The organism is Dactylosporangium sp. NPDC005572, assembly GCF_040605515.1.
Classification (GTDB): Bacteria; Actinomycetota; Actinomycetes; order Mycobacteriales; family Micromonosporaceae; genus Dactylosporangium.
The window spans coordinates 1-48,284 of the sequence record NZ_JBEXCY010000053.1 but is presented as its reverse complement, the minus strand read 5'-3'; the positions used below and the strand labels follow the sequence as shown (position 1 = coordinate 48,284).

Genomic DNA, 48,284 nt, shown 5'->3' with positions numbered 1-48,284 from the left:
ACGTGGGGGTGTGAGGTGGGAACCCCTCCCCAGCAGAGCCGCGGGCGAAGCCCGTGGAGCAAAGGTGCGTCGCGCAGCGGCACGTGGGGGTGTGAGGTGGGAACCCCTCCCCAGCAGAGCCGCGGGCGAAGCCCGTGGGACAAAGGTGCGTCGCGCAGCGGCACGTGGGGGGCGTGAGGTGGGAACCCCTCCCCAACGGAGCCGCGGGCGAAGCCCGTGGAGCAAAGGTGCGTCGCGCAGCGGCGCATGGGGGGTGTGGGGTGGGAACCCCCCACAAAGCCGCGGGCGAAGCCCGGGGAGCTAGAAACAGCATTACTTGGCGGTCAGCTCGCCGCCGCCCGCGTGGTACTCGGTGCCCTCGACGTACTCGGTGGCGAAGCGCTCGCGCAGCGCGTCCAGCTCGCTCCACTCGGCCTGGTGCGAGGACTCCGAGCCCTCGGCCGCGAAGATGTGGTTCGAGTCGTACGTGTCGTTGCTGTAGTTCGTGTAGTCGGTCTCCTCGTAGCGGCTGCCGTCCGGGTTCTCGACCAGGACGTGGTGGCCCTGCTGGAAGTCCGTGGACTCGGCCGACTCGGTGTCCTGCTCGTAGACGTTGAAGTCGCTCTGGTAGTCCGACTCGCTGCCCGAGGCCTGGTGCAGCTGCTCGAGCTCGCCGCTCTCCGCGCCGGCCTCGTAGTGGCCGTAGTCGACGCCCTGCGGGTCGTCGTAGGTCTCGATCTCGCTCATGGTGCGCTCCTTCTGGAAGGTAGTTGGTGTGGCCTTGCGATGCATAGAACGTTACGGTCGGCCACCGACCACCGAATCCCGGAAACGTGCCACCACTCAGAGGCGTCGCAGCGCCGTTGCGGTCGCCTCGTCGGCGGGGAAGAACGACTCGATCGCGAGCTCGGAGACGGTCACGTCGAGCGGCGAGCCGAAGACCGCCGTGATGCTGAAGAAGCGCAGCTCGCCGCCGTCGACGCGGATCCGGAACGGCACCACGACGTCCTGCGGGCCCTTCGGCGGCGCGTCCGCACCGGAGGGGCCGCCCGGGTAGCCGCGCAGCTCGTCGAGCAGCTCGCGCAGGTCCTCGGCGCCGCTCGCGGCCACCTGCCGCTCCAGCCGGCTCAGCAGGTGCGCCCGCCACTCGGCCAGGTTGACGATCCGCGGTGCCAGCCCGTCGGGGTGCAGCGACAGCCGCAGCACGTTCACCGGCGGCTCCAGCAGGTGCGCGGCGGCGCCCTCGATCATCCGGGCGATCGGCGCGTTCGCGTCGAGCATGTTCCACCGCCGGTCGACGACCACCGCCGGATACGGCTCGTGCCCGGCCAGCACCTGGCGCAGCGCCGCGCGGACCTCGCCCAGCTGCGGCCCGTCGAGCCGGCCCTCCGGGTACGCCGGGGCGTAGCCGCCGGCCAGCAGCAGCGCGTTGCGCTCCCGCAGCGGCACGTCGAGCTGCTCGGTGAGGCGCAGGATCATCGCGCTCGTCGGGCGCGAGCGGCCGGTCTCCACGAAGCTCAGGTGCCGCGTCGAGATGTCGGCCTGGATGGACAGCTCCAGCTGGCTCAGCCGGCGCCGCTCGCGCCACTCCCGCAGCAGTACCCCCACCGGCCGGACGTCCATGACCTCGATCGTAGGAGGGCCCGCGGCGGACCGGCCATTACCTCCCGGGTAATCGACGGGGTGCCCCGCCGCCCGGCAGCCTCTTGGGCATGACGGACTACGAGAAGCTCGCCGAGCGGTACATCCAGATCTGGAACGACACGAACCCCACCACGCGCCGGGCGGCGATCGACGAGCTGTTCACGGAGGACGCGACCTTCGTCGACCCGATGGCGGCGGTCGCCGGCCCGGCGGCGATCGACGGCCTGATCGGCGCGGTCCAGGCGCAGATGCCCGGCTACGTGCTCACGCTGGCCGGCGCCGTCGACGGGCACCACGACCAGGCCCGCTTCGGCTGGGAGGGCGCCCAGCCCGGCGGGGCGGTCGAGGTGGCCGGCTTCGACGTGGTGACCCTGGCCCCGGACGGCCGGATCAACCAGGTCCTGGGCTTCCTGGACCTGGTGCCCGCCTGAGCCCTGTCCCGAGGGGTTGGGCATTTGGTGCGCGGGGATGACAGACTTCGTTGCCGTGGACAGCGAAACTTTCTGGTCGATCATCGACGGGGCCCGGTCCGCCGCCGGCGACCGGGTCACGCCGGGCTTCGCGGAGCGCTTCACCGCCGCGCTGCGGATGCGCCTGGCCACCCTCGACAAGAGCGAACTGCTCGACTTCGACGCCCGCCGCACCGAGCTCCAGGCCCGGGCCAACTCGCCGGCGATGTGGGCCACGGGACGGATCGTGGCCCGCTTCGCCGACGCGTTCGTCGACGGCCTGATCGCCCGCGGCCGCGACGTCTACGAGCGCGCCGTGGCCGACCCCGACGCCCTGGCGGACGACCCGGTCGTGCGCGCGGTGGCGGCGGGCGGGCTGCCGGCCCACGAGCTGGCCCCGCGCGAGGTCGAGGATCTGGCCGAGGAGCTGTACGGCGAGGAGGACGACTACCCGATGCTCCTGCGCGCCCGCACCGGGCAGGTGGCCCCGCTGGCGGCGGACGACTGGGACGACGAGGACGACGAGGCCGTCCGCAAGCACCTGCCGAAGATATCGGCCCTGTTTCTGTCCTGACGGGGCGTCAGGCGCGGGCCGTGGCGGCCGCGCGGATGCTGCGCAGGCCGGAGAAGATCATGCAGCCCGGCAGGGCCAGGGCCAGGCCGTTCGACACCAGTTGCAGCGGTGAGCCGGGCGTCACCACAGAGGTGTCCCAGGTCGGGCTGAGGGCCGACAGCAGCGCGCCGCCCGTCACGAAGAACGCCACCGTGGCCAGGGCCGCGATGCCCGTCGCGCGGGCGAACCGGCGGCCCACCGTGACGAACCGCGTGCCGATGCCGCAGACCAGCGCCGTCACCAGGGCGCCGGCGAAGACCACGTAGCTCGCGTAGTCGACCGTGTTGGCCAGCACCGCGTAGAAGCGGTCCGGCTCCCACGACCAGCCGGTCGAGGCGCTGCGCCAGGCCATCTCCGAGATGACGGTCTGGGCGGCGACCGCGCCGGCCACGATCAGGGCCGTGCGGCGGGCCTGGGCCAGCGCCAGCTCGCGCTGGTAGTCGGGGGCCAGCTCGTGCACCGCGCCGAAGTCGTCCACCGCCCGGCGCTCGGCCGCGAGGCGGTCGAGGCCGTCCTCCTCGTAGCGCTCGGCCGCGTCCACGAGGCCGTCGCGTGCCTCGGTCACCAGGTCGGCCTTTGCCGCGCGCGGGCCGCGCAGCGTGCGGCGGAGCGCGGCGACATACGCGTCGATCGGGCCAGCAACCATCACCACCGCCTCAGTATGCCGACGCCCGTGATCCGGCGACTGAGGGTTGACCCTGACCTTTCCCCGGGTTGTCCGCGCGCGTCTGGCGCGCCGAGTGCTAGGGCGGCTACATGTAGACGAGCTACCTATCAACGCGAGGAAGGACGACGACCGTGCGCAAGTGGCTTCTCGGCGGGCTGGGCCTGCTGCTGGTCCTGTGCGGGGGCGGGGTCGCCGTGATCGCCTGGGCGCTCAGCCGGACATCGATCAACACCATCGGGAAGGTGAGCTTCGACCGTGCGCTGCGGATCCCGCCGCTGGCCGAGTCCACCGTGGACGGCCAGGGGCGGCGGGTCTTCGAGCTCCGGGCCCAGGCCGGCGAGAGCGACCTCGGCCACGGCGCCACCCGCACCTGGGGCTACAACGGGGCATACCTCGGGCCGACGCTGCGCGCCGAGCGCGGCGAGCAGGTCGTGGTGAACATCCACAACGGCCTCGCCGAGCCGACCACCGTGCACTGGCACGGCATGCACCTGCCGGCCCAGGCCGACGGCGGCCCGCACCGCCCGATCGCGGCCGGTGGCGGCACGTTCCAGGCGGCGTGGAAGCTCGACCAGCCGGCGGCGACGCTCTGGTACCACCCCCACCCCAGCGAGCGGACCGAGGCGCAGGTCTACCGCGGCCTGGCGGGCATGTTCATCGTCGACGACCCGGCGACGGACAGCGCGCAGCTGCCGCACGAGTACGGCGTCGACGACGTGCCCGTCGTCGTGCAGGACAAGGTGTTCGACGGCAGCCAGCTGTCCATGGGCGGCCGGTTCGGCAGCGACATCGGCGTGCTGGGCGACGAGCTGCTCGTCAACGGCACCCCGGGCCCGTACCTCGACGTGCAGACCGAGCGCGTCCGCCTGCGCCTGCTCAACGGGTCGACGGCGCGCGTCTACAACTTCACGCTCGAAGGCGGCCGCCAGTTCGCCATGGTGGGATCCGACGGTGGCCTGCTCGCCCGGCCGTACCTGACCGATCACCTGCGGCTCTCGGTGGGGGAGCGGGCCGAGATCGTGGTCGCCCTCAAGCCGGGGGAGCGCGTGGCGCTGCGCAGCGAGCGGCCGCTGCCCGACTTCGACTTCGGCAACCGCAAGTTCCAGGGCGGCGAGGACTCGTTCGACGTGCTGCAGCTGCGCGCTGCCCAGACCCTGCGCAAGAGCCCCGAGCTGCCGGCGGCGCTGGTCGACACGCCGCGGCTCGACCCGAAGCAGGCGGCGGCGGAGCGCGACTTCACGTTCTCCGGCCGGGAGATCAACGGCGACCGGATGGACATGGACGAGGTCCAGGCGGTGGTCGTGAAGAACACGACCGAGGTGTGGAACGTGCGCAACGGCCACGACACGCCGCACAGCTTCCACATCCACGACGTGCAGTTCCAGGTGCTCACGGTCGACGGCGCGGCGCCACCGGAGCCGCTCGGCGGCTGGAAGGACACGCTGTTCCTGGAGCCGCACCGCCGCTACTCGGTCATCGCGCGGTTCGCCGACTACGCCGACCCGACGACGGCCTACATGTTCCACTGCCACGTCCTGCGCCACGAGGACGAGGGGATGATGGGCCAGTTCGTGGTCGTCGAGAAGAAGGGCGACAAGGCGAGGCTCAAGCACGGCTGAGGGTGCCGGGCCCCCCGTGGCGGCGCGGGGCCCGGCACGTCTCGCAAGCGTTCCGTCGTCCCCGTGCGTCGGCCAATTGGCGGCGGCAACCCAACGAGAACCGCTCCGTGACCGGCATGACACATCGATCAACGCTCCCATGTCAAGGGCGAGGTGGCCGATGTCACCGTGGCTCGCCGAGGTGTCGGCGGAGCGCGACGGGAGCGTCTCGCTCGGTGCCCGTCCAGGCCGTGTGGCCATCCGGCCGCACCAGCACCCAGTGATCGTGCGCGGCGGCGACGAGCCGGTCGGCGTAGCCGGGCGGCACCTCCGCCGGGCCGAGCAGCACGTGCCGGCCGGACCGCAGCAGCTCGTACAGCCGCTGCCCGGACGCCACGGTGACGTCCTCCTGCCGCGGGGCGTGCGGGTAGTCGATGCCGATGCCCGACACCGTGCCGGCCGCCTTGCGCATGACGGTCGGCACGTGCAGCAGCGCACCGCCGAGCAGGTCGCGGCCGGCCCGGGCGGCCCGGGACTGGAGCATGGCCAGCCGGATCAGGCCGCCGCTGCTGCGCAGGACGAGGGAGCCGACCGGGTGCCGCTCGTCCTGGTAGGAGTCGAGCAGGCCGTCCGGCGCCCACCCGGCCGCGGTCGCGGCGAGCTTCCAGCCGAGGTTCGCCGCGTCCTGGAGGCCGGTGTTCATGCCCTGGCCGCCGGCGGGGGAGTGCACGTGCGCGGCGTCACCGGCGAGGAACGCGCGGCCCACCCGGTACTGCGGAGCCTGGCGCTCATCGCTGTGGAACCGGGACATCCAGCGCGCCTCGTGCATCCCGAAGTCGGTGCCGAGCGCCTTGCGGGTCACCTCCCGGACCTCGTCGAGGGTGAGCGGGGCGTCGTCGGGCAGGTCGGTACGCCGGTCCCAGGCGAAGATCCGGTACCACCCGTCGCCGAACGGCGCCACGAACGCGAACCCCTCGGCGCTCGCGTTGACGGCGAGCGTGTCCGCCGGCGCGTCGGTCAGCCGCACGTCGGCCAGCATGATCGAGCGCAGCACCGCCCGGCCCGGGAACGGCACGCCCAGCGCCGAGCGGACCACGCTGCGCACGCCGTCGGCCCCGACGACGTAGTCGGCCGCGAACGTCCCGTCGCCGGTGGTCACCTCGACCCCACCGGCGTCCTGGCGCACGCCGGTCACCTCGACGCCGCGCAGCAGCCGGGCCCCCGCCTTCACGGCGCGCTCCTCCAGGAGCCTCTCCACGTTGTACTGCGGGGTGATCAGCAGGAACGGGAAACGCGACGGCAGGACGCCGAGGTTGACCCGCACTCGCTCGAACAGCCGCAGCCTCTGCACCTGCGCGCCGGTCTCGACCAGGTCCTCCGCGAGCCCGCGCGCGTCGAGGTGCTCCAGCGTGCGGGCGTGCACGCCGAACGCCCGGGTCAGGTTCGACTCGGCGCCCCGCCGCTCCAGCACGGTGACGTCGACCCCGGCCGCGGCGAGGTCCCCGGCGAGCAGCAGCCCGGTCGGCCCGGCGCCCACGATGACGGTCTTCATGGCTCCTCCTCTATGCCAACGCTCGTTCGCCAACAACTGTAGGCCAACAACTGTTGGCATGGCAAGTTGACCTGAACAGGGGTTGAGGTTGCACCCTGTCGACGTGCAGAACCGACGCGCCCTCACCATCGGCATGGTCTCGCTGGTCACGTTCGCCGCCTTCGAGGCGGTCGCCGTGACGGCGGCGATGCCGACCGTCGCCCGCGCCCTCGACGGCCTCGCGCTGTACGGCTTCACCTTCGGGGGACCGCTCGCGACGAGCGTCGTCGCGATGGTGCTCGCCGGCGGCTGGGCCGACCGCCAGGGCCCGGCCCGCCCGACGCTGGTCGGCGTGGCACTGTTCTGCCTCGGCCTGCTGGTCGCCGGGCTGGCCCCGGAGATGTGGACGCTGGTCGCCGGCCGGCTCGTCCAGGGCTTCGGCGGCGGCCTGTTCACCGTGGCGGCCTACGTGGTGGTCGGTCGTGCGTACCCGAACGAGCAGCACCCGCGGATCTTCTCCGCCTTCGCCGCGGCCTGGGTCCTGCCCGCCGTCGTGGGCCCGACGGTCGCCGGCCTCATCGTGGAGCACCTCGGCTGGCGCTGGGTCTTTCTGCTGGTGGCCGCCGCGTCGGTACCGGCGACGCTGATGATCTGGCCGCAGGTGCGCACGATCGGCGGCGAACCGGCGGCCGGGGCCGTCAACCGCCGCGTCCCGTGGGCGGTGGGGGCCGCGGTGAGCCTGTGCCTGCTGTACCTGGGCGGTCAGCGGATCGACCTGCCGGCCCTGCTGTACCTCGGCGCCGGCCTGGCCGGCGTGGTCCTCTGCGCGCCGCGGCTCGTCCCGCGGGGCACGTTCACCGCCGCCCGTGGCCTGCCGAGCGTGGTCCTGCTGCGCGGCCTGGCCGGCGCCGCCTTCGTGCAGACCGACGTGTTCATCCCGCTGCTGCTGACCCGCGAGCGCGGCCTGAGCCCGACGCTGGCCGGCCTCACGCTGACCACCGGCGCGCTCTTCTGGTCGGCCGGCTCCTGGGTGCAGGCCCGCCAGGCCCAGCGCCTCACCGCGGCGGCCCGCCTGCGCCTGGGCCTGATCGCGATCGCCGTCGGCGTGGTGTCGGCGCTGCTGCTGATCCTGCCGTCGGTCCCCGTGCCGGTCGTGCTGGTCGGCTGGTCGATCGGCGGCTTCGGCATGGGCCTGGCCTACCCGACGATGTCGTCGCTGGTCCTTGCGCTGTCCGCGCCGGGCACGCAGGGCGCGAACAGCTCGGCCCTCCAGGTCGGCGACGCGCTGCTCACGACGACGGTCCTGGCGGTGGGCGGCTCCCTGTTCGCGCTGCTGGTGGACACCCCGGCCGGTTACCTGGCGGCGTTCACCGTGGCCCTGGTCCCGGCGCTGCTCGGCATCTGGGTGGCCGGCTCAACGACGCCGCAGCCACTGGTGCGCGAGGGCGAGCGGCACGACCCCGACGGGGTACCAGAGCAGATCGACGTAGTCGAACGTCACCCCGAGCGCCAGCCTCGCGGCGAGGCTGTGCGCGGATAGGTTCCTGGGCAGGTCGGTGAGCTGGAGCAGCTCGACGCCCCAGCACCACGCGAGCGCCCCGGCCGCGGCGGCAAGCGGCGCGAGCCGCGGCCAGACGACGAGCAGCCCGCCGTAGATCATGGACGCGTAGAGCGCGGTCCCGGAGTACTGCGCGAGCGGCCCGCTGGACTCGATGTACTGCCCGCTGACGGCCCGGATCCCGAACGCGAGCCCGAGCGCCGCCGCGGCGACACAGAGCCCGCCGACGCGCACGGCCCGCTTCGAGATCATCACCGCCGCGATGCTAGCGCCCTCTCGCTACGGCTGCTCCAGCTCGACCGTTGCCTCGGGGCCCAGCTGCAGGAACTCCAGCAGGTCGGCGGCCGCCGTCAGGACCGCCGCCGCGTCCTCGTCGCTCAGGCGGCGGAACGGGCGGACGCGGACCGTGCCCTGTTCGATCGCCCACAGGCCGGCCACGAAGCCGTCGACGAGGAACGTCGGGCGGACGATCGAGTAGCCCGGGCAGACCAGCGCGCGGTCCGTGTCGCTCACGATCCGGGTGCGGTCGGCGTGGCTCAGCACCAGGTTGTCGAACTCCGGCAGGAAGCGGACCGGCGCCGGCTCGTCGTCGTCGGCCAGCTCCGCGTCCGGCAGGTCGAGCAGCTCGCGGCCGTCCTCCCCGTGGTACACCCGAAGCTGCGGTCGCAATGCCTCGACCTCGGCCCGCAGCCTGCGGAGCCCGGACCAGTTCTGCAGGTCGGCGTGGGTCGCCGGGCCGCACGACCGCAGGTACCGCCGGAGCAGCATCTCGACCGTCGGCGCCGCGGCGAGCGGTGCGCCCAGCCAGTCCTCGGCCAGCGCCACCGACACGTGCCCCCGCCGGCGCCACACGCCCGTCGGCGGCGGGTGCAGCAGCGCCAGCTGGTGCTGGACGACCCAGGCCAGGGTGATCCCCTGCCGCCCGGGGAACCGCTCGGCGAGCTGCTTGGCCAGCTTCGGCCTCGTCATCGACCCGCCGCCGAGGATCTCGCGGCCGGCCCGCGCGACCTCGGCGAGGTCCAGCCCCTCGAGCTCGCTGCGGAAGATCGACAGGCCGGTGGCGCCGATCCGGTCCTTGAGCAGCGCGCGGAGCCACAGGTAGTCGGCGCCGGTGGTGATGTGTTGGGTGCTGCGCAGCAGGCCGCCGCGCACCAGCCGGCGGTCCGCCAGCGCCGCGCTGAGCTGCTCGTGGCGCAGGCCGGTGCGGGTCCACAGCCCGACGTACGGCGCGTCGACCTCCTGGGCCTGCACGGCCACGAGGTGCGCGACGACGTCCTCGATCGGGCGGCGGTCGGACTCCAGCAGGAGCTGCCGCCGCAGGTAGGTCCGGTTGAGCCGGCGCATGGTGAGCTTCACGGAATGGACGCTACGGAGGGATCCGGACAGGTGCTGTCCTCATTCCGGAGCGGCCCGGAAGCGCGTCACCAGTTCCACCGCGATCGATCCATCCGGGTGTTCCCGAGCGGGGGCATAGCCGGCCGCGCGTAGGGCCACGAGCGTCTCGTCGGGTGGCAGCGCGCTGGTCAGTACCGTGGGCGCGAGCGCCCGCAGCTCGAGCCGCGCGAGGCTCCTGACCCGCAGGATCTCGTCCAGCAGGGTCGCGTCCTCGCTGTGGATGACGCAGCCGACGGCGCGCACGCGCACGCCGCCGTGCCGGCGGGCCACGTCGCTTACGAGGTACCGCAGCGGCTGCGGCACCCGCCCGCCCGTCGCCGCCTCCTCCAGCGCCGCCAGCAGCTCGTCGGCTGATCGACCGGCGTCGAACGCCCGGCGGACCGAGGCGGCCGAGAAGCGCCACGTCGACGCCCCGCCGCGGGACTCGCGGTCGGCGGCCAGGTCGAGGAACTCGGTCAGCCCGGCCGACGGCGTGCCGGTCGCGACCGCGGTGAGGTCGCCCTGCAGGACCACGGTCCGCTCGGCGGCGGGGAGGTACCGGGCCAGCACCTCGGTGAGGCCGTCGGCGCCCCGGTCGGCGAGCAGCGCCCGGCAGATCGCCGTCGGGGCCAGGTGGGCGCCGACCCCGAGCAGCTCGGCCTCGCGCCAGAGCGTGACCGCCGTCGCGAGCGCCTGGTCGGGCTCGGTCACGATCAGCGGGCGGGCGAACATGAGGAACGCGCCGATGACGTCGGCGCTCGCCACCCCCAGCCCGTCGGGCAGGCTGCCGAGCAGCCCCACGACGGCGTGCCGGGCGAGCGCCGCTCCCTCCTCGCGCTGACTGCGCACGAGCGCCGGCGTGTCCGTGGCCAGCAGGGGAGCGGCATGCATGCCGAACCAGCAGTCGAGGATGCTGCGGTACTGCAGCGCCGGCTCGAGCTTCAGCCAGACGTCGAACTCCGGGCTCGGGGCGACCCGGTCCCCGGCCAGTCCCAGGAGCCCGCTCAGCCCGGCGAGCGTCAGCCACAGCCGCAGCTCGAGGTCGGTGCCGCCGATCGTCTTGGCCAGCCGGCGCAGCTCGCGGACGCCCACGCCGCCGTTCTTGAGCATCGGCACCGGCGTGCGGCCGCACTCCTCGAGCACCGCCGTGATCGCGGCGAGCGCCGCCCGCGCGGCAGCCGCCCCGTCGCGCTCGACCATCCCGGTGCTCACCTCGACCGGCGCCAGCAGCGGCGGCGCGGGGTCGAACGGCGCGGTGAAGTCCTCGCGCAGCACCACGCCGACCTCGCTGGGCAGCATCGCCGCGCCGCCCGCGATCGGGTTCCAGGCGACCAGGCCGTGGTCGACCGCCCAGCGCAGCGGGGTGCGCCGCCCGTTGCGCAGCGCGGCCATGTGCCGCGGGTCGTACCAGTACGGGTCCGTGCCGGACAGGTCGCGCAGCAGCTCGCGGGCCTCCTCCGGCGCCTCCGCGAACTGGGCCCGGACCACGTCGGCGTCGGCGAGCGCGGCGGCGATGCCGGTCACCAGCTCCCGCTGCGTCCGCCCTCCAGGTGCGCCCAGCTCGTACGCGATCCGCTGCAGGTGCCCGGTCGGCACCGCACCCAGGCCGGTCACCACCGACGGCGCGAAGCCGAAGCCGCCGGCGATCACCTCGTACAGCGGGACGCAGCGCAGCCAGTCGCCGTCGTCGGGCCAGATCAGCCCCCACTCCTCCAGCGCCGCGAGGGCGGCGTCGAGCCCGGCGTCGGCCGAAACGACCCCGAGCGCGGCCGCCAGGTCGCGCCGCCGGGTGCCGGCCGCGCGCAGCGCGAGCACCTCGGCGACCTGGAGGCTCGGCAGCGGCTGCACGGTGAGCGCCCGCACGATCGAGTCGAACTCCACGAGCCGCCCGGCGAGCCAGCCCGGCTCGGCCCGCTCCAGTTCGTACAGCCCGGCGAGCCGGGCCAGCCGGCTCGCGGGCAGTCCTTCGAGGTGCTCCAGCAGGGACTTCACGCCGTACCCTACTGCGGCGTGCGTTCCTTGAAGAACGTCCACAGGACGTCGGAGGCGTTCGTGGTCGTCTTGGTATCGGCGAGCTCGCCGGTCGTCGCGCCGAACCAGGCGTGGCCGCCGTTCTTGACGACGTACGAGTCGGCGCGCGAGCCGTCGGGGCAGCGGGTCAGCGTCTTGCCGGACTGCTCGTCGGGCTTCGGGTCCGCCGCCGGCGTGCAGCCGAGCCGCTCGCGCCAGGCGGTGATGCCCTGGCGGAAGGTCTCGGCCTGCGGGTCGGCCGCGCCGATGAGGGTGATCACGTCGACCCGGCTCGCCGGCTTGTAGTCGGCGGCCTCGGTCCGCGTGCCGTAGAAGCCGCCGCTCACCACGCCGATCGCGGCGAACGTGCCGGACGCCTCGACGGCGGCGCGGAAGGCCAGGTCGCCGCCGTTGGACACGCCGGCCAGGAACAGCCGCCGGGAGTCGGCCTTCCAGTCGGCGACGAGCTGGGCCGCGACCGCCTTCACGAACGCGACGTCGTCCTGCATGCCGCAGCAGCCGAACGCGTTGAACTGCCCGCCGACGCCCTCGGGGTAGGCGACCAGGATCGTGTCGCGGTCGGCCCGCGCGTCGAACCCGGTGAGCTTCTGCATCGCCTGGGCGCTGCCCGGGCGGTAGTGCAGCGCGATGACGGCCGGGGCGGCGCTGGTGGGCTTCCACCGCTCCGGGACGTGGAGGAGATACTCGCGCTCGGTGTCACCGACGGTGACCTTGATGCGGTGGTTGCCGGGCTGCGGACCCGGGTCGGGCGGGTCGACGGGTGTGTTCGTGGAGCACGCGGCAAGGAGCAACACCACGAATCCGACCAGTCCCCGTTTCATGCTGTTCAAGACTAGTCAAGACGTCGATGATCCCGCATCTTCGCCACGGTATCCGCCCCTTGCTCACGCCCGCCGGGACTGCTCAAGAAGATCCGCCGCCACCAGGTCGAACGGCTCGATGCTCTGCTCGGCCCGGCTCATCACCACCGCCCCCTCCGAGGAGGCGATGACCGTCGCCGCGAACCGTTCCGCGCGCTCCCGTGGCCAGCCGGCGGCGCCGTACAGGGCCGCGAGCCGCTCCCGCCACGTCCGGAAGACCGCCGCCGCCTGATCGAGCAGCTCCTTCGAGTCCGCCGCCACCGTGACGGCGAGGACCGCGCACCCCGCGCCGAAGTTCGAGCGTTCCAGCACGTAACGCCACATGTCGAGCACGTGCGCCGTGACCTCCTCGGCGCTCTTCCCGGCCTGCTGCTCCAGCAGCCGCAGCATCCGCCCGGACACCAGGTCGAGTGCCGACCCGACGAGCTGGTCCTTCCCGTCGGGGAAGTGGTGGTAGATCGATCCCCGCGGCGCGCCGGTCGCCTTCAGCACCTCCGAGAACGAGGTCGCCTGCAGGCCGTGCTTGGCCAGCAGCACGGCCGCGCCCTCCACCATCTTCCCGCGCACATCCCGTGCCACCTGCGACTCCTTGACTATGACGACCGGCATAATCTACGTTCTATGACGACCAGCATAGTCCCACGAAGGGTGGTCTCGTCATGCCCATGATCGACGTCTACGCGCCTGCCGACCTGTTCCCGGCCGATGCCGACCGGCCGCTCGCGGCCCGCCTGACCGCCGCGCTGCTGCGCGCCGAGGGCGTCGCCGAGCCGGGCCCGGCCCACCTGCACAACACCGGCGCGTACCTCCACCGCCTCCCGCCCGCGGCCGTCCACACCGCGGCGACGGACGGCGCGCGGACGGTGCGGGTGCAGGTCCTGACCCCGCCCGGCGTCCTCGACCGCGCGGGTCAGCGTTCGCTGGTCAAGGAGGTGACGGCCATCGTCGCCGACCTGGCCGGCGACCCGTCCCAGGCGGCCCGCACGTGGGTCCTGCTCACCGAGGCGGCCGAGGGCGGCTGGGGCATCGCCGGCACCGCCTACGGCCAGGAGGAGTTCGCGGCCCTGGCCGCGGCCGCGCGGGCCTGACCCCACGAGTTGACCGTGGAAATCGCCACGGTCAACTCGCCGGTCAGGCGCGCGCCCGGTAGGAAGCCAGGCGGAGCGCGCCCAGGACCGGGTCGATCGCCGTCCCGGGCTCGATGCCGCGGTCCGCCAGCCGCGACAGCACCCCGCGCCGCACCGGGGTGTCGTTGGCGAGCAGGCTGCCCGCCAGCACGACGGGCGCCGAGGGCGCCGAAAGCTCGTCCAGTGTCGCCATCAGCCGATCCGCGGCGGAGGCCACCAGGCGAAGCGCGGTCGGCTCACCCGAGTCGGCGAGCGCGCACACCACCGGCGCCAGCGACGCGAACGAGCCGAACGGCAGCCGCCCGGCCCAGTGGACCAGGTCGTCCGCGGAAGCAACGCCGGCGTGCGCGGCCACCTCGGCCACCAGCGCCCCGCCGGCCGTCCAGAACCGGGCCGCGAACCGCACCGCCTGCAGGCCCAGCCACATCCCCGAGCCCTCGTCGCCCAGCAGCCAGCCCAGGCCGTCGGCGGCGCGGACCACCGAAAGCTCGTCGACCAGCGCCGCGACCGCCCCGGTACCGCTGACGAGCACGGCCCCGGAGGACCACCGGCCGCCCGCCGCGAACGCCGTCACCGCGTCGCCGACGAGCGTGATCTCGCAGGTCAGGCCCAGCGCCGTCCACGAGCGGTCGAACGCGGCGGCGACGCCGGGATCAGCGGTCGCGCTGACCCCGGCGAGCCCCACCACGCCCGCCACCACCGACCCTGGGTCGAAGGCGCCGAGCGCCGACCGCACCGCCGACCCGACAGCGGTGGCGGCCGCAGTACCCGTGGCCGAGGGATTGCCCGGGCCGGCGGCGCCGCGACCGCGGACGACCCCCGACAGGTCGCTGACCACGGCCTTCGACGCGGTTCCGCCGGCATCGACCCCCAGCACGAGATCCATGGCGAGGATCGAACCATAGAAAATGCTTGTTGACTAGAAGTTGAAGTGGTCGTAATTTTCATCGCCATAGCTAGTCGATGAAAAGGATGACCGTTGTGACGGGTGAGAGTGGCGGGCTGCTCGGGCGGCTGCGCATCGAGGGGCCGACCATGCCGGAGGCGCTGGCCCGCATCGCCGAGACGATCCTCAGCGATCCGGAGACCGCGGCGCACGCCAGCATCGTCGACCTGGCCGAGCGGTCGGGGACGTCGACGGCCACCGTCACGCGGTTCAGCCGGACGCTGGGCTTCAAGGGGTACGCCAACCTGCGGGTCGCCATCGCGACCGAGACCGGCCGCGCCGAGCAGGCCCGCTGGGAGACCGACATCAGCGGCGACATCGCGCCCGACGACCCGCTCGACGGGGTGCTCGGCGTGATCACCGCCGCCGACACCCGGGCCATCCAGGCGACCGCCGCCGGGCTCGACGTCGCGGCCGTCGAGCGGGTCGCCGCGGCCATCGCCGAGGCCGGCCGGGTCGAGATCTTCGGGCTCGGTTCGAGCGGCACCGCCGGGCGGGAGATGGCGTTCCGGCTCGAGCGGATTCGCGTGCCGGTGTGGTACCGCTCGGACACCCACACGGCACTGACCAACGCGGCCCTGCTGGGCCCGGGCGACGTGGCCATCGGCCTCTCGCACTCGGGCCGCACGCGCGAGGCGATCGAAACCCTCGCCGAGGCCGCGGACCACGGGGCGCTGACGGTTGCGGTGACGTCGTTCGGGCGATCGCCGCTGGCCGAGGTGGCCGACGTCGTCTTCACCACGTCGGTCCACGAGACCACCTTCCGGGTCGCGGCACTGTCCGCGCTGCACTCGCAACTGCTGGTCCTGGACCTCATCTACGTCGCGGTGGCGCAGCGCACCTATGAGCGCACCGCCGAGGCCCTGGAGCTGACGGTGCGCGCCGTCGACGCGCACCGGCTGCCCGACACGACCAACACCCGCAAGCGACCACGGAGGGAAAAGCCGCTGTGACCATCAGAAGTGCCGACTATGTCGAGGTGATCCGCGCCGCGATCGAGCGCGTGGGCACCACCCAGGGCGATCGGGTGGCCCACGCCGCCGACCTGCTCACCGCGACGATCCAGGCGGGCGGGGTGATCCAGGCGTTCGGCTGCGGGCACTCCGAGGCGCTCGCCATGGAGATCGCCGGGCGGGCCGGTGGCCTGGTCCCGACGAACCGCATCGCACTGAGGGACATCGTGTTGTACGGCGGGGAGCCGCTCAGCGCCCTGGCCGACCCGCAGCTGGAGCGCACCCCGGCCGTCGCCCACAAGCTCTACGACCTCGCCCCGATCAAGCCCGACGACACGTTCGTCATCGCGTCCAACTCCGGCGTCAACGGCGCCGTGGTCGAGATGGCCCAGCTGGTGAAGCAGCGCGGGCACGCGCTGGTGGCGATCACCTCGCTGGAGCACTCCTCGCGCGTGGAGTCGCGGCACGCGAGCGGGCTCAAGCTCGGCGACCTCGCCGACGTGGTGCTGGACAACGGCGCCCCGTACGGCGACGCGTCGCTGCCCCTGCCCGGCGGCGGCGCCGTCGGGGCCGTCTCCTCGATCACCGCGGCCCTGCTGGCCCAGCAGATCGTCACCGAGGTGGTGGCGCGCCTGCTGGCCGCCGGGGACCCGCCGCCGGTCTACCTGTCCGACAACGTCCCTGGCGGGCGGGAGCACAACGCAGCACTCGAAGCGCGGTACGCCGGGCGCATCCGGCGTACCGCATAAGGAGAGAAGGCCACTCATGAACCCCTCACCCTCAGCGAAAACCTATCCCAGACGGCGCACCATCCTCAAAGCGCTGGCCACGACGCCCCTGCTGAGCGCCTGCGTCACCAGCGGCAATGACGACCAACCCTCTTCGCCTACTGGCGCGAAAAGCTCGCAGAACCCGCTCGGCGTCAAGGAGGACGCGCCGCTGGAGGTGGTCATCTTCAAGGGCGGCTACGGTGACGACTACGCCAGGAAGGCCGAGGACCTCTACAAGCAGCGGTACCCGAAGGCGACGATCGACCACAAGGGCATCCAGAAGGTCGGCGAGGCGCTGCAGCCGCGGTTCGTCGCCAACACCCCGCCGGACGTGGTCGACAACACCGGCGCAGGCCGGCTCGACCTGGCCACGCTGGTGGGCGCGAAGCAGCTTGCCGACCTCGCCGAGCTCCTCGACGCCCCGTCGTTCGACGACCCGAACACCAAGGTGCGCGACACGCTGCTGCCGGGCGTCGTCGAGGACGGCACGTTCGACAAGCAGGTCCTGACGCTCAACTTCACCTACACGGTGTGGGGGGTGTGGTACTCCAAGTCGCTCTTCGCGGGCAAGGGCTGGACCTACCCGAAGACCTGGGACGAGATGCTCGCCCTCTGCGCGACCATCAAGGGCGCCGGCATCGCGCCGTGGACCTACCAGGGCAAGTACCCGGAGTACATGAACGACCCGCTGCTCACCATGGCGGCCAAGACCGGCGGCATGGACCTGGTGAAGGCGGTCGACAACCTGGAGCCCAACGCCTGGAAGGCCGACGGGCTCAAGGCCGCCGCCGAGGCGTTCGCCGAGCTGGCCGCCAAGGGGTACATCATGGCCGGCTCCGAGGCGCTCTCCCACACCGAGTCGCAGGCCGCCTGGTGCCAGGGCAAGGCCGCGTTCATCCCGTGCGGCTCGTGGCTGGAGAGCGAGCAGAAGGACGTCACCCCCAAGGGCTTCGACATGGTGATGGGCGCCGTGCCGAGCCGGACGAGCGGTGACAAGCTCTCGGGCGCGGGGGTGCAGGCGACGAGCAGCGAGTCGTTCATCGTCCCCGCGAAGGCCAAGAACGTCGCCGGTGGCCAGGAGTACCTCCGGATCCTCTTCTCGAAGCAGTCCGCACGCTCGTTCGCCGAGACCGCCGGCACGCTGCCCGCGGTCGCCGGCGCCACCGACGGCCTGACCCTGTCCAGCGGGCTCGGCTCGGTCCGCGACGCGGTGACGGCGGCCGGCAGGGACGCCTTCACCTACCGCTTCCGCACCTGGTACGCGCCGCTGGCCAAGGCGGTCGACGACGCGACCGGTGAGCTCATCAACAAGCGCGCGACGGCCGCGGAGTGGGCCGACCGCGTCCAGAAGGCGGCCGACGCGGTCGCGAAGGACTCCAGCGTCAAGAAGTACACCCGCTGATGAAGCACGGTCGGTTCCGGTTCCTGGTCGGTGCGCTGCTGCCCGCACTGGTGCTGCACGGCGTCTTCGTGCTGTCCCCGTACGCGCAGGCGTTCTACCTGTCGCTCACCGACTGGACCGGGGTGGCCGGCGAGGCGAACTTCGTCGGGGCGGGCAACTTCGCCCGCCTCGGCGGCGACTCGCTGTTCCTCGACGCGGTGCGCAACAACGCCGTGATGCTCGCGGTGGTACCGCTGGTGACCATCGCCCTGGGCCTGTTCCTGGCGAGCATGCTGCACCTCGGCGGCAAGGACGGCCGGCGCCCGATCGCCGGCGCGAAGGGGTACCAGATCGTGTACTTCTTCCCGCAGCTGCTGTCGCTCGTCATGATCGCGGTGCTGTGGATGTTCGTGTACAACCCGAACACCGGCCTGCTCAACGGGGCGCTGCGGGCCGTCGGCCTCGACGGGCTGGCCCGCAGCTGGCTGGCCGAGCCCTCGCTGGCCCTGCCGGCGGTGATGGCGGTGCTGGTCTGGTCGTCGGTCGGCTTCTACATGGTGCTGTTCAGCGCCGCGATCGACGCCATCCCCCGGGAGCTGTACGAGGCCGCGCTGCTGGACGGGGCGAACAACTGGGCCATGTTCCGGCGGGTCACCCTGCCGCTGGTGCGCGACACCGTGCAGGTGGCGTTCGTGTACCTCGGCATCGGTGCGCTCGACGGCTTCGCGGTCGCGCAGATCATGACCGTCGGCCCGGGCGGGCCGGACGGCGCGACCGAGGTGATGGGCCTGACCCTGTGGCGCACCGCCTTCACGTTCGGCAAGTTCGGCTACGCCTCGGCGATGGGTGTCGCACTGTTCTTCGCGGCGCTGACCCTCGCGGTCCTGGCGCTGCGGGCCGGTCGCAAGGAGAGGATCGAGCTGGCATGAGGCGTGCACTGCCACACGTCGCGATGCTCTGCTGGGGCGTCGTGACCGCGTTCCCACTGCTCTGGGCGGTCCTCAGCTCGTTCAAGACCGACCAGCAGATCCTCACCGACCCGTGGTCGCTGCCCACGGATCCGCAGTTCGGCAACTGGGCGCGGGCCTGGGGCGAGGCGAACATCGGGCGGTACCTGCTCAACAGCCTCATCGTCGTCGGCGGGGCGCTGGTACTCACCATGCTGCTCGGCTCGCTGGTGGCGTATGCGCTGGCGCGGTACGAGTTCCTGGGCAACCGCCTGATCTACTACGTGTTCGTCTCCGCGATGTTCTTCCCGGTGTTCCTCGCGCTGGTGCCCCTGTTCTTCGTGGTGCGGCAGCTCGGCCTGCTCGACACCTACCAGGGGCTGATCCTGGTGTACGCGGCCTACGCCGTGCCGTTCACGGTGTTCTTCCTGCACTCGTTCTTCCGCACGCTGCCCAGCGAGGTGGCCGAGGCGGCGTTCCTCGACGGCTGCTCGCACGGCGCGGTCTTCTTCCGCGTCATGCTGCCGATGGCCCGCCCCGGGCTGGTCGCCGTCGGCATCTTCAATTTCCTCGGGTTGTGGAACCAGTACCTGCTCCCCATGGTCCTCAACACCGACCCAGATCGGTACGTCCTGGTCCAGGGTTTGGCCAACCTGTCGGTCAGCCAGGGCTATCGCAGCGACTGGAGCGGACTGTTCGCCGGCCTGACCATCGCCATGCTGCCGGTGCTCATCGCCTACGTCGCGTTCCAACGGCACATCCGCGCCGGTATGACCGCCGGCGCGGTCAAGTAAGTCCCCCTCCATCCCCTCTGCAACAGGAGGACTCTACTCATGAAAATCGGCAAACGTCGATCTTTGGCGGTGCTCTCGGGCGTCGCCGTGCTCGGCGCGATCGGTGCCGTCGCCGTCACCGCCGCCACTGTCGGCACGGCCAGTGCCGCCACCAACTGCGGCTACCTGTTCGACGACTTCAACTACAGCTCGTCGAGCGACAGCCTGCTCACCAGCCACGGCTGGGTCCCGCGCACCTACTCCGGCGGCCCGGGCGTGTCCGGCGCCACCTGGTCGGCGAACAGCGTCTCGTTCCCGACCTCGGGCGGGCAGAAGGTCATGCAGCTGACCGCGTCGACCGACGGAACGGGCGGCGGCACCAACCAGGCCGAGCTGTACTCGGCGCAGAAGCGGTACTTCGAGGGCACGTACGCCAGTCGCGTGCGCTTCACCGACACCCCGGTCTCCGGCAACGACGGCGACCACATCAACGAGACGTTCTTCACCATCAGCCCGCTGAACGGCGACCTCGACCCGACGTACAGCGAGCTGGACATCTCGGAGTACCTGCCGAACGGCGGGTGGGGCGAGACGGGCCCGATCAACTACCAGACGACGTGGTACACCTACCGCAACGAGCCCTGGTTCGCGGACAACGTCCACTCGGAGCAGCGCCGGAGCTTCGACGGCTGGCACGACCTGGTGGTGACGGTCGCGAACGGCCACGTCATCTACTACATCGACGGCGTCCAGATGGGCGATCACTCGGGCAAGTACTACCCGCGCCAGACGATGACGATCAACTGGAACCTGTGGTTCATCGACACGGCGGCCCACACGGGCGGCCTGTCGACGTACATCGAGCAGGTGGACTGGGTCCTGCACGCCAAGAACCAGGTCCTGACCCCGTCCCAGGTGACGGCCCAGACGGCGGCGTACCGTTCGTCGGGCTCGACCTTCGTGGACACGGTCGACGCGTCGGGCCCGTGCGTGACCCCGTCGGGCTCGCCGACCCCGTCGACGTCCCCGTCCAGCTCGCAGTCGCCCTCGCCGTCTCCGTCGACCTCGACCCCGCCGGCCACGAACTGCAACGCGGCTCCGGAGTGGTCGATCAGCGCCGTGTACACGACGGGCCAGACGGTGAAGCACGAGAAGAGCAAGTACGGCGACCCGAACGGCCCGGCGTCGGGCCAGGGCAAGCACCTGTGGCGAGCCAAGTGGTGGACCCAGGGCTCCGAACCCGGCTGGACGGCGAACTGGGAGGACCTCGGCAAGTGCTGAGGCCGATCTGACGCGTACCTGACAGGGCCGGCACCGAACCACGGTGCCGGCCCACCCGTGCTTGTGGGTAGCGTGCGGCGGGCCGTCTTCCAGGGGTGGAACGGCCCGCCGCACCCCTCCACCAGTCAGGCGGGCCGGCGGGCGGGGTAGCGTTCGATCATGGTCAGCCTCACCCGGGTCGAGGCGGAGCTGCGTGCTTCGCTGCTGCGCGTCGATGCGTACCTTGTCGAGCTCGATCTCACCGGGGACGCCGAGTACCGCTCGCGGACCGTTGTCGAGTTTGCCTGTCTCGAGCCCGGGAGTGGCACCTTCATCGAGTTCAGAGGCGGGAGCCTCCAGCTTGTCCTGCTCAACGGTGCCGAGGTCGACCCGCGCAGCCGCGTCGACAACCGGGTGCCGCTCGACAACCTCGCCGCGGTCAACCGGCTCGAGGTCGTCGCGGTGGCGCCCTACTCGCACAGCGGGGACGGGCTGCATCGGTTCGTCGATCCGGAGGACGGCAGCGTCTACCTCTACGGGCAGGCGCCGCTCGACCACGCTCAGCAGATTTTCGCCTGCTTCGACCAGCCCGACCTCAAGGCGCCCATCACCCTCCGCGTGACGGCGCCCGACGGGTGGACGGTGCGCGGGAACGCGCCCGGGCGGGCCGTCGGGGACGGGCAGTGGGAGTTCGACGCCACGCCGCCGCTGTCGACCTACCTGTTCAGCATCCTCGCCGGGCCATGGCACGTCAGGACCGGCGAGCACGACGGGATTCCGCTCGGGCTGGTCTGCCGGCGGTCGCTCGCGGAGCACCTCGACGCCGACGCCGGTGAGCTGTTCGCGGCCACCGCGGCGGCCTTCGACCGGTACCACGAGCTCTTCCAGGTCCGGTACCCGTTCGAGAAGTACGACCAGGCGTTCGTGCCCGAGCTCGCCGGTGGCGCGGTCGAGAATCCGGGGCTCGTCAACTTCCGCGAGGAGTTTCTCTTCCGGACGGTGGCCACCGGGAGCGAGCGGCGCCGGCGGTACGTCGTCATGATGCACGAGATGGCCCACATGTGGTTCGGGGACCTGGTCACGCTGCGGTGGTGGGACGACATCTGGCTCAACGAGGCGTTCGCCGAGTACCTCGGCTGGCGGGTCGCCGCCGAGACGCAGCGGCACTCGGCCGCGCTCGCCGACTTCGCGATCTGGCGGGAGCGCTGGGGGCACCTCGCCGACCAGCGGCCGTCGACGCACCCGGTCGCGCCGGACGACGTCACCGACACCGCGCTGGCGATGCTGAACTTCGACGGGATCTCGTACGCGAAGGGCGCCGCCGCCCTGCGACAGCTGGCCGAGTTCCTCGGTGAGGACGCGTTCTTCGCCGGGCTTCAGCAGTACTTCCACATCTTCCGCTTCGGCAATGCGGCACTCGCCGACTTCCTCGCCGTCCTCGGCAAGACGGCCGGCCGTGACCTCACCGGCTGGGCCGAGCTGTGGCTGCGCAGCACCGGCGCCAACACCCTGCGACCCGTGGTGACCCGCGCCGCCGACGGCACGATCGAGTCGCTCACGGTCGAGCAGTCGGGCCGGCCGCTCCGGCCGCACCGGATGACGATCGCTGCCTACGCTTCAGACGGTTCGGTACGGCGGGTGCCGTGCACCCTCGACGGCGGCGCGACGGTCGTGGACGGGTTCGCGGGGCTGCCCAACGGCACCGTGCTCCTGCTCAACGACGGCGACGCGACGTATGCGAAGGTGCGCCTCGACGACGCCGGGCTGGCCGCGCTGCCGGCCGTCCTGCCCGACCTCGACGAGCCGCTGGCCCGGGCCGTGATCTGGGCCGCGGTGGTCGACGCCGTGCGCGACGGGCTGCTGCCGCCGGCCGACTTCCTCACCCTGGTCGGCGCGGCCCTGCCCGGCGAGCGCGAGGAGGGCGTGTTCGACGAGGTGCTGTCGTTCGCCCGCGACGCGCTGGCCCGCCGCGGGCTGGTCCCGTTCGGGCCGCTGGCCGAGGTGTGCGCGACGGCGCTCGCCGCGGCCGCGCCGGGCAGCGGGCGGCAGCTCGCCATGGCCCGCGCGCTGGTGACCGTGGCCGGGCCGGACGAGGCCGGCCTGCTGCAGGCCTGGCTGGGCGGCGGACGCCCCGGCTTCAACCGCAACGGGGACGGCGCCGTCCCCGACGGGCTGACCGTCGACGCCGGGCTGCGCTGGTCGCTGCTGCTGCGGCTGGCCGCGCTCGGCGCCGTCGGCGAGGACGAGATCGCGGCCGAGGAGGCGCGCGACCCGAGCGCGGCCGGCGCCGAGCGGGCCGCGGCCTGCCGGGCCGCCCTGCCGACGGCCGAGGCCAAGGCGCGCGCGTGGAAGATCGTCGTCGCCGACGAGCGGCCCCGCATCGCGCTGGCGACGGCGGCGAACTTCTGGCAGCCGGGCCAGGAGGCGGTGACCGACGCCTACGTCGAGCGCTACTTCGCCGACGCGGCGGCGATGTTCGGTCGTCGCTACGCGTTCGCCGGGCAGCAGGTCGTCCGCGCCGCCTTCCCGCAGTACGACTCCCGCTCCCTGGACCTCGCGAACGCCATGCTCGCCGATCCCGGGCTCCAGCCGGCCCTCCGCCGGGAGGTCGGCGACGCCGCCGACGAGCTAGAGGCCTTCCAGAAGTGGCACCACGGCCGCCGGTGACGGCATCGACCCGATCTCCTGCTGGAGGCGGGTCGCGGCGGCGCGGTACGACGGGTCGGTGAGGACCGTCGCGAGCGCGTCGCGGGCCTGCTCGGGCGTGGTGTCGACGGCGTCGAGGGCCACACCTAGGCCGAGCTCGGCGCAGCGGGCGGCGTTCGCCGGCTGGTCGGCCCCCATCGGCAGCAGGACCATCGGCAGGCCGTGGGCGAGCGCGCCGAGCACGCTGCCCGAGCCGGCGTGCGAGACGACCGCGGCGCAGGACGGCAGCAGCTCGGCCTGGGGCACGTATCGCTCGACGCGCACGTGCGGCGGCTGCGGGCCGAGCTCGGCCGGGTCGATGCTGTCGCCGACGGTGACGACCAGGTCTTCCGCCACTTCGCGCAGGCCGGCGACGACCCGGGCGAAGAGGTCGCCCGACTCCGTGTTGAAGATCGTGCCGAGCGTGAAGTAGACGGTGCTGCTCCGGCCGGACGGGACGGGTGCCGCCGGCTGCATCAGGCGGCCGGTGGGCGGCAGCGGCACCGCGCGGAACGACGGCGGTACCGGCGAGATCACCAGGTGGCGGTCCAGCATCGCCAGGCCCGGGTCGGGGGCGAGGCCGTGCCGGGCCCGGACCTCGTCGAGCCGGTCGGCCAGGCCGTCCGGGCGGCCGAACGTGCCGGCGGCGAGCACCAGCACCGAGGCGTGCGGGATGCCCAGGGTCTCGGCGGCGATCATCGAGCCGAAGTCCGTCTCGTCGCACACGATGACGTCCGGCCGCCAGTCGCGGGCCACCTCGCGGACGGCCGGGGCGCGGTCGGCCGCGAGCGAGCCGGCGAAGCCGTCCCGGAAGTCGCGGTCCTCGCGGTCCAGGTCGACCCGGGTGAGCGGCGTCCGCGCGTCGCTCATGGTGGACAGCCGCCCGGACGGCAGGGCCGCGAAGCCGGCCCGCTCCAACTGCGGGGTGAGCGCCGGCTGGCCGGTGACGGCCACGGTGTGCCCCGCGGCCACGGCGGCGCGGGCGAGCGGGACCAGCGGCTGGAAGTGCCCGTTTCCCCCGGCGAACGCAAACAGCAATCTCATCGGAAAAAAGTTCCCCGTCGGTGTCGAAGGCGGCGGGCGTCGTTCGACGCGTCGGTGAAAAGGTAGTCACGAGACAGAGGAGACGAAAATGCGTTACATGCTCATGCACCGCCTCGACCAGACCAACGCCGCCGCCTGGCAGCCGGACCCGGAGTTCATGGCGAAGATGGGCGCGTTCATGGAGGAGGTCGGCAAGGCGGGCGTGCTGCTGGCCGCCGAGGGCCTCACGCACCCGTCGGCCGGCGCGCAGACGATCACCGTGAAGAACGGCCAGACCACGGTGGTCGACGGGCCGTTCGCCGAGGCGAAGGAGGTCATCGGCGGCTTCGGCATCCTCCAGGTGCGCGACGAGGCCGAGGCGGTCGAGTGGGGCCGCCGGTTCGCCGCGCTCTTCGACGAGGTGGCGGTCGAGGTTCGGCGGGTCTCCGAGTTCGAGTGACCTAATGTTTGGGATCGTGGATCCCAAGCAAGCGGTCGAGGCCGTCTGGCGGATCGAGGCGGGCCGGGTCATCGCCGGCCTGGCCCGCCTCGTCGGCGACGTCGGGCTGGCCGAGGAACTGGCGCAGGACGCGCTCGTCGCGGCGCTGGAGCAGTGGCCGGCCGAGGGCGTGCCGCGCAACCCCGGCGCCTGGCTCATGACCACGGCCAAGCGGCGGGCCATCGACCAGATCCGCCGGCGTGAGCGCTTCGAGCGCAACCTGCCCGAGCTGGTGCACCCCGCGGAGGCCGACACGTCCGACTTCGACGCGGTCCTCGAGGAGGAGCCGATCGAGGACGACCTGCTGCGGCTCATCTTCACGGCCTGCCACCCGGTGCTGTCGCCGGAGGCCCGGGTGGCGCTGACCCTGCGTATGCTCGGCGGCCTGTCGACGGTCGAGATCGCCCGGGCCTTCCTGGTACCGGACGCGACCGTCGGCCAGCGGATCAGCCGCGCGAAGAAGACCCTCGCCGACGCGCACGTGCCGTTCGAGCTGCCGGTCGGCGCCGACCGGGCCGCCCGCCTCGCCTCCGTGCTGGAGGTCATCTACCTGATCTTCAACGAGGGGTACTCCGCGACGGCCGGCGACGACTGGATGCGCCCCGCCCTCTGCGAGGAGGCGATGCGGGTCGGCCGCGTGCTGGCCGGCCTCATGCCGGCCGAGGCCGAGGTCCACGGCCTGGTCGCGCTGCTGGAGATCCAGGCGTCCCGCAGCGCCGCCCGCACCGACCCGTCCGGCGAGCCGATCGTGCTGCTGGAGCAGGACCGCAGCCGCTGGGACCGGCTGCTCATCCGGCGGGGACTCGACGCGCTGGCCAGGGCCGAGGCCCTGGGCGGCGGGACCTATACGCTCCAGGCCGCGATCGCCGCGTGCCACGCGCGCGCCCGGACCGCCGCCGAGACGGACTGGTCGCGGATCGCCCTGCTGTACCGCGACCTGGCCGCGATCGCGCCGTCCCCCATCGTGGAGCTGAACCGGGCGGTCGCCGTGTCGATGGCGGACGGCCCGGCCGCCGGCCTGGCCGTGCTCGACCCGCTGGCCGACGAGCCGACGCTGCGCAACTACCACCTGCTGCCGAGCGTGCGCGCCGACTTCCTGCTCCGGCTCGGCCGCCCGGCCGAGGCCCGTGCGGAGTTCGAACGCGCGGCGTCGATGACCCGCAACGAACGCGAGCGGTCTCTGCTCCTCTCCCGCGCCGCGGCCTGCTAGGTCCTGTTCAGGGGGTCAGCCCGCGCATCGCGGTGGTGAGCAGGCGGTCGAGCATCTCGGCCGGGTGCCTCGCCTGTTCGCTCGCCCAGGCCAGGCCCGAGACCAGCGCGAGCAGCTCGTCGGCGGTGACCTCGGCGCGGATCCGGCCGGCCGCCTGGGCGCGGTGCAGCAGGCGGGCGCCCGCCTCGCGCATGGCCACGCACGACTCGTGGAGCTGGGACTGCTCGTCGCGGAGGGCGGCCAGGACGGACTCGGGGAGTCCGCGGTACGCCATGGAGCCGGCCGCGAGCCGCCCGAGCCACTCCTGCAGCGCCGCGGCGGTGTCGTCGGCCGTCAGCAGGGACTCGGCGTGCTCGCGGAGGCCGTCGAAGTTGCTGCGCATGAGGGCTTCGAGGAGCGCCTCGCGGGTGGGGAAGTGGCGGTACAGCGTGCCGATGCCCACCCCGGCGCGGCGCGCGACGTCGCGGAGGGAGGCGTCGGTCCCGTGCTCGGCGAACGCGGCGCGGGCCTCGGCGAGCAGCAGGTCGTAGTTCCGCCGGGCGTCGGCGCGGGTGGACATGCCTCTCCTTCGGTTGACAAGTGGAGCACCGCTCCGCAACTATCGGAGCACCGCTCCTCTTAGCCTATCCGTTCTCCGGGAGGAACTCCATGACCGTGCTCGTCACCGGCGCCACCGGCCAGCAGGGCGGCGCGACCGCCCGTGCGCTGCTGCGGGCCGGCCGCCCCGTGCGCGCCCTCGTCCGCTCGGTCTCGTCCCCCGCGGCGCAGGCGCTCGCGGCGGAGGGCGCCGAGCTCGTGCCCGGCGACCTGACCGACCGGGCGTCGCTGGACCGCGCGATGTCCGGCGTCGACGGCGTCTTCAGCGTCCAGCCGGCCGGCGTGGCGCCGCACTTCAACCCGGACGAGGTGCGGATGGGTGTCACGGTCGCCGATGCCGCGGCGGCGGCCGGGGTCGGGCACCTGGTGTACACCTCGGTCGGCGGTGCGGACCGGGACACCGGCGTCTCGCACTGGAACACCAAGGGGGAGATCGAGCGGCACATCGCCGCGCTCGGGCTGCCGGCGACGATCCTGCGCCCGGTGATGTTCATGGAGAACCATGCCGATCCGCAGTACGGCGTGCTCGGCCGCCACTCGGTCCTGCGCATGGTGGCGCCGGGGCAGCACGTGCAGATGATCGCGGTCCGCGACATCGGCGAGTTCGCGGCGCTGGCGTTCGCCGACCCGGGGTACTACGTCGGCCGCGCCCTCGAACTGGCCGGCGACGACCTGCCGCGGGAGGCGCTGGTCGCCGCGGTCGAGCGCACCGTCGGCCACCCGCTGGACCTGCCACCCCTCCCGGCGGAGGCGGTGGCCGAGATGCGGGCGAACGTCGACCGCCTGCACGGCGTCGAGTCCTTCGGCGGCTGGCAGGCCGACGTCCCGGCCCTGCGGGCGCTGCACCCGGGCCTGCTCACGTTCGACGACTGGCTGGCGTCCTGGTCGCCGTGGGCGCTTCAGAGGTGACGGTCGAGGAACTCCACGACGACCTTCGTGAGGGCCTGGCGGTGCCCGGACAGGACGTGGTCGTCGGGGAGGACGACGTGTTCGGCACCGTCGTAGGCGGCCACGAGCGGCTCGTGGTGCAGCTCCGGCGGGGCGACGGTGTCGTTGCCGCCCGCGACGAGCAGGACGGGCCTGTGCTTGAGCTGCGTGTCGAGGCCGGCGAGCGCGAAGTCGCCGGCGTTCGTCTCGGCCTCCTCGAGGAGCTGCTCCGCGCTCGTCCCGCGCAGCGGCAGCAGGTCCTCGCCGAACATCGCCCGGAGCGCCTCCCGGGCGCCGGGGTCGGCCAGCCCGCGCTGCGCGGCCCCGCCGAAGTCGAACCCGGCGATGGAAACGACCGCTTTCACGTCGGGATCGCCGGCCGCGGTGTGCAGCGCCGCGAACCCGCCGAGGCTGTGCCCGACCACGGCGACGCGGTTCGGGTCGAGGGCTTCCGTGGGCGGCTGCTCGCGCACGATCCGGGTGACGTGGGCGGCATCGGCGAGGACGTTGCGCCAGCTGTACGAGCCGCCGACGCCCCACGAGCCGCGGTAGTGGAAGACGAGCGTCGCGTACCCGGCCCGCCGCAGCGCCTGCGCGAGGTCGAAGTTGCGCTCGTTGCCGGGGAACCCGTGCAGGAGGACGACGACGGGATGGGGCCCGGGCCCGGCGGGGACGTGCATGACCCCGAGCAGGGTCTCCCCGTGACTCTCCAGCCGTACTTCGGGCGTCCGAGCGGGCGGCACGAGGCCGGGATCAGGGTCGGCCATCCAGCGTTCGATCACGACCTCAGGCTAACCGGGCGGCGAAGTCGTCGAGGATGGTCTCGGTGGCGGTGGCCCCGAAGCGTACGGCGCCGGCTTCGTGCAGGGTCAGGAGCGTGTCGAGGGTGCGGACGCCGCCCGCGGCCTTGACCCGCACGGCCGGCGACACCGTGGCCCGCATGAGCTGGATGTCGGCGAGCGTGGCGCCACCGGGGGCGAAGCCGGTGCTGGTCTTCACGAAGTGCGCGCCGGCCTGCTCGGCGATCCGGCAGCCGGTGACCTTCTGCGCGTCGGTGAGGTACGCGTTCTCGAGGATGACCTTCACGACGCGGCCCTGGGCGGCGGCGACGACAGCGGCGATGTCGTCGTGGACGTAGCCGGTGTCGCCGTCACGGAGCCGGCCGATGTGCAGGACCATGTCGATCTCGTCGGCGCCGGCTCCGACGAGTGCCCGGGTCTCGGCCGCCTTGACCGCCGTCGTGGTGTCGCCGTGCGGGAACCCGGCGACGGTGCCGACCAGCACGCCGGTGCCGGCGAGGGCGGCCACGGCGAGCGGGACGTCGGACGGGCGCACGCAGACCGAGGCGACCTCACGCCGGGCGGCGATGTCGCAGCCGCCGCGGATGTCGTCGACGGTCAGCTCGGGGCGCAGCAGTGAGTGGTCGATCATCTTCGCGACGTTCATGACGGTGCTCCGGTCTGGGGTTGCTGCACGTCGAAGGTGACCTGCAGGGCGTAGCGGGAACCGACGTAGCGGCTGACGGTGTACTCCAACGGCGCCGAGTGCTGGTCGACGATGAGCCGGGTCTCGACGAGGAGCGGTTCGGCGGCGGGCACGTGCAGCCGGTCGCCGTCCGGGCCGGCCGGCTGGGCGGTGAGCGTCGACGAGCCCAGGGTCGGCCGCAGCCCGAGGTCATGCAGGGCGCGGTGCAGAGAACCGCCCTCCAGGTCGGCGTCGAGCAGCGCGGTCAGGTGGGCCGGGAAGCAGGCGTACTCCACCGCGAGCGGCGTCCCGTCGGCCATTCGCACGCGGGCGATCGAGACCACGCGGGGCGCCGCCGCGGTCAGCCGCAATGCCGCCGCCTCCGCGGCGGAAGCGGCCCGGACCTCGGCTTCGACCAGCCGCGACGACGGCGTCCGTCCCCAGCTACGGACCTGGTCCTGGAAGCTCATCAGGGTCCCGGCGGCGCGGGGCGCGGGAGGCTGCCGCACGAACGTGCCCCGGCCCTGGATCCGCTCGATCAGCCCGTCGGACTCGAGCGCGTTGAGCGCGGCCCGCATGGTCATCCGCGCCACGCTGAACTCCTCGGCGAGCACCGACTCGGCCGGCAGCGCGTCGCCCGGCCGGGCCTGGGCCAGGCGCGTCCGCAGCTCCCGCTCGATCCGCACGTACAACGGAGCCTTCGCCACGTGTCCTCCAGGTCATCTAGACAACCTAGATATTCGCACGGCCCACCCGGAACGTGTCAACTTCGTACAAGCCAAACCTGTCCGCCGTGCGCAGGATGAGGGCATGACCGCGCAGCCCGTCAACCTCGCCCAGGCCCTCGCCTCGTTCGACGACGTCTACAGCCCCCGCATCGTGGCCCGCATGAACGACTACGACGTGCGGATCGCGCATGCGAAGGGGGAGCACGTCTGGCACGCGCACGAGGACACCGACGAGTTCTTCCTCGTGCTCGACGGCCGCTTCGACATCGCCCTGCGGGCGGCGGACGGCAGCGAGCGCACCGTGATCCTCAACCAGGGGGACACCTTCGTCGTCCCGCGCGGCGTCGAGCACAAGCCGTCGTCGCCCGGCGGCTCCATCCTCATGTTCGAGCCGACCGGCACCCTGACCACCGGCGACCACCACGGCGACGTCCCGGCGCACGTCGACAGCACCACCGGGCACGCCCTGAGCTACGACGCGTAACGGCGCAGGGTCGTCGCGGCCAGGCCGGACTCGGCGGCCAGCGCCGCCCAGGTGGCGCCGGCGGCGCGGCGGGCCGCGACCCAGCCGGCCACCGAGTCGTAGCCGAGCGTCGCCGCGGCCGCCCGGCGGCGCAGGTCGGCGCCGGCCCGCTTGGTGGCGTGGGTCCGCACCGGGATGCCGTGGTGCTCCAGGGCCGCGACCACCGTCGCCCGGGGCACGCCCGCCTCCGCGGCGATGGCCGCGACCGTGCGGTGCCGGGCCACGTGGGCGTCGCGCAGGTAGGCGGCGACGGTGTCGTGCCCGGCCGCCCGCGCGGCCGGCCGCAGGCGGACGTCGGTGTGGTGCGGCTTCGCCGCCGGGGCGTGCCGGGCGACCCAGTCCTTGTGCAGCCCGGCCTCGCGGCTCACGGCGGCCATGCTCATCCCGCTCGCCAGGCGGTCGGCGACGTACTCGGCGAAGGCCGGGAAGCCGAACCGGGCGGCCGTCTCGGCGAGAGTCCGGGCCCGCTGCCGCTCAGCCCGGCGGCGGTTGCCGGCGGCCCGGGCCGCCGGGTCGACCGTGGCCAGCGCGGCGAGGGTCTTCGCGAGCCGCTCCGCGGGGTGCGACCGGCCCTGGGCCGCCCGCGCGGCCGCCGCGGTCAGCGTGCCGTCGTCCGCCCGCTCGCGGGCCGCGCGCTGCGCCTCGCGGATGACCGGCTCCACGGCCCGGCGGGCGGTCAGCGCGGCGGCCCGGCGCTTGCGGGTCGCCGCGCCGGTGAGGGGGTTGCCGAGTTCCAGGCCGAACGCCTCGATGTACTGGGCCTTGGTCCATCCGTGGTACCGCAGGTGGCTGGCGACCGACAGGAACCACCGCCCGCACAGGTGGCAGCAGACCCGGTCGCCGTCGGCGAGCAGCTGTCCCACAGGCGCGAAGTCCACGACCACACCTCCAGTAGTCACAGTGAGACTACCGAAGCAGGCAGTACGCTGCCAACCGTGCCGTCGCTGTCGCTGGCCGAGTGGATCGTGCTCACCCTGGTCGATGAGGCGCCGACGCACGGGTTCGCCGTCGCGGCCCTCACCGGTGACGGCGGGACCGTCGGGCGGGTCTGGCACGTCCCGCGGCCGGTGGTGTACCGCAGCCTCGACCGCCTCGGCACCTTCGAGCTCGCCCGCGTCGAGGCCACCGAGGCCGGCAGCCGCGGCCCGCAGCGCTCGATCCTCACCACCACGCCGGCGGGAGCCGAGGCGGTGGCCGAGTGGCTGGACCGGCCCGTCGAGCACGTGCGCGACCTGCGCTCCGAGTTCCTGGTGAAGCTCGCGCTGCTGGATCGCCGAGGCCGTGGTACCGCGGAGCTCGTCGCCCGGCAGCGCGAGGTGGTCGCCCCGCTCAGCCGGGCGCTGGAGCGCCGGCAGGCGACGGCGAGCGGGTTCGACCGCGTCCTGGCCGCGTGGCGCAGCGAGAACGTACAGGCCGCGCTACGTTTTCTCGACGCCATCAATACGCATTCATAGCAATTCGGCGAAACACATTCTTGGATCGTCCGGATAGGTCCGGTCCAGACCTGCTGTTTACCTGCTGCATGTCCGGCGTAAGCGTTCGAAAACCCGTTCGTCCATGCGCTCAACGGAGGCTCAGTTTCCTCGTATGCGCTGGTCAGGGGCCGGAAGACGATTCATTCGTCGTTCATTGACCTACTACTCGGCGGTGGTTCTGCACTGCCAGGGTCGCCAACGCATCCAACTGTGGGTGCAAGGCGGAAAGGTCAGTTATGCGAACGATCAGCAAGGTCGGGCTGGGGGTGGCGGGGGTAGCGGTGCTCCTGTTCGCCCAGGCCGCGCCCGCGAGTGCGGACGCCGCCGCGCAGGGCGCTGACATCGTCGGCATCGGCTCCGACACCATCCAGTACGCGTCCGACTTCCTGGCGGATGGCGACTACCTGGGCAACCCCGGCTTCAACGCCGCGGGTGCCCGCGTGTTCAGCTTCGACGCGACCGGCGACGCCCGGGGCACGCTGACCGCGGGTGCGACCGTGGTGCTGCGGGCCGGCACCTTCCCGGTCGTGCGGCCGAACGGTTCCGGCGGTGGCCTGACGTACTTCACGCAGACCGACACCGGCGCTGTCAAGAAGGTTCAGTTCGTCCGCAGCTCCCGCAAGCCCACCAAGGCCGAGGACGACCGCGCGATCGCCAACGGCTGGGGTGGCCTGCGCTGCTACCAGCTGGGCCTCGACGGTCTGAAGATCGCCACCTCGAAGCTGGTGACGTCGAACGCCGGCACCGGTGGCATCAGCACCGCGGACCTCAAGAAGATCTACAGCAGCCCGCCGCAGATCACCACCTGGGGCCAGGTCACCGGCTACAACGGCCCCAACGCCGGCGCCACGATCGTCCCGATCCTGCCGCCGGCCACCTCGGGCACCGAGCAGTTCTTCATCGCGCAGCTCGGCCTGACCGAGGCCCAGGTCCGCACCACCGCTGAGGGCCTGGTCCGGGCCGAGGAGCACGACCCGGCGCCGGTTCAGAGCAACGCGAACGCCATCGCGCCGTTCTCGACCGCTCGCCTGGTCATGATCCACAACGGCTACTTCAACAACGGCACCGCGCAGGACCCGATCAACCTGCTCAGTGGTGGCTCCACGTTCGACGTGACGCGGCCGGTGTACTTCATCGTCCGCAACAGCGAGATCAACACCTCGTGGAACCGGGCGCTCTTCGCGCCGGGTGGCTTCCTGTCGCAGGCCTTCCTCGCTCAGCCCCTGATCGAGGACGCGGCCGGCTTCACCTACCAGTACGCCGACGCGGGTCTCTGCCACACCGCCTAGGCGTTCCGAATCAGGAATACGAAAGGGAGTTCCCGTTGAAGATTCGCTCCAGGTCCCTGATGGTCTCGGCGGCCGCGCTGGCCGTCGCGGCCGGCGTGCTGGCGGGGGGAGGTGTCGCGAACGCTGCGGTCACCCCGGGCTTCGAGCCGGACCCCAACGCGATCGGCGCCATCACCCTGTACAACGCCAGCGGCGCCGTCGTCACCGGCGGTAGCCTGACGGCCGTCCCGTTCGTTGCCTTCGCTTCGGCGGACGGCCCGGGTCGGGCCGGGGACACCAGGGCCTTCATCCGGGTTGCGACCCCGAAGGCGGCCACCCCGACCGACCAGTTCGTGTCGGCCGTCGTCACCAACACCACCAACTACCCGAACCCGAACGCCCCGGCGCCGCTCAACACGTCGACGAACCCGCTCGTCTCCGCGACGACCGGCCAGTCGCTGGGCGCCTACATCGCGGCGAACCCGAACACCGAGACGGCTCCGGCTCTCGCGAACATCTACCAGGTTCGCCTGATCACGACCGCCCCGGGCCAGTCGGCCGCGGTGACGTACTTCCGTGTCGACATCCAGGTGGACACCGCTGCCGGCACGTGGACCGTGGTCCACCCGGCGTCGGCCACGCCCACCACGACCACGCTGTCGGCGAACCCCGCCAGCCCGGTCAACAGCGGCACGGCGGTCACCCTCACGGCGAACGTGTCCCCGGCCGGCACCGCCGGCTCGGTGCGCTTCTTCGACGGGGCGACCGACCTCGGCGCGGGCACCTACAACGCGGCCACCGGCGTGGCGACGTTCACCGGCACCCCGTCGGTGGGCAGCCACTCGTACACCGCGCAGTTCACGCCCACTGACACCTCCGCCTTCAACGGTTCCACCTCCACGGCGCTGCCCTTCACCGTGAACGCTCCGGGCACGCCGACCACGACCACGCTGACGGCGACCCCGCCGAGCGGCACCGCGGCCGGCTCCGGGGGCACGCTCGACGTGACCCTGTCGGCGCACGTCGCTCCGGTCGGCACCGCCGGCTCGGTCGAGTTCTTCGACGGTGCCACCAGCCTGGGCCAGGGCACCTACAGCGCCGCCACCGGCGACGCGACGCTCGTCAAGACCCTCGCCACGGGCAACCACCTGCTCGTCGCCACGTTCACCCCGAGCGTCAGCGGCTTCCAGTCGTCGACGTCCTCGATCGTGAACTACGCGGTGGTGGGTGCGAACTCGGCGGCCGTGCCGCTCGAGGCGCAGAACAACACCGACCCGTTCGCGGGCGCCCTGGTCCTCCAGGTCGCCGCGGGCACCAAGGTGCAGCTCACGCAGATCCCGGTGAACGACCCGAACGGCCACCCGGTGCTGGCGACCGACCCCACGGGTCACCGTCACGCCTGGGTGTTCACGGGCACGCTGACCGGCGTCTCGGTGAACGACACCCGCCCGACCCAGGACGGCTGGACCCTCAACGGGCAGGCCGCGGACTTCCACAACGGCTCGACCGTGGTGCCCGCGTCCTACCTCGGCTGGGTTCCGGCGTCCGCCGGCGGCGACGCCGAGGGCACCGTGGCGGCCGGCCCGACGGTCGACTCCAAGCTCAAGACGGAGTCGAGTGTCGGCCTCAGCACGAGCAGCCAGTTCGCCAAGGCTGCTCCCGGCAACGGTCTGGGCACCAAGGACCTCACCTCCTCGCTGGAGCTGCGGATCCCGGACACCAGCCCGACCGGTCTGTACACCAGCACCCTCACGCTGACCCTGGTCAGCCCCTGACGGTGAACAACTGAAGACAGCTCAGGTCGGTCCGGGCCTCCCGGGCCGGCCTGAGCCGTCGCACTTTTCCCGAAGCTGACGACGGACGGATACTGAACATGAGACGCCTCGCAACGCTGCTCCTGGCGGTCGCCGCCGGGGTGCTGCTGGCCCCCGCGGCCGCGCACGCCGAGCCCGCCGACGACGGTAACCGCGCCTGGTCGGTTCGGCCGGGAAGCCCCGAGGGCAAGCCGGACAAGCGCACCCACTACACGCTGCAGGGCACCCCCGGCGCCGGCGTGGAGGAGAAGGTCCTCGTCACCAACAGCAGCAAGGTCGCGGCGTCGTTCGTCATCTACGGCACCGACGCGTTCAACACCAGCACCGGCGCCTTCGACCTGCTGCCGGCGGCGCAGAAGCCGACCGACATCGGGTCCTGGATCAAGTTCAGCGCGCCCACGGTCACCATCGAGGCCGGCGCGACGGCGGTCGTGCCGTTCAGCATCGCGGTACCGCAGAACGCCACGCCCGGCGACCACGCCGGCGGTGTCGTGGTCTCGCTCGCCACGGGCACCGACGTGAAGGTCGACACCCGGGTGGCGGTGCGGTTGTACTTGAGGATTGCCGGGCTGCTGCAGCCGGCCCTCACCCCGAAGGACATCGACGCCGAGTACACCGGCGTCAGCAACCCGCTCGGCTCCGGCCGCGTCGCCGTCTCCTACACGGTCGAGAACACCGGCAACATCCGCCTGCAGAGTCGCGCGAAGCTCGTCGTGAAGTCCGCGTTGACCGGCATCACCCTCGCCGAGAAGAAGCTGACCGACCTCCCGGAACTGCTGCCCGGTCAGCACGTGCCGCACAAGGCCGAGGTCGACGGCGTCTTCCCCGCCGGTCCGCTGACGGTCCGCATCGAGCTGGAGCCGTTCCCCGACCCCGAGCAGCCGGTCGGTCAGGCCGTCCCCAAGGCGGAGAGCCACACGACCATCTGGGCGTGGCCCTGGCTGCTGCTGCTCGCGTTCCTCATCCTGCTCGGCGGCGCCGGCTTCCTGGTGCGCCGGCAGCTGATCCGCCGACGGCTGGCCAAGGCCCAGGCCGAGGCGCTGGCCCGCAAGCGCGCCCGCAAGGAGGCCAAGAAGGCCGAGGCCGCCGCCGGCGCGAAGACCGAAGCCACGGCCGGTGCCGAAGCCAAGACCGAAGCCAAGACCGAAGCCGGGGCGAGCGCATGAGGCTCACGAGAGCGGCGGCCGCGATGAGCATGGTGGCGGTGCTCGCCACCGTCGGCGCCTGCGGCGAGGACGAGGAGCCGGTGCCGTACACCGACACCCGCTCGACCGGCGTGATCGCCCTCTACGGCCGGGACGGCAACATCGTCACGCAGGGCAAGGTGTCGGACAAGCCGTTCGTCGCCAAGGCGGTCAGCCACGTCAGGGCGGCCGCGCCCTACGACGGTGAGGGCCGCAAGGCGACCCTGCTGGCGTTCCTGCCCCGCCACGGCATCGACCCGACGCAGTGGAACGGACGCTTCCTGACCGGCGCGAGCACCTACGGGGACCCGGCCCGGCCGACGGCGATCGCGCCGGCCGAGGCCGATTCGCTCGCCGCCTTCCTGGAGGCCTACCCGACCCAGTGGAACGGCCTGGTCCAGCTGCGGATCTTCCTCGGCGTGCCCGGGGAGCCGACGCTGACCTCCAGCTACGCCTCGGCCGACATCAAGGTCACCGGTGACACCTGGAAGGTCGTGCGCGGCGCCACCACGGAGGCGATCGGGGAGCAGCCGCGCGAGATCGTCCAGCCGGTCGGCGTGCGCGAGACCGGCGTGCCGATCAGCGTCGAGGTGAGCGGCAGCCCGCACCCGTCGCCGAGCCCGTCCAACGGCGGCCCGCTGCCGCGGACCGGTACCGACGTGATGACGATCGCCGGCGCGGGCCTCGCGCTCGTCGCGGTCGGCGCCCTCGCGGTCGCCCTGGGGCGCCGCCGCCGGAAGGTGAGCTCATGAGCACTGCGCCCACGCAGGAGATGTACATCCAGCCGCCGCCGCCCCTGCCGCGGCACGCCTCGCTGGCGACGCTGGAGGCCCGGGCCATCTCGGCCTGGTTCGGCGAGCGCAAGGTGCTCGACCGGGTGTCGCTGACCATGAAGCCGGGCCAGGTCACCGCGCTGATCGGCCCCTCGGGCTGCGGCAAGTCGACGTTCCTGCGGATCCTCAACCGGATGCACGAGCTGGTGCCCTCGGCCCAGCTCGCCGGCGAGGTGCGGCTCGACGGCGTCGACATCTACGACACCGGCCGCCGGCTCACCGAGGCCCGCCGCCAGATCGGCATGGTGTTCCAGAAGCCGAACCCGTTCCCGACCATGAGCATCTACGACAACGTGGTCGCCGGGCTGAAGCTCACCGGCACCAAGGTGCGCAGGTCGGAGAAGGACGCGCTGGTCGAGGAGTGCCTGATCAAGGCCGGCCTGTGGCGCGAGGTCAGCGACCGGCTCCGCTCGCCGGGCGGCGCGCTGTCCGGCGGCCAGCAGCAGCGGCTGTGCATCGCCCGGTCGCTCGCCGTGCGGCCGCGGGTGCTGCTCATGGACGAGCCCTGCTCGGCGCTCGACCCGACCTCGACCCGGGTCATCGAGCAGACGATCGCCGAGCTCGCCCACGAGGTCACGATCGTGATCGTCACGCACAACATGCAGCAGGCCAACCGGGTCTCCCAGCAGTGCGCGTTCTTCCTGGCCGAGCACGGCACGCCCGGCGCGATCGTGGAGAGCGGCGACACCCAGCAGATGTTCGAGGCGCCGCGCGACCCGCGCACGTCCGACTACGTCAACGGCCGGTTCGGATGAGCGCGCCCGACCTCCACGTCGAGGACGTGCCCCGCCCGCTCGCCGGGGTCGGCTCGCTGGCCGACCGCGTCTTCCGCGGCGTCTCGCGGGGCGTCGGCGTGTTCGTGCTCGTGGTCTTCGGCGCGATCGGCCTCTTCCTGGCCTACCAGGCGCTGCCGACGCTGAGCCGCTACGGCACCTCGTTCTTCACCGAGTCCGACTGGTCGCCCGAGCTCGACAAGGTCGGCATGTCGGCCGTGCTCGTCGGCACGTTCGTCGTCGGCCTGATCGCGATGTTCGTCGCCTTCCCGCTGTCGCTGGCCGCGGCGCTGTACATCACCGAGTTCGCGCCGAACGGGATCCGCAAGACGCTCGTCGCGATGGTCGACCTCATGGCCGCCGTGCCGAGCATCATCTACGGGCTCTGGGGCTTCTGGCTGCTGCAGCCGCAGCTCGTCCCGATCGCGCACTGGCTGCACCAGCACTTCGGCTTCATCCCGATCTTCGAGGCGGCCACCGACCCGGACGCGCCGGCCTACGCCCAGTCCGTCTACACGGGCTCGGCGTTCGTCGCCGGCCTGGTCGTCGCCATGATGGTCATCCCGATCACCTGCGCGGTCATGCGCGACGTGTTCGCCCAGGCGCCGGTCGGCGAGCGGGAGGCCGCGCTCGCGCTCGGCGCGACCCGGTGGGGCATGATCCGCACGGTCGTGCTGCCGTTCGGGCGGGGCGGCATCGTCGGCGGGACCATGCTCGGCCTGGGCCGGGCGCTCGGCGAGACGGTCGCCGTGCTGCTCATCATCTCCGTCGCCTTCGACGTCAAGATCCGCATCCTGGAGAACGGCACGATCACCGTCTCCTCGCTCATCGCCAACCGCTTCGGCGAGGCGACCGCGGCGCAGCTGTCGGCCCTGCTCACCGCGGGCTTCGTCCTGTTCGTCATCACGGTGATCGTCAACACGATCGCCGCGATCATCGTCAGCCGTAGCCGCAGCGGCGCGGCGACCGAGATCTGAGGGGCCTGCTGTGACCATGACTGCTGCCCCGCCGAAGTCACCGTCGTCATCGGCGCCGCCGGAGAAGGAGCGGCCGCGCCGGCTGCGCGGCCGGACCCTCGACGACAAGCTCAGCTTCGCCGGCGCCGGCGTGGCCTCGCTCGCCCTGACCTGGGTCGTCTACGGCAAGATCCTGCCGTTCTACGGCTTCGTCGGCTTCGTCATCGTGTGGTACGTCGTCTTCCTGCTCATGTACGCGACGGTCACCGCGCTGTCCAGCCCGCGGCCGGTGGTCGTCGACCGGGTGGCGTCGGCGATCGTGCACGCCGGTGCGATCGTGGTCGGCATCGCGCTGATCTCGACCGTGCTGTACACGTTCTTCCGCGGCTTCCTGGTCACCCTGCACCCGAACTTCTTCGCCGATGACATGGCCGGCGTCCGGCCGCAGGCGCCGCTGGACGAGGGCGGCATCCTGCACGCGATCGTCGGCACGGCCGTCGAGATCGGGATCGCCACCGTCATCTCGCTGCCGTTCGGCGTCGCCACCGCCGTCTACATGGTGGAGGTCGGCGGCAGGCTGGCCCGGGTCGTGCGCACCGTCGTCGAGGCGATGACCGCGATCCCGGACATCCTCGCCGGCCTGTTCGTCTACACCGTCTGCATCATCACGCTCGGCTGGGAGAAGTCCGGCCTCGCGGCCGCGCTCGCGATCGCCGTGACCATGCTGCCGATCATCGCCCGGGCCTCCGACGTCGTCCTGCGGGTGGTGCCCGGCGGCCTGCGCGAGGCCGGCCTTGCCCTCGGCGCGTCGCAGTGGCAGGTGATCCGGCACGTCGTGCTGCCGACCGCGCGGCCCGGCCTGGCGACCGCGCTCATCCTCGGCGTCGCCCGCGGCGTCGGCGAGACCGCGCCCGTGCTCATCGTGTCGGGCGCGTCGACCTTCCTGAACTTCGACCCGACCGAGCACACGATGAACTCGCTGCCGCTGTACATCTTCATCGCTGTCCGAAGTGGACAGCCGGTGTTCATCGAACGCGGGTTCGGCGCCGCCGCCGTCCTCCTGACCCTGGTGCTGCTCCTGTTCGCCGTGACCCGCTGGCTCTCCCGGCCCCGGGTCTGACGCCGCCTGACCATCGACAACGAGGACCTATCGTGAAGCGAACTCCCCCTTCGTCGGCGCCGCCGGCCCGGGCCGCGATCGTGGCCGTGCTGGCGCTCGTCATGTCCCTGGTCGCGCCGGCCACCCCGGCCGCGGCCGCCGTCGGCTACGCCCGCATCACCGGCACCGGCTCGTCCTGGAGCGCCAACGCGCTCAGTCAGTGGGTCGCCGACGTCCAGAAGCGAGGTATGCAGGTCGACTTCACCCCGACCGGCTCGGCGACGGGCCGCAAGGACTTCGCCGCGCTGGCGAACGACTTCGCGATCTCCGACATCGGCTTCCGCGGCGTCGACCCGAGCGGTCAGCGCGACGACTCGCAGGGACGCCCCTACGCGTACCTCCCGATCGTCGCCGGCGGTACGTCGTTCGTGTACCAGGTCCGCGTCGGCGGCCAGCTGGTGCGCAACCTGCGGCTGTCCGGCGAGACCCTGGCGAAGATCTTCTTCGGCAAGATCACGAACTGGAACGACCCGCAGATCACCGCCGACAACAACGGGCGCAAACTGCCGTCGCTGCAGATCCTCGTCGTCGTGCACTCCGAGGGCTCCGGATCCACCGCCCAGTTCACCTCGTACCTCGCCAAGCAGTACCCGGCGCTGTGGCGGGAGTACAGCGGCATGTCCGACTTCACCGAGTACTTCCCGCGGCACCCGGCCAACCGGGATACGCACCCCGGCAAGCTCTTCGCGCAGAACGGCTCGGACGGCGTGATCAACATGGTCACCGCCGGCTCCAGCAACGGCGCCATCGGCTACGACGAGTACTCCTACGCGCAGGGCGCCGACTACCCGGTCGTCAAGCTGGAGAACGCGGCCGGCTACTTCACCGGCCCCAGCGACTTCAACGTCGCCGTCGCGCTGACCAAGGCCGAGATCAACAAGGTCAAGGACCCGGCCGACTGCGGCCTGCGGGACAAGCCGGTCTGCAAGTACCTGCTGCAGAAGCTGGACAACGTCTATATCAACCCGGACAAACGCACGTATCCGCTCTCGTCCTACTCGTACCTGATCCTGCCCGTCGGTACCAACGCCCAGGACGCCCGCCTGACGAGCGAGAAACGCCAGACCCTCGCCGACTTCATGGCGTACTCCATCTGCGCCGGGCAGAGCTCGATGGGCATCGCCGGCTACTCGCCGCTGCCCATCAACCTGGTGCAGGCCGGCTTCGAGCAGCTGCAGCGGCTGCACGACGCCGACCCCAAGGTGACCCTGTCCGCGCAGCCGGTCAACAGCTGCAACAACCCGACGTTCATCCCGGGCCAGCCGGAGCGCAACCACCTGGCCGAGATCGCGCCCAACCCGCCGGAGTGCGACAAGCGCGGCAGCGGCCCGTGCACCGGCACCGGGAACAACGGCGGAAACAACGGCGGGAACAACGGCGGCAACAACGGCGGTGGTGGCGGTGGCGGCGGCGGGAACAACGGTGGCGGTGGTGGCGGCGGCAACGGCGCCAACCCCAGCAACTCGGCGGCGCCCGGCGCCGTGATCGACCCCGACACCGGCGAGGTGATCAGCGGTGGCAACGGCGGCGGCAACGGCGGCTCGGGTGGCGACGCCAACGCGATCGGCGTGCCGAACGACCTCGCGGCGTTCAAGACCGGCAAGCACATGAAGGTCCTCGGCCCGACGGCGGCGGCCCTGTTGCTGCTCGTCGTGTTCGCGCCCGCCCTGCTGGGACGGTGGCTGCGCCGCCGCCGGGAGGAGTCATGAGGCGCAGAAGGGCCGCCGGGCTGGCCGTCCTGCTGGTCAGCCTCGGCGTGATCCTGCCCGGCTCCGGCGTCTACCCGGCGCCGTCCGACGAGCCGGCGCCGGAGTTCACCGGCACGAAGTCGATGACCCGGGCGCACCTGCGGGCCGACGGCACCGAGGAGGCCGTGGACAGCAGGACCGTGACGGTCACGGTCAGCCAGACCACCAACCTGCGCAACAACCAGCAGGTCCGGGTGAAGTGGACCGGGGCCCACCCGACCCACGCCATGGGCGACAACCCGAACACGGTCTCGGCCTACCTGCAGGAGTACCCGGTCGTCGTCATGCAGTGCCGGGGCGCCGACACCCAGGCGAACCCGCTGGAGCCCACCACCTGCTGGACGCAGAGCGCCGACCAGCGGATCTTCACCACCAATGTGCTGACTGCCTTCCCGCCGTGGCGGATGGACCGGTACGAGACCCCGGCCAACCGCAAGGCCCTCGTCGGCGTGCCGAACGACCTGCCGCCGACCTGCGACCAGAGCACGATCGTGGCGCCGTCGCGCTTCGTCGCCTACCGCGGCCCCGCGCCGGACAACACCGTCTACAACCCGCTGCCCGGCCGCGACAATGTCACGTGCGGTCCCGTGCTCGCCCCCGACATGGTCAACGTCGAGGACAAGGACGCGCCGCCGGCCAACACCACCTTCGCGGTCACCAACAAGCAGGGCGAGGGCTCCGCCAAGTTCGTCGTGCAGTCCGAGGAGCACAACCGCTCGCTGGGCTGCTCGATGACCGTGGCCTGCTCGATCGTGGTCATCCCGATCATGGGAATCAGCTGCGACCCGACGGCGGCGGCCCTGCCGCCCGAGGACCGGCCCGGCCCGCTCGACCTGCGCTTCGGCGAGCCGGTCTGCAAGGGGACCGGCAAGTACGGCGAGAACGAGCGCGCGCCGCTCAGCGACATCTTCCAGATCGACCCGGCCGTCTCCGGCACCATGTGGTGGAGCGCGTCGAACTGGCGCAACCGGATCACCGTGCCGATCGCGTTCGGCCCGCCGGGCAACCTGTGCGACCAGGCCGACACATCGCTGCCGCTGGACATCTTCGGCTCGGAGATGCTGACCCAGGCCACCGACCAGTGGTCCACCGCGTTCTGCACCGACTCGACCCGGTTCAAGTTCCGGCACGTCCGGCTGGGCGAGCCGCAGGCCAAGGCCGCGCTGGTGTCCAGCGGCGCCCAGGCCGCGCTGGCGAGCGTGCCTCCCGCGGAGCCCTATCCGATATCCGTGGTGAGCGCGCCGGTCGCGGTCACCGGCTTCGCGATCAGCTATCTCATCGACGACGTCGACGGCAACGACTACCAGGACCTCAAGCTGACCCCGAGGCTCCTGGCCAAGCTGCTGACCGAGTCGTACCCCACCCGGTCCGGCCTGCGCATGGCCTACGGGAAGGTCAAGGACGACAGCCCGTACGCGGCGTACAAGGCGATGGCGAACAACCCGCTCGCCGTCACCCAGGACCCCGAGTTCCGGGCGCTCAACCCCAAGGTGCCGGACGCCATCGACAACATCCTCACCTCCTCGACGGTGCTCGCGCTGTCGGGCAACTCCGACGTCATGTGGTCGCTCTCGGCGTACATCAACGCCGACCCGGAGGCGCGCGCCTGGCTCAACGGGGAGAAGGACCCGTGGGGCATGGTGGTGAACCCGGGGTACAAGGGGATTCAGCTGCCGCTGTTCAGCTGGCCGCTGCTCGACACGTTCGTCTCGGCGGACTACTCGTCGTACGGCGGATGCCCCGAGATGACCCCGGAGCTCGAGGCGACGCTCACCCCGATCCCGTACCTGCCGCTGGTGGCCTCGCCGGTGGCGAACCTGTCCAACATCGCGCTGCGCGTGCAGTACGCGCTGTCGAACGCGCACGTCAACTGCAGCGTGCTGCACGACGAGTCGAACATGCCGATCGGCATCAACATGGGCGCCTGGGGCCGGCAGTCACACCCGCGCTTCATGCTCGGGGTGACCACCCTCGGCGACGCCGCGTTCCTCCAGCTCAACACGGCCGCGTTGCAGTCGTACTCGTCCGTGCCGCGCACGACGCAGATCACCGACGCGTCGGGCCGCACCTTCATCGACCCAAACGACGCGTCGATGAAGGCGGCCATGAAGTTCGCCAAGCCGGACGCGACCACGAACACGTGGAAAATGCAGTACGACAAGCTGGTCAGTGCCGACGGCGCGACGTCGTATCCGGGGACGCTCCCGGTGTACGCCGTGATCCCCACCCAGAACCTGACCGGCAACCACGGCACGCAGCTGGCCCAGCTGCTGCGCTACGCGGCGGCCGACGGCCAGCAGCCCGGCCTCGCCAGCGGCCAGCTGCCGCCCGGGTACCTGCCGATGACCGCCGACAACGGCTTCGGCGACTTCGTCGCGTACACCCTGCGGGCGGCCGACGCGGTCGCCGCGCAGACCGGCCAGGTGCCGCTGCTGGTGCCGGCCGCGCCGGCCACCTCGTCCCCGCCGCCGGCGGGCAACGGTGGTGGCGGAGGCGGCGGCGGTGGCGGCGGGTCCACGCCGACCTCGTCAGCGCTGCCCGACGCCGGGTCGCGCCCGTCGGCCTCGGCCTCCGCGTCGCCGTCCGCGGCGCCGGTGCCGCAGTCGGCCGGCTTCACCGCGCTGCTGTCCTCCGGGCTGGCCGCGTGGGCGCTGCCGATCGCGGCGCTGATCGCGCTGGCGACGTTCCTGATCGGCTCGATCACCCGGGCCGTGACCTTCGTCGTGACCTGGTGGAAGGCGACATGACGGCCACTCTTGTCGATCTCGATGACGACGACCTGGACGATGACGACGACGATGAGCTGGATGAGCCGGTCAAGCTGGCCAAGCTGCCGGTTCCGCCCGCCATCACGATCATCGTCCGGTCACTGATGACCCTGGCCGTCGTGTCCGGCTGGCTGGTCATCTACACCCTCGGCGTGAGCTCGGTGCAGCAGTCCCGCACGCAGCAGCAGCTCTACAACGGCTTCCGGGAGAAGGTCGCCCTGGCCACCGCGCCGCTGGGCGGCGACATCCCGGCGGGCACGCCCGTGGCCGTGCTGGAGGCGCCCGCGATCGGCCTGCGCCAGGTCGTCGTCGAGGGCACCACCTCGGGGGTGATGCGCGACGGCCCGGGCCACCGGCGCGACACGGCGCTGCCCGGGCAGCCGGGCACGTCGGTGATCTACGGCCACGCGGCCGCGTTCGGCGGGCCGTTCCGGCGGATCACGTCGCTCGCGGAGGGTGACAAGATCACGGTCACCACCGGGCTGGGCATCTTCCAGTACGAGGTGCAGGGCGTGCGCCGGGCCAACGCCCCGCTGCCGGCCCGGCTGGCCTCGGGCGGCTCCCGCCTGACCATGGCCACGGCCGAGGCGGACGGGTGGCGCAGCGGCTGGGCTCCGACGAACGTCGTCTACGTCGACGCCGTCCTCAAGGGGGAGACCACGCTCGGCCCGCCGGGCCGGCCGACGTCGGTAACGGTCGCCGAGCGGGCCATGCAGGCCGATCCCGACGCTCTGGTACCACTGGTCTTCTGGCTCCAGGCGTCGCTCGCCGCGACGCTCGGCCTGACCTGGGCGCGGGTCCGCTGGGGCGGCCTGCAGACCTGGTTCGTCGGCGTGCCGGTCCTGCTGGCCTGTCTGTGGGGCACGGTGGAGACCCTGGCGGAGTTCCTGCCGAACCTGGTCTAGCCGTTCTGGAGGTGGCGCTCGACGCTGGCGACCTTGGCGTCGAGCGCCCCGGTGACCCCCTCGCGCCAGTCGACCTTGATGACGGTGCTGGTCCGCGGTGCCTTGGCCTGCACGGCCGCGACCGCTGCCCGTACCACTCCCATCACCTCGTCCCAGGTCTCACCCTCGACCGAGGTGAACATGGCGTCGGTCCGGTTCGGCAGCCCCGAGGCCCGGACCACCCGCACGGCCTCGGCGACGAGCGCGCCGACGTCCTCACCGACACCGAGCGGCGTCACGCTGAATGCGACCAGCACGGACATGGCTTTCTCCCAACCGATCAGGATTCGAGAAGCGGCGGCCGTCGCCGGTCACCTAGGGTAACCGACATGGAGATCAAAACCGTGCTGCACCCCGTCTCCGACCTGGAGGCGGCCAAGAAGGTCTACACCGCGCTGCTCGGGGCCGAGCCCACGGCCGACAGCCCCTACTACGTCGGCTACGACGTCGGCGGCCAGCACATCGGGCTGGTGCCGAGCGGCGGCCCGCAGGCCATGACCTCGCCCGTGGCCTACTGGCACGTGTCGGACATCGAGGCCAAACTGGCCGAGGTGACTGCCGCGGGCGGCGCCGTGAAGGAGGCGGCGCGCGACGTCGGCGGCGGGCGCCTGGTGGCGACCGTCACCGACACCGACGGCAACGTGCTGGGTCTGCTGCAGGACAAGTGAGTTTGGTGGGGGACACGATGAGCCAGGCGTTCGATCGCGGCGACGTCATCCGCGTGCAGGGTGCGCGCGAGAACAACCTCAAGGATGTCAGCGTCGAGATCCCGAAGCGCCGGCTCACCGTGTTCACCGGCGTGTCCGGCTCGGGCAAGAGCTCACTGGTGTTCGACACGATCGCCGCCGAGTCACAGCGGATGATCAACGAGACGTACAGCGCCTTCGTGCAGGGCTTCATGCCGACCCTGGCCCGGCCCGAGGTCGACTTCCTCGACGGGCTGACCACGGCGATCATCATCGACCAGGAGCGCATCGGCGCCGACCCGCGCTCCACGGTCGGCACCGCCACCGACGCCAACGCGATGCTGCGGATCATCTTCAGCCGGCTCGGCGAGCCGCACGTCGGCCCGCCGAACGCGTTCTCGTTCAACGTGGCCTCGGTCCGGGCGAGCGGCGCGATCACCGTGGATCGCGCCGGCGCGCAGACGGTGCGCAAGACGTTCACCCGGGCCGGCGGCATGTGCCCGCGCTGCGAGGGCCGGGGCCAGGTCACCGACCTCGACCTCACCCAGCTCTTCGACGACTCCAAGTCGATCCTCGAGGGCGCGATCACCATTCCCGGCTGGAAGGCCGACAGCTTCTGGACGACCCAGGTCTACGTCGAATCGGGCTTCGTCGACCCGAACAAGCCGATCCGCAGGTACACCAAGAAGGAGATGCGGGATTTCCTGTACCACGAGCCCGTCAAGGTGAAGGTCCAGGGCGTCAACCTCACCTACGAGGGCCTGATCCCGAAGATCCAGAAGTCGATGCTCTCCAAGGACGTCGAGGCCATGCAGCCGCACATCCGCGCCTTCGTGGAGCGCGCGGTGACGTTCCAGACCTGCCCGGAGTGTGACGGCGCCCGGCTGAGTGAGGCGGCCCGCTCGTCGCGCATCAAGGGCATCAACATCGCCGACGCGTGCGCGATGCAGATCAGCGACCTGGCCGACTGGATCCGCGGCCTGGACGAGCCGACGGTGGCGCCGCTGCTGGGCACGCTCCAGCACACGCTCGACTCGTTCGTGGCGATCGGCCTGGGGTACCTCTCCCTGGACCGCCCGGCCGGGACGCTGTCCGGCGGCGAGGCCCAGCGGACCAAGCTGATCCGCCACCTGGGCTCGTCCCTGACCGAAGTGACGTACGTGTTCGACGAGCCGACGATCGGCCTGCACCCGCACGACATCCAGCGCATGAACGATCTGCTGCTGCGTCTGCGCGACCGCTGCAACACGGTCCTGGTCGTGGAGCACAAGCCGGAGACGATCGCGATCGCCGACCACGTGGTCGACCTCGGCCCGGGCGCCGGCACCGGCGGCGGCACGGTCTGTTTCGAGGGCACGGTCGAGGGCCTGCGCTCGAGTGACACGATCACCGGCCGTCACCTGGACGACCGGGCCCGCCTGAAGCCCTCCGTGCGGTCGTCCGCGGGGGCCCTGGAGATCCGCGGCGCGACGAAGCACAACCTGCGCGGCGTGGACGTCGACATCCCGCTGGGCGTCCTGGTCGTGGTGACGGGCGTGGCCGGCTCGGGCAAGAGCTCCCTGATCCACGGCTCGGTGGCCGGCCGCGAGGGCGTCGTCCTGGTCGACCAGACCCCGATCAAGGGCTCGCGCCGCAGCAACCCCGCGACGTACACGGGCCTGCTGGAGCCGATCCGCAAGGCCTTCGCCAAGGCGAACGGCGTGAAGCCGGCCCTGTTCAGCGCAAACTCGGAGGGCGCCTGCCCCAACTGCAACGGCGCCGGCGTCATCTACACGGACCTGGCGATGATGGCGAGCGTGGCGACGGTCTGCGAGGAGTGCGAGGGCAAACGCTTCGAGCCGTCGGTGCTGAACTACCACCTGGGCGGCAAGGACATCAGCGAGGTCCTGGCGATGCCGGTGACGGAGGCGGAGGACTTCTTCTCGACGGGCGACGCGCGCACCCCGCCGGCCCACACGATCCTGTCCCGCATGGAGGACGTGGGCCTGGGCTACCTGACACTGGGCCAGCCGTTGACGACGCTGTCGGGCGGCGAGCGCCAACGCCTGAAGATGGCGACCCACATGGGGGAGAAGGGCGGCGTCTACGTGTTGGACGAGCCCACGACCGGCCTGCACCTGGCGGACGTACAACACCTGCTGGGTTTGCTGGACCGCCTGGTGGACTCGGGCAAGTCGGTGATCGTGATCGAACACCACCAGGCCGTCATGGCCCACGCGGACTGGATCATCGACCTGGGCCCGGGCGCCGGCCATGATGGCGGCCAGGTGGTCTTCGAGGGCACCCCTCAGGGCTTGGTGAAGTCCCGCAAAACCCTGACCGGCAAACACCTGGCGGAGTACGTAGCACCGTAACGCCGGGGACGCGTCCGAGCAGGTTCATGATCGATGGCGCGATCTGGCTGCCATGACAGCCAAAGCGCGCCATCGATCATGGTTCGCAGCGACCAGGGCGCGGGCGTAGCCCGCGGGTTCTTGCCACGACGGCGGTGGCAGCGTCCGTGCCGCCGGGGCGGATGCACCGGCGGCACCAGCGGTGTCTGGCGGGAGCGACGGTCGT

Annotated in this window: 45 protein-coding genes and 1 pseudogene; 29 read left to right on the top strand and 17 right to left on the bottom strand. The window is 72.1% G+C overall.

Annotation, left to right across the window (positions count from 1 at the left end):
* Positions 1 to 312: 312 nt before the first annotated feature.
* Together ABZS66_RS25015 and ABZS66_RS25010 are read right to left on the bottom strand one after the other, a co-directional pair.
* Positions 313 to 726 (bottom strand): hypothetical protein, encoded by a 414-nt coding sequence (locus ABZS66_RS25015; protein ID WP_354761524.1) that lies wholly within the window; start codon positions 724 to 726, stop codon positions 313 to 315.
* Between the two features lie 96 nt (positions 727 to 822).
* On the bottom strand, positions 823 to 1,602 hold the full coding sequence (locus ABZS66_RS25010; protein WP_354761522.1) for a helix-turn-helix transcriptional regulator: 780 nt from the start codon (positions 1,600 to 1,602) through the stop codon (positions 823 to 825).
* Positions 1,603 to 1,691: 89 nt separating this feature from the next.
* On the opposite strand from ABZS66_RS25010, the gene ABZS66_RS25005 reads away from it, so the two are divergent.
* Positions 1,692 to 2,054, top strand: a complete 363-nt coding sequence (locus ABZS66_RS25005) for a nuclear transport factor 2 family protein (RefSeq protein ID WP_354761521.1) — start codon at positions 1,692 to 1,694, stop codon at positions 2,052 to 2,054.
* 37 nt (positions 2,055 to 2,091) lie between these two features.
* Entirely contained in the window at positions 2,092 to 2,646 is a 555-nt protein-coding gene (locus ABZS66_RS25000; RefSeq protein WP_354761519.1) for a DUF4240 domain-containing protein, read from the top strand.
* Positions 2,647 to 2,653: 7 nt separating this feature from the next.
* Here ABZS66_RS25000 and ABZS66_RS24995 read toward each other — a convergent pair whose 3' ends face one another.
* Positions 2,654 to 3,331 carry a permease prefix domain 1-containing protein gene (locus ABZS66_RS24995; RefSeq protein WP_354761552.1) on the bottom strand — a complete coding sequence of 226 codons (678 nt, stop codon included), beginning with the start codon at positions 3,329 to 3,331 and terminating at the stop codon, positions 2,654 to 2,656.
* A 152-nt stretch (positions 3,332 to 3,483) separates the two neighbouring features.
* Here ABZS66_RS24995 and ABZS66_RS24990 point away from each other — a divergent pair, with 152 nt between their 5' ends.
* Complete coding sequence (locus tag ABZS66_RS24990; RefSeq protein ID WP_354761517.1) at positions 3,484 to 4,971, top strand: multicopper oxidase domain-containing protein; 1,488 nt, start codon at positions 3,484 to 3,486, stop codon at positions 4,969 to 4,971.
* 163 nt (positions 4,972 to 5,134) lie between these two features.
* Here the strand turns inward: ABZS66_RS24990 and ABZS66_RS24985 are convergent, their stop codons facing one another.
* Positions 5,135 to 6,502 (bottom strand): FAD-dependent monooxygenase, encoded by a 1,368-nt coding sequence (locus ABZS66_RS24985; protein ID WP_354761515.1) that lies wholly within the window; start codon positions 6,500 to 6,502, stop codon positions 5,135 to 5,137.
* A 103-nt stretch (positions 6,503 to 6,605) separates the two neighbouring features.
* On the opposite strand from ABZS66_RS24985, the gene ABZS66_RS24980 reads away from it, so the two are divergent.
* A complete protein-coding gene (locus ABZS66_RS24980; RefSeq protein WP_354761513.1) occupies positions 6,606 to 8,021 on the top strand; it encodes an MFS transporter in 1,416 nt (471 codons plus the stop codon).
* Here ABZS66_RS24980 and ABZS66_RS24975 read toward each other — a convergent pair.
* The 5 genes and pseudogenes from ABZS66_RS24975 to ABZS66_RS24955 form a co-directional block, all read right to left on the bottom strand.
* A pseudogene (locus ABZS66_RS24975) lies at positions 7,998 to 8,141 on the bottom strand (DUF2809 domain-containing protein); the annotation flags it as partial. The gene ABZS66_RS24980 and the pseudogene ABZS66_RS24975 sit on opposite strands and share 24 nt — an antisense overlap.
* Before the next feature lie 177 nt (positions 8,142 to 8,318).
* Complete coding sequence (locus ABZS66_RS24970) at positions 8,319 to 9,395, bottom strand: winged helix DNA-binding domain-containing protein (protein WP_354761511.1); 1,077 nt, start codon at positions 9,393 to 9,395, stop codon at positions 8,319 to 8,321.
* 39 nt (positions 9,396 to 9,434) lie between these two features.
* A complete protein-coding gene (locus ABZS66_RS24965; RefSeq protein ID WP_354761510.1) occupies positions 9,435 to 11,405 on the bottom strand; it encodes a helicase-associated domain-containing protein in 1,971 nt (656 codons plus the stop codon).
* A gap of 8 nt (positions 11,406 to 11,413) precedes the next feature.
* Positions 11,414 to 12,265 carry a PHB depolymerase family esterase gene (locus ABZS66_RS24960; RefSeq protein WP_354761508.1) on the bottom strand — a complete coding sequence of 284 codons (852 nt, stop codon included), beginning with the start codon at positions 12,263 to 12,265 and terminating at the stop codon, positions 11,414 to 11,416.
* Positions 12,266 to 12,328: 63 nt separating this feature from the next.
* Complete coding sequence (locus ABZS66_RS24955; RefSeq protein ID WP_354761506.1) at positions 12,329 to 12,883, bottom strand: TetR/AcrR family transcriptional regulator; 555 nt, start codon at positions 12,881 to 12,883, stop codon at positions 12,329 to 12,331.
* An 80-nt stretch (positions 12,884 to 12,963) separates the two neighbouring features.
* On the opposite strand from ABZS66_RS24955, the gene ABZS66_RS24950 reads away from it, so the two are divergent.
* Positions 12,964 to 13,392, top strand: coding sequence for a hypothetical protein (locus ABZS66_RS24950; protein WP_354761504.1), 429 nt, complete (start codon positions 12,964 to 12,966; stop codon positions 13,390 to 13,392).
* A gap of 43 nt (positions 13,393 to 13,435) precedes the next feature.
* Here ABZS66_RS24950 and ABZS66_RS24945 read toward each other — a convergent pair whose 3' ends face one another.
* Positions 13,436 to 14,317, bottom strand: coding sequence for a BadF/BadG/BcrA/BcrD ATPase family protein (locus ABZS66_RS24945; RefSeq protein ID WP_354761502.1), 882 nt, complete (start codon positions 14,315 to 14,317; stop codon positions 13,436 to 13,438).
* A 149-nt stretch (positions 14,318 to 14,466) separates the two neighbouring features.
* Between ABZS66_RS24945 and ABZS66_RS24940 the strand changes: the two genes are divergently transcribed.
* The 7 genes from ABZS66_RS24940 to pepN all read left to right on the top strand — a co-directional run bounded on the left by ABZS66_RS24940 (position 14,467) and on the right by pepN (position 23,128).
* The gene (locus ABZS66_RS24940) at positions 14,467 to 15,330 is read left to right on the top strand and encodes a MurR/RpiR family transcriptional regulator (RefSeq protein ID WP_354761550.1); all 864 of its coding nucleotides are present in this window, start codon (positions 14,467 to 14,469) and stop codon (positions 15,328 to 15,330) included.
* Positions 15,327 to 16,079, top strand: a complete 753-nt coding sequence (locus ABZS66_RS24935; RefSeq protein ID WP_354761500.1) for an SIS domain-containing protein — start codon at positions 15,327 to 15,329, stop codon at positions 16,077 to 16,079. Before ABZS66_RS24940 ends, ABZS66_RS24935 begins: the two co-directional genes overlap by 4 nt.
* A 16-nt stretch (positions 16,080 to 16,095) precedes the next feature.
* Positions 16,096 to 17,502, top strand: coding sequence for an N-acetylglucosamine/diacetylchitobiose ABC transporter substrate-binding protein (gene ngcE / locus ABZS66_RS24930; RefSeq protein WP_354761498.1), 1,407 nt, complete (start codon positions 16,096 to 16,098; stop codon positions 17,500 to 17,502).
* Entirely contained in the window at positions 17,502 to 18,410 is a 909-nt protein-coding gene (locus ABZS66_RS24925; RefSeq protein ID WP_354761496.1) for a sugar ABC transporter permease, read from the top strand. Before ngcE ends, ABZS66_RS24925 begins: the two co-directional genes overlap by 1 nt.
* Positions 18,407 to 19,222: a carbohydrate ABC transporter permease gene (locus tag ABZS66_RS24920; protein WP_354761494.1), complete on the top strand. Its 816-nt coding sequence runs from the start codon at positions 18,407 to 18,409 to the stop codon at positions 19,220 to 19,222. The genes ABZS66_RS24925 and ABZS66_RS24920 overlap by 4 nt, the downstream gene beginning before the upstream one ends.
* Before the next feature lie 39 nt (positions 19,223 to 19,261).
* A complete protein-coding gene (locus tag ABZS66_RS24915) occupies positions 19,262 to 20,482 on the top strand; it encodes a glycosyl hydrolase (protein ID WP_354761492.1) in 1,221 nt (406 codons plus the stop codon).
* 159 nt (positions 20,483 to 20,641) lie between these two features.
* The gene (gene pepN, locus ABZS66_RS24910) at positions 20,642 to 23,128 is read left to right on the top strand and encodes an aminopeptidase N (RefSeq protein WP_354761490.1); all 2,487 of its coding nucleotides are present in this window, start codon (positions 20,642 to 20,644) and stop codon (positions 23,126 to 23,128) included.
* On the opposite strand, the gene ABZS66_RS24905 is transcribed toward pepN, so the two are convergent.
* On the bottom strand, positions 23,090 to 24,190 hold the full coding sequence (locus ABZS66_RS24905) for a glycosyltransferase (RefSeq protein WP_354761488.1): 1,101 nt from the start codon (positions 24,188 to 24,190) through the stop codon (positions 23,090 to 23,092). The two genes, pepN and ABZS66_RS24905, sit on opposite strands and share 39 nt — an antisense overlap.
* Positions 24,191 to 24,278: 88 nt before the next feature.
* On the opposite strand from ABZS66_RS24905, the gene ABZS66_RS24900 reads away from it, so the two are divergent.
* On the top strand, positions 24,279 to 24,629 hold the full coding sequence (locus tag ABZS66_RS24900; RefSeq protein WP_354761486.1) for a YciI family protein: 351 nt from the start codon (positions 24,279 to 24,281) through the stop codon (positions 24,627 to 24,629).
* Between the two features lie 16 nt (positions 24,630 to 24,645).
* Positions 24,646 to 25,878 carry an RNA polymerase sigma factor gene (locus ABZS66_RS24895; protein WP_354761484.1) on the top strand — a complete coding sequence of 411 codons (1,233 nt, stop codon included), beginning with the start codon at positions 24,646 to 24,648 and terminating at the stop codon, positions 25,876 to 25,878.
* 7 nt (positions 25,879 to 25,885) lie between these two features.
* On the opposite strand, the gene ABZS66_RS24890 is transcribed toward ABZS66_RS24895, so the two are convergent.
* Complete coding sequence (locus ABZS66_RS24890) at positions 25,886 to 26,437, bottom strand: helix-turn-helix domain-containing protein (RefSeq protein WP_354761482.1); 552 nt, start codon at positions 26,435 to 26,437, stop codon at positions 25,886 to 25,888.
* A gap of 89 nt (positions 26,438 to 26,526) precedes the next feature.
* On the opposite strand from ABZS66_RS24890, the gene ABZS66_RS24885 reads away from it, so the two are divergent.
* Positions 26,527 to 27,384, top strand: a complete 858-nt coding sequence (locus tag ABZS66_RS24885; RefSeq protein WP_354761480.1) for an NmrA family NAD(P)-binding protein — start codon at positions 26,527 to 26,529, stop codon at positions 27,382 to 27,384.
* On the opposite strand, the gene ABZS66_RS24880 is transcribed toward ABZS66_RS24885, so the two are convergent.
* From ABZS66_RS24880 to ABZS66_RS24870, 3 genes are read right to left on the bottom strand one after another with little or no spacing between them, the layout of a single operon-like run.
* On the bottom strand, positions 27,375 to 28,184 hold the full coding sequence (locus ABZS66_RS24880; RefSeq protein ID WP_354761478.1) for an alpha/beta fold hydrolase: 810 nt from the start codon (positions 28,182 to 28,184) through the stop codon (positions 27,375 to 27,377). The genes ABZS66_RS24885 and ABZS66_RS24880 overlap by 10 nt on opposite strands.
* A gap of 4 nt (positions 28,185 to 28,188) precedes the next feature.
* Positions 28,189 to 28,848, bottom strand: coding sequence for a deoxyribose-phosphate aldolase (deoC, locus tag ABZS66_RS24875; RefSeq protein ID WP_354761476.1), 660 nt, complete (start codon positions 28,846 to 28,848; stop codon positions 28,189 to 28,191).
* Positions 28,845 to 29,573 (bottom strand): GntR family transcriptional regulator, encoded by a 729-nt coding sequence (locus ABZS66_RS24870; protein WP_354761474.1) that lies wholly within the window; start codon positions 29,571 to 29,573, stop codon positions 28,845 to 28,847. Before ABZS66_RS24870 ends, deoC begins: the two co-directional genes overlap by 4 nt.
* Positions 29,574 to 29,676: 103 nt before the next feature.
* On the opposite strand from ABZS66_RS24870, the gene ABZS66_RS24865 reads away from it, so the two are divergent.
* Positions 29,677 to 30,078, top strand: coding sequence for a cupin domain-containing protein (locus tag ABZS66_RS24865; protein ID WP_354761472.1), 402 nt, complete (start codon positions 29,677 to 29,679; stop codon positions 30,076 to 30,078).
* Here ABZS66_RS24865 and ABZS66_RS24860 read toward each other — a convergent pair.
* Positions 30,066 to 30,995, bottom strand: a complete 930-nt coding sequence (locus ABZS66_RS24860; protein ID WP_354761470.1) for a hypothetical protein — start codon at positions 30,993 to 30,995, stop codon at positions 30,066 to 30,068. The genes ABZS66_RS24865 and ABZS66_RS24860 overlap by 13 nt on opposite strands.
* Positions 30,996 to 31,052: 57 nt before the next feature.
* On the opposite strand from ABZS66_RS24860, the gene ABZS66_RS24855 reads away from it, so the two are divergent.
* From ABZS66_RS24855 to ABZS66_RS24805, 11 genes are all read left to right on the top strand, one after another.
* Positions 31,053 to 31,571 (top strand): hypothetical protein, encoded by a 519-nt coding sequence (locus ABZS66_RS24855; protein ID WP_354761469.1) that lies wholly within the window; start codon positions 31,053 to 31,055, stop codon positions 31,569 to 31,571.
* 257 nt (positions 31,572 to 31,828) lie between these two features.
* The gene (locus ABZS66_RS24850; RefSeq protein ID WP_354761467.1) at positions 31,829 to 32,881 is read left to right on the top strand and encodes a substrate-binding domain-containing protein; all 1,053 of its coding nucleotides are present in this window, start codon (positions 31,829 to 31,831) and stop codon (positions 32,879 to 32,881) included.
* Positions 32,882 to 32,916: 35 nt separating this feature from the next.
* Positions 32,917 to 34,635: an Ig-like domain-containing protein gene (locus ABZS66_RS24845; RefSeq protein WP_354761465.1), complete on the top strand. Its 1,719-nt coding sequence runs from the start codon at positions 32,917 to 32,919 to the stop codon at positions 34,633 to 34,635.
* A gap of 98 nt (positions 34,636 to 34,733) precedes the next feature.
* Positions 34,734 to 35,840: a DUF916 domain-containing protein gene (locus ABZS66_RS24840; RefSeq protein WP_354761463.1), complete on the top strand. Its 1,107-nt coding sequence runs from the start codon at positions 34,734 to 34,736 to the stop codon at positions 35,838 to 35,840.
* The gene (locus ABZS66_RS24835) at positions 35,837 to 36,610 is read left to right on the top strand and encodes an LPXTG cell wall anchor domain-containing protein (protein ID WP_354761461.1); all 774 of its coding nucleotides are present in this window, start codon (positions 35,837 to 35,839) and stop codon (positions 36,608 to 36,610) included. Before ABZS66_RS24840 ends, ABZS66_RS24835 begins: the two co-directional genes overlap by 4 nt.
* A gap of 20 nt (positions 36,611 to 36,630) precedes the next feature.
* Entirely contained in the window at positions 36,631 to 37,446 is an 816-nt protein-coding gene (locus tag ABZS66_RS24830) for a phosphate ABC transporter ATP-binding protein (RefSeq protein WP_354761548.1), read from the top strand.
* Entirely contained in the window at positions 37,443 to 38,441 is a 999-nt protein-coding gene (gene pstC, locus ABZS66_RS24825) for a phosphate ABC transporter permease subunit PstC (protein WP_354761459.1), read from the top strand. Before ABZS66_RS24830 ends, pstC begins: the two co-directional genes overlap by 4 nt.
* Positions 38,442 to 38,457: 16 nt before the next feature.
* Positions 38,458 to 39,540 (top strand): phosphate ABC transporter permease PstA, encoded by a 1,083-nt coding sequence (gene pstA, locus ABZS66_RS24820; protein WP_354761457.1) that lies wholly within the window; start codon positions 38,458 to 38,460, stop codon positions 39,538 to 39,540.
* Between the two features lie 32 nt (positions 39,541 to 39,572).
* Complete coding sequence (locus tag ABZS66_RS24815; RefSeq protein ID WP_354761455.1) at positions 39,573 to 41,288, top strand: substrate-binding domain-containing protein; 1,716 nt, start codon at positions 39,573 to 39,575, stop codon at positions 41,286 to 41,288.
* Positions 41,285 to 44,074, top strand: a complete 2,790-nt coding sequence (locus tag ABZS66_RS24810; RefSeq protein WP_354761453.1) for a hypothetical protein — start codon at positions 41,285 to 41,287, stop codon at positions 44,072 to 44,074. The genes ABZS66_RS24815 and ABZS66_RS24810 overlap by 4 nt, the downstream gene beginning before the upstream one ends.
* Positions 44,071 to 45,000: a sortase gene (locus ABZS66_RS24805; protein ID WP_354761451.1), complete on the top strand. Its 930-nt coding sequence runs from the start codon at positions 44,071 to 44,073 to the stop codon at positions 44,998 to 45,000. The genes ABZS66_RS24810 and ABZS66_RS24805 overlap by 4 nt, the downstream gene beginning before the upstream one ends.
* Here the strand turns inward: ABZS66_RS24805 and ABZS66_RS24800 are convergent.
* Positions 44,997 to 45,302 (bottom strand): MTH1187 family thiamine-binding protein, encoded by a 306-nt coding sequence (locus ABZS66_RS24800; RefSeq protein ID WP_354761450.1) that lies wholly within the window; start codon positions 45,300 to 45,302, stop codon positions 44,997 to 44,999. The two genes, ABZS66_RS24805 and ABZS66_RS24800, sit on opposite strands and share 4 nt — an antisense overlap.
* Before the next feature lie 66 nt (positions 45,303 to 45,368).
* Between ABZS66_RS24800 and ABZS66_RS24795 the strand changes: the two genes are divergently transcribed.
* Positions 45,369 to 45,707, top strand: a complete 339-nt coding sequence (locus ABZS66_RS24795) for a VOC family protein (protein ID WP_354761448.1) — start codon at positions 45,369 to 45,371, stop codon at positions 45,705 to 45,707.
* Positions 45,708 to 45,724: 17 nt separating this feature from the next.
* Positions 45,725 to 48,079, top strand: coding sequence for an excinuclease ABC subunit UvrA (locus tag ABZS66_RS24790; protein WP_354761446.1), 2,355 nt, complete (start codon positions 45,725 to 45,727; stop codon positions 48,077 to 48,079).
* Positions 48,080 to 48,284 lie beyond the last annotated feature (205 nt).

Coding starts and splice junctions, on each gene's coding strand:
- ABZS66_RS24995 (WP_354761552.1), bottom strand. CDS start 3,331: ATGGTTGCTGGCCCGATCGACGCGTATGTCGCCGCGCTCCGCCGCACG.
- ABZS66_RS24960 (WP_354761508.1), bottom strand. CDS start 12,265: ATGAAACGGGGACTGGTCGGATTCGTGGTGTTGCTCCTTGCCGCGTGC.
- ABZS66_RS24830 (WP_354761548.1), top strand. CDS start 36,631: ATGTACATCCAGCCGCCGCCGCCCCTGCCGCGGCACGCCTCGCTGGCG.
- ABZS66_RS24945 (WP_354761502.1), bottom strand. CDS start 14,317: ATGGATCTCGTGCTGGGGGTCGATGCCGGCGGAACCGCGTCGAAGGCC.
- deoC (WP_354761476.1), bottom strand. CDS start 28,848: ATGAACGTCGCGAAGATGATCGACCACTCACTGCTGCGCCCCGAGCTG.
- ABZS66_RS24920 (WP_354761494.1), top strand. CDS start 18,407: ATGAGGCGTGCACTGCCACACGTCGCGATGCTCTGCTGGGGCGTCGTG.
- ABZS66_RS25010 (WP_354761522.1), bottom strand. CDS start 1,602: ATGGACGTCCGGCCGGTGGGGGTACTGCTGCGGGAGTGGCGCGAGCGG.
- ABZS66_RS25000 (WP_354761519.1), top strand. CDS start 2,092: ATGACAGACTTCGTTGCCGTGGACAGCGAAACTTTCTGGTCGATCATC.
- ABZS66_RS24905 (WP_354761488.1), bottom strand. CDS start 24,190: ATGAGATTGCTGTTTGCGTTCGCCGGGGGAAACGGGCACTTCCAGCCG.
- ABZS66_RS24810 (WP_354761453.1), top strand. CDS start 41,285: ATGAGGCGCAGAAGGGCCGCCGGGCTGGCCGTCCTGCTGGTCAGCCTC.
- ABZS66_RS24795 (WP_354761448.1), top strand. CDS start 45,369: ATGGAGATCAAAACCGTGCTGCACCCCGTCTCCGACCTGGAGGCGGCC.
- ABZS66_RS24890 (WP_354761482.1), bottom strand. CDS start 26,437: ATGTCCACCCGCGCCGACGCCCGGCGGAACTACGACCTGCTGCTCGCC.
- ABZS66_RS24950 (WP_354761504.1), top strand. CDS start 12,964: ATGCCCATGATCGACGTCTACGCGCCTGCCGACCTGTTCCCGGCCGAT.
- ABZS66_RS24840 (WP_354761463.1), top strand. CDS start 34,734: ATGAGACGCCTCGCAACGCTGCTCCTGGCGGTCGCCGCCGGGGTGCTG.
- ABZS66_RS24925 (WP_354761496.1), top strand. CDS start 17,502: ATGAAGCACGGTCGGTTCCGGTTCCTGGTCGGTGCGCTGCTGCCCGCA.
- pepN (WP_354761490.1), top strand. CDS start 20,642: ATGGTCAGCCTCACCCGGGTCGAGGCGGAGCTGCGTGCTTCGCTGCTG.
- ABZS66_RS24915 (WP_354761492.1), top strand. CDS start 19,262: ATGAAAATCGGCAAACGTCGATCTTTGGCGGTGCTCTCGGGCGTCGCC.
- ABZS66_RS24850 (WP_354761467.1), top strand. CDS start 31,829: ATGCGAACGATCAGCAAGGTCGGGCTGGGGGTGGCGGGGGTAGCGGTG.
- ngcE (WP_354761498.1), top strand. CDS start 16,096: ATGAACCCCTCACCCTCAGCGAAAACCTATCCCAGACGGCGCACCATC.
- ABZS66_RS24900 (WP_354761486.1), top strand. CDS start 24,279: ATGCGTTACATGCTCATGCACCGCCTCGACCAGACCAACGCCGCCGCC.
- ABZS66_RS25015 (WP_354761524.1), bottom strand. CDS start 726: ATGAGCGAGATCGAGACCTACGACGACCCGCAGGGCGTCGACTACGGC.
- ABZS66_RS24805 (WP_354761451.1), top strand. CDS start 44,071: ATGACGGCCACTCTTGTCGATCTCGATGACGACGACCTGGACGATGAC.
- ABZS66_RS24835 (WP_354761461.1), top strand. CDS start 35,837: ATGAGGCTCACGAGAGCGGCGGCCGCGATGAGCATGGTGGCGGTGCTC.
- pstA (WP_354761457.1), top strand. CDS start 38,458: ATGACTGCTGCCCCGCCGAAGTCACCGTCGTCATCGGCGCCGCCGGAG.
- ABZS66_RS24985 (WP_354761515.1), bottom strand. CDS start 6,502: ATGAAGACCGTCATCGTGGGCGCCGGGCCGACCGGGCTGCTGCTCGCC.
- ABZS66_RS25005 (WP_354761521.1), top strand. CDS start 1,692: ATGACGGACTACGAGAAGCTCGCCGAGCGGTACATCCAGATCTGGAAC.
- ABZS66_RS24885 (WP_354761480.1), top strand. CDS start 26,527: ATGACCGTGCTCGTCACCGGCGCCACCGGCCAGCAGGGCGGCGCGACC.
- ABZS66_RS24865 (WP_354761472.1), top strand. CDS start 29,677: ATGACCGCGCAGCCCGTCAACCTCGCCCAGGCCCTCGCCTCGTTCGAC.
- ABZS66_RS24940 (WP_354761550.1), top strand. CDS start 14,467: ATGCCGGAGGCGCTGGCCCGCATCGCCGAGACGATCCTCAGCGATCCG.
- pstC (WP_354761459.1), top strand. CDS start 37,443: ATGAGCGCGCCCGACCTCCACGTCGAGGACGTGCCCCGCCCGCTCGCC.
- ABZS66_RS24790 (WP_354761446.1), top strand. CDS start 45,725: ATGAGCCAGGCGTTCGATCGCGGCGACGTCATCCGCGTGCAGGGTGCG.
- ABZS66_RS24800 (WP_354761450.1), bottom strand. CDS start 45,302: ATGTCCGTGCTGGTCGCATTCAGCGTGACGCCGCTCGGTGTCGGTGAG.